The organism is Streptomyces sp. NPDC050509, from assembly GCF_044457965.1.
GTDB lineage: Bacteria > Actinomycetota > Actinomycetes > Streptomycetales > Streptomycetaceae > Streptomyces.
Genome location: NZ_JBITHL010000013.1, coordinates 173,015 through 223,673, shown reverse-complemented (window position 1 = coordinate 223,673; position 50,659 = coordinate 173,015). Strand labels below are relative to the sequence as shown.

Annotated in this window: 42 protein-coding genes and 4 pseudogenes (1 of these 46 only partly in view); 24 read left to right on the top strand and 22 right to left on the bottom strand. The window is 68.9% G+C overall.

Translation table 11 applies throughout. The features are described from left to right. Window positions 1–571: 571 nt before the first annotated feature. From ACIBJC_RS32165 to ACIBJC_RS32150, 4 genes are read left to right on the top strand one after another with little or no spacing between them, the layout of a single operon-like run. A complete protein-coding gene (locus tag ACIBJC_RS32165) occupies window positions 572–2,959 on the top strand; it encodes a Helicase associated domain protein (RefSeq protein ID WP_399298565.1) in 2,388 nt (795 codons plus the stop codon). A gap of 57 nt (window positions 2,960–3,016) precedes the next feature. After that, window positions 3,017–5,107, top strand: a complete 2,091-nt coding sequence (gene tap, locus ACIBJC_RS32160; RefSeq protein WP_399298563.1) for a telomere-associated protein Tap — start codon at window positions 3,017–3,019, stop codon at window positions 5,105–5,107. Between the two features lie 4 nt (window positions 5,108–5,111). Beyond that, window positions 5,112–5,669, top strand: coding sequence for a telomere-protecting terminal protein Tpg (tpg, locus tag ACIBJC_RS32155; protein WP_399298561.1), 558 nt, complete (start codon window positions 5,112–5,114; stop codon window positions 5,667–5,669). A 53-nt stretch (window positions 5,670–5,722) separates the two neighbouring features. Beyond that, window positions 5,723–8,965 (top strand): Helicase associated domain protein, encoded by a 3,243-nt coding sequence (locus ACIBJC_RS32150; RefSeq protein ID WP_399298558.1) that lies wholly within the window; start codon window positions 5,723–5,725, stop codon window positions 8,963–8,965. A gap of 114 nt (window positions 8,966–9,079) precedes the next feature. On the opposite strand, the gene ACIBJC_RS32145 is transcribed toward ACIBJC_RS32150, so the two are convergent. Then, window positions 9,080–9,820: a TIGR02391 family protein gene (locus tag ACIBJC_RS32145; RefSeq protein WP_399298556.1), complete on the bottom strand. Its 741-nt coding sequence runs from the start codon at window positions 9,818–9,820 to the stop codon at window positions 9,080–9,082. A gap of 184 nt (window positions 9,821–10,004) precedes the next feature. On the opposite strand from ACIBJC_RS32145, the gene ACIBJC_RS32140 reads away from it, so the two are divergent. The 4 genes from ACIBJC_RS32140 (at window position 10,005) to ACIBJC_RS32125 (ending at window position 15,046) form a co-directional block, all read left to right on the top strand. Beyond that, entirely contained in the window at window positions 10,005–10,859 is an 855-nt protein-coding gene (locus ACIBJC_RS32140; RefSeq protein ID WP_399298554.1) for a TnsA-like heteromeric transposase endonuclease subunit, read from the top strand. Beyond that, window positions 10,840–12,993, top strand: coding sequence for a transposase (locus ACIBJC_RS32135; RefSeq protein WP_399298553.1), 2,154 nt, complete (start codon window positions 10,840–10,842; stop codon window positions 12,991–12,993). Before ACIBJC_RS32140 ends, ACIBJC_RS32135 begins: the two co-directional genes overlap by 20 nt. A gap of 116 nt (window positions 12,994–13,109) precedes the next feature. Next, window positions 13,110–14,096 (top strand): TniB family NTP-binding protein, encoded by a 987-nt coding sequence (locus ACIBJC_RS32130; RefSeq protein ID WP_399298551.1) that lies wholly within the window; start codon window positions 13,110–13,112, stop codon window positions 14,094–14,096. A 119-nt stretch (window positions 14,097–14,215) separates the two neighbouring features. Then, complete coding sequence (locus ACIBJC_RS32125; RefSeq protein ID WP_399298548.1) at window positions 14,216–15,046, top strand: hypothetical protein; 831 nt, start codon at window positions 14,216–14,218, stop codon at window positions 15,044–15,046. 109 nt (window positions 15,047–15,155) lie between these two features. On the opposite strand, the gene ACIBJC_RS32120 is transcribed toward ACIBJC_RS32125, so the two are convergent. Continuing rightward, window positions 15,156–15,554: a hypothetical protein gene (locus tag ACIBJC_RS32120; protein ID WP_399298546.1), complete on the bottom strand. Its 399-nt coding sequence runs from the start codon at window positions 15,552–15,554 to the stop codon at window positions 15,156–15,158. 13 nt (window positions 15,555–15,567) lie between these two features. Beyond that, window positions 15,568–15,711 carry a hypothetical protein gene (locus ACIBJC_RS32115; protein ID WP_399298544.1) on the bottom strand — a complete coding sequence of 48 codons (144 nt, stop codon included), beginning with the start codon at window positions 15,709–15,711 and terminating at the stop codon, window positions 15,568–15,570. Here ACIBJC_RS32115 and ACIBJC_RS32110 point away from each other — a divergent pair. Both ACIBJC_RS32110 and ACIBJC_RS32105 read left to right on the top strand, forming a co-directional pair. Continuing rightward, window positions 15,685–15,897 (top strand): annotated as a pseudogene (locus tag ACIBJC_RS32110) (4-hydroxy-2-oxovalerate aldolase); the annotation flags it as partial. The gene ACIBJC_RS32115 and the pseudogene ACIBJC_RS32110 overlap by 27 nt on opposite strands. 697 nt (window positions 15,898–16,594) lie before the next feature. Beyond that, window positions 16,595–17,322, top strand: a pseudogene (locus tag ACIBJC_RS32105) (IS256 family transposase); the annotation flags it as partial. A gap of 330 nt (window positions 17,323–17,652) precedes the next feature. On the opposite strand, the gene ACIBJC_RS32100 reads toward ACIBJC_RS32105, so the two are convergent. From ACIBJC_RS32100 to kdgD, 8 genes are all read right to left on the bottom strand, one after another. Then, the gene (locus tag ACIBJC_RS32100; RefSeq protein WP_399298579.1) at window positions 17,653–18,174 is read right to left on the bottom strand and encodes a hypothetical protein; all 522 of its coding nucleotides are present in this window, start codon (window positions 18,172–18,174) and stop codon (window positions 17,653–17,655) included. A 33-nt stretch (window positions 18,175–18,207) separates the two neighbouring features. Then, the gene (locus ACIBJC_RS32095) at window positions 18,208–18,669 is read right to left on the bottom strand and encodes a RidA family protein (protein ID WP_399298542.1); all 462 of its coding nucleotides are present in this window, start codon (window positions 18,667–18,669) and stop codon (window positions 18,208–18,210) included. A 105-nt stretch (window positions 18,670–18,774) separates the two neighbouring features. Beyond that, window positions 18,775–20,424: an aminopeptidase P family N-terminal domain-containing protein gene (locus ACIBJC_RS32090; protein ID WP_399298540.1), complete on the bottom strand. Its 1,650-nt coding sequence runs from the start codon at window positions 20,422–20,424 to the stop codon at window positions 18,775–18,777. Between the two features lie 50 nt (window positions 20,425–20,474). Further along, a complete protein-coding gene (locus tag ACIBJC_RS32085) occupies window positions 20,475–21,254 on the bottom strand; it encodes an ABC transporter ATP-binding protein (RefSeq protein WP_399298538.1) in 780 nt (259 codons plus the stop codon). A 19-nt stretch (window positions 21,255–21,273) separates the two neighbouring features. Beyond that, window positions 21,274–22,299, bottom strand: a complete 1,026-nt coding sequence (locus ACIBJC_RS32080) for an ABC transporter substrate-binding protein (protein WP_399298536.1) — start codon at window positions 22,297–22,299, stop codon at window positions 21,274–21,276. Between the two features lie 21 nt (window positions 22,300–22,320). Beyond that, window positions 22,321–23,181, bottom strand: a complete 861-nt coding sequence (locus ACIBJC_RS32075; RefSeq protein ID WP_399298534.1) for an ABC transporter permease — start codon at window positions 23,179–23,181, stop codon at window positions 22,321–22,323. 253 nt (window positions 23,182–23,434) lie between these two features. Further along, window positions 23,435–25,057, bottom strand: a complete 1,623-nt coding sequence (locus tag ACIBJC_RS32070; protein WP_399298532.1) for an aldehyde dehydrogenase (NADP(+)) — start codon at window positions 25,055–25,057, stop codon at window positions 23,435–23,437. A 34-nt stretch (window positions 25,058–25,091) separates the two neighbouring features. After that, the gene (gene kdgD, locus ACIBJC_RS32065; RefSeq protein ID WP_399298530.1) at window positions 25,092–26,018 is read right to left on the bottom strand and encodes a 5-dehydro-4-deoxyglucarate dehydratase; all 927 of its coding nucleotides are present in this window, start codon (window positions 26,016–26,018) and stop codon (window positions 25,092–25,094) included. Window positions 26,019–26,129: 111 nt separating this feature from the next. Between kdgD and ACIBJC_RS32060 the strand changes: the two genes are divergently transcribed. Beyond that, window positions 26,130–27,032, top strand: coding sequence for a LysR family transcriptional regulator (locus ACIBJC_RS32060; protein WP_399298528.1), 903 nt, complete (start codon window positions 26,130–26,132; stop codon window positions 27,030–27,032). Between the two features lie 72 nt (window positions 27,033–27,104). Here ACIBJC_RS32060 and ACIBJC_RS32055 read toward each other — a convergent pair whose 3' ends face one another. The 3 genes from ACIBJC_RS32055 to ACIBJC_RS32045 all read right to left on the bottom strand — a co-directional run bounded on the left by ACIBJC_RS32055 (window position 27,105) and on the right by ACIBJC_RS32045 (window position 29,991). Next, a complete protein-coding gene (locus ACIBJC_RS32055; protein WP_399298527.1) occupies window positions 27,105–27,362 on the bottom strand; it encodes an IS3 family transposase in 258 nt (85 codons plus the stop codon). A 466-nt stretch (window positions 27,363–27,828) separates the two neighbouring features. Beyond that, on the bottom strand, window positions 27,829–28,785 hold the full coding sequence (locus ACIBJC_RS32050) for an RICIN domain-containing protein (protein WP_399298525.1): 957 nt from the start codon (window positions 28,783–28,785) through the stop codon (window positions 27,829–27,831). A gap of 132 nt (window positions 28,786–28,917) precedes the next feature. Beyond that, complete coding sequence (locus tag ACIBJC_RS32045) at window positions 28,918–29,991, bottom strand: LuxR C-terminal-related transcriptional regulator (RefSeq protein ID WP_399298523.1); 1,074 nt, start codon at window positions 29,989–29,991, stop codon at window positions 28,918–28,920. A gap of 522 nt (window positions 29,992–30,513) precedes the next feature. Between ACIBJC_RS32045 and ACIBJC_RS32040 the strand changes: the two genes are divergently transcribed. Continuing rightward, window positions 30,514–30,813 carry a hypothetical protein gene (locus tag ACIBJC_RS32040; RefSeq protein WP_399298521.1) on the top strand — a complete coding sequence of 100 codons (300 nt, stop codon included), beginning with the start codon at window positions 30,514–30,516 and terminating at the stop codon, window positions 30,811–30,813. A gap of 1,483 nt (window positions 30,814–32,296) precedes the next feature. Here the strand turns inward: ACIBJC_RS32040 and ACIBJC_RS32035 are convergent. The 4 genes from ACIBJC_RS32035 to ACIBJC_RS32020 form a co-directional block, all read right to left on the bottom strand. Then, window positions 32,297–32,680 (bottom strand): hypothetical protein, encoded by a 384-nt coding sequence (locus ACIBJC_RS32035; RefSeq protein ID WP_399298519.1) that lies wholly within the window; start codon window positions 32,678–32,680, stop codon window positions 32,297–32,299. Window positions 32,681–33,391: 711 nt separating this feature from the next. After that, window positions 33,392–34,669 carry an erythromycin esterase family protein gene (locus tag ACIBJC_RS32030; RefSeq protein ID WP_399298517.1) on the bottom strand — a complete coding sequence of 426 codons (1,278 nt, stop codon included), beginning with the start codon at window positions 34,667–34,669 and terminating at the stop codon, window positions 33,392–33,394. Window positions 34,670–34,685: 16 nt separating this feature from the next. Next, the gene (locus tag ACIBJC_RS32025) at window positions 34,686–35,300 is read right to left on the bottom strand and encodes a CatB-related O-acetyltransferase (protein ID WP_399298576.1); all 615 of its coding nucleotides are present in this window, start codon (window positions 35,298–35,300) and stop codon (window positions 34,686–34,688) included. Between the two features lie 74 nt (window positions 35,301–35,374). Beyond that, the gene (locus tag ACIBJC_RS32020) at window positions 35,375–36,919 is read right to left on the bottom strand and encodes an FAD-dependent monooxygenase (RefSeq protein ID WP_399298515.1); all 1,545 of its coding nucleotides are present in this window, start codon (window positions 36,917–36,919) and stop codon (window positions 35,375–35,377) included. A gap of 100 nt (window positions 36,920–37,019) precedes the next feature. Here ACIBJC_RS32020 and ACIBJC_RS32015 point away from each other — a divergent pair, with 100 nt between their 5' ends. The 8 genes and pseudogenes from ACIBJC_RS32015 to ACIBJC_RS31980 form a co-directional block, all read left to right on the top strand. Beyond that, window positions 37,020–37,595 (top strand): TetR/AcrR family transcriptional regulator, encoded by a 576-nt coding sequence (locus ACIBJC_RS32015; protein ID WP_399298513.1) that lies wholly within the window; start codon window positions 37,020–37,022, stop codon window positions 37,593–37,595. A 233-nt stretch (window positions 37,596–37,828) separates the two neighbouring features. Next, complete coding sequence (locus ACIBJC_RS32010; protein ID WP_399298511.1) at window positions 37,829–38,227, top strand: VOC family protein; 399 nt, start codon at window positions 37,829–37,831, stop codon at window positions 38,225–38,227. A 412-nt stretch (window positions 38,228–38,639) separates the two neighbouring features. Further along, complete coding sequence (locus ACIBJC_RS32005) at window positions 38,640–38,819, top strand: hypothetical protein (protein WP_399298509.1); 180 nt, start codon at window positions 38,640–38,642, stop codon at window positions 38,817–38,819. A 540-nt stretch (window positions 38,820–39,359) separates the two neighbouring features. Next, window positions 39,360–39,944, top strand: a complete 585-nt coding sequence (locus ACIBJC_RS32000; protein WP_399298507.1) for an SMI1/KNR4 family protein — start codon at window positions 39,360–39,362, stop codon at window positions 39,942–39,944. Between the two features lie 398 nt (window positions 39,945–40,342). Then, a complete protein-coding gene (locus ACIBJC_RS31995; protein ID WP_399298505.1) occupies window positions 40,343–41,083 on the top strand; it encodes an alpha/beta hydrolase in 741 nt (246 codons plus the stop codon). 450 nt (window positions 41,084–41,533) lie between these two features. After that, window positions 41,534–41,812 (top strand): hypothetical protein, encoded by a 279-nt coding sequence (locus ACIBJC_RS31990; protein WP_399298503.1) that lies wholly within the window; start codon window positions 41,534–41,536, stop codon window positions 41,810–41,812. Window positions 41,813–42,246: 434 nt separating this feature from the next. Continuing rightward, window positions 42,247–42,588, top strand: a pseudogene (locus ACIBJC_RS31985) (DUF4158 domain-containing protein); the annotation flags it as partial. Window positions 42,589–42,695: 107 nt separating this feature from the next. After that, window positions 42,696–43,019: pseudogene (locus ACIBJC_RS31980) on the top strand (hypothetical protein); the annotation flags it as partial. A 128-nt stretch (window positions 43,020–43,147) separates the two neighbouring features. Here ACIBJC_RS31980 and ACIBJC_RS31975 read toward each other — a convergent pair. After that, window positions 43,148–44,518 (bottom strand): hypothetical protein, encoded by a 1,371-nt coding sequence (locus tag ACIBJC_RS31975; protein ID WP_399298501.1) that lies wholly within the window; start codon window positions 44,516–44,518, stop codon window positions 43,148–43,150. A 531-nt stretch (window positions 44,519–45,049) separates the two neighbouring features. Between ACIBJC_RS31975 and ACIBJC_RS31970 the strand changes: the two genes are divergently transcribed. Continuing rightward, window positions 45,050–45,379 carry an antibiotic biosynthesis monooxygenase family protein gene (locus ACIBJC_RS31970; protein WP_399298499.1) on the top strand — a complete coding sequence of 110 codons (330 nt, stop codon included), beginning with the start codon at window positions 45,050–45,052 and terminating at the stop codon, window positions 45,377–45,379. Window positions 45,380–45,544: 165 nt separating this feature from the next. Here the strand turns inward: ACIBJC_RS31970 and ACIBJC_RS31965 are convergent, their stop codons facing one another. Beyond that, window positions 45,545–46,084 (bottom strand): RICIN domain-containing protein, encoded by a 540-nt coding sequence (locus tag ACIBJC_RS31965; RefSeq protein WP_399298497.1) that lies wholly within the window; start codon window positions 46,082–46,084, stop codon window positions 45,545–45,547. Window positions 46,085–46,242: 158 nt separating this feature from the next. After that, window positions 46,243–46,437, bottom strand: coding sequence for a hypothetical protein (locus ACIBJC_RS31960; RefSeq protein ID WP_399298495.1), 195 nt, complete (start codon window positions 46,435–46,437; stop codon window positions 46,243–46,245). Here ACIBJC_RS31960 and ACIBJC_RS31955 point away from each other — a divergent pair. The 3 genes from ACIBJC_RS31955 to ACIBJC_RS31945 are packed head-to-tail and all read left to right on the top strand — an operon-like array spanning window position 46,351 to window position 48,327. After that, a complete protein-coding gene (locus tag ACIBJC_RS31955; protein WP_399298493.1) occupies window positions 46,351–47,943 on the top strand; it encodes a PEP/pyruvate-binding domain-containing protein in 1,593 nt (530 codons plus the stop codon). The two genes, ACIBJC_RS31960 and ACIBJC_RS31955, sit on opposite strands and share 87 nt — an antisense overlap. Further along, entirely contained in the window at window positions 47,864–48,160 is a 297-nt protein-coding gene (locus ACIBJC_RS31950) for a hypothetical protein (protein WP_399298491.1), read from the top strand. Before ACIBJC_RS31955 ends, ACIBJC_RS31950 begins: the two co-directional genes overlap by 80 nt. Further along, window positions 48,157–48,327 carry a PEP-utilizing enzyme gene (locus ACIBJC_RS31945; protein WP_399298489.1) on the top strand — a complete coding sequence of 57 codons (171 nt, stop codon included), beginning with the start codon at window positions 48,157–48,159 and terminating at the stop codon, window positions 48,325–48,327. The genes ACIBJC_RS31950 and ACIBJC_RS31945 overlap by 4 nt, the downstream gene beginning before the upstream one ends. Window positions 48,328–48,341: 14 nt before the next feature. Here ACIBJC_RS31945 and ACIBJC_RS31940 read toward each other — a convergent pair whose 3' ends face one another. Then, on the bottom strand, window positions 48,342–50,659 hold the 3' portion of the coding sequence (locus ACIBJC_RS31940; RefSeq protein WP_399298487.1) for a peroxidase family protein. The gene runs 562 nt beyond the window's last position; only the last 2,318 of its 2,880 coding nucleotides appear in the window; its start codon lies beyond the right edge, outside the window; it ends in the stop codon at window positions 48,342–48,344.

The following is a 50,659-nucleotide window of genomic DNA, read 5'->3' as shown; positions in this document are numbered from 1 at the left end:
CCCGCGGAGCGGGATATGCAGCGCTGGCGCGCTGCATAGTGAACGAATTGCGCAAGCGCAATTCGAATTCCCGCGTAAACGCGGGAATGGAATTCCGTAAACGGAATTCCGGAACGGAATGCAATTCGCGCAAGCGCGAATTGGGGGCACCCGCGCAAGCGCGGTTGCCTGGGCTGGCAGTAAGGGAGGGTGCATCGCGTGCGGGACTGTGTAGGGTCCGGGATTCCCAGCTACCACCTCTGCAACGCATGTGACGGATCGCTGGCCTGACGAAGTGCCAGCCCCCACCGTAGTGACGGGCTCCGCTGCGCTCCACCCGAACCCCTCCCCCGTTCTCAACTGCCCGTACGCAACCCCACCGAACCTCGCGAGCATACACCCCGATCGGTCACGGGAAGGTGGGAATCGGTCATGTGTCACCCTAGGGTGCGGAAGTTGACGCAAGAGTGATGCATCATACTCATGCACTGTGTAGAATCTGGGAACAGTCAGCATCACCCCTGGGCCATTCTCCGCTCCGGGAATCTCCATTCTGATACGCGCCTCATACCGCGAAAAGGAGAAAAAGGGAATGGCCGTGAAACTACGTGACCACCAGATCGAGGCCGTTGCCGCCATTGTGCGCGGTCTCGATATCCCGCCGGGCGGGATTCCTGGGAATGGCCTGCGCGGACAGGTACACGCCGCGTGCGGAACGGGAAAGACCATCATCGCGGCTGCGGCGGCAAAGCGGCTCGCGCCCAAGGGCCACATTCTCGTTCTGGTGCCGACGCTGGATTTGCTGTCCCAGACGGTTCAGGCGTGGAATGCCGCCGGGCACACGGGTCCGGCGGTCGCGGTGTGTTCTCTCCAGGACGACCCGGAATTGTGGAATCTCAAGGTCCGGAGCACAACGAATCCGGTACAGCTCGCCCTGTGGCATGGGCAGGGGCCGGTCACCGTCTTCGCGACATACGCCAGCCTCGATGTCCTTTCCGAGGCGTTCGAGGGCGTCTACGGGCAGCAGTTGCCTCCCATGGACCTCACGGTGGTTGACGAGGCGCACAGGACCAGTGGCTCGATGGGTAAGGCCTGGGCCGCGGTGCACGACCAAGGGGTCATTCCATCGGCGCGCCGGCTGTACCTGACGGCGACGCCACGGATCTGGGAAGAGCGGCTGAACCGCGAGGTCGCTGAGGGGGTGCGCGACCGACTGCCTCGGGAGATGGCGGCCTCCATGGACGACGAGAGGGTCTTCGGGCCCGTCCTCTACAAGCTGTCCCTCGCATCTGCTGTGTCGCGCGGGCTGCTGGCGCGGTACCAGATCATCGTCCTGGAGCTCCAGGACCCCGTCGTCACGCCCGAGCGGCTGATGGGTGAGGAGCGGAGCAGTGAGGAGGTGCGCGGTCAGCGGCTCGGGGCCTTGCAGGCCGCGCTGTTGCACACGATGGCGCAGCACGACCTGTCGACGTGCATCACCTTCCACCACCGCACCATCGAGGCACAGGCGTACGCGGAAGGCCTGGAGCGCGTGGCGGCCAAGCTGCACGCCGACCAGCCTGAGCGGTACCCGGCGCAGATCTGGGCCGACTGGCTCTGCGGCGAGCACGTGCCCGAGCGCCGGCGCGGAGTCCTGGGAAAATTCGGCACCACGGCACTGCGTGCCGTTCTCTCGAATTGTCGCGTATTGGGTGAGGGCGTTGATATTCGTGCCGTGGATTCCGTGGCTCTCCTGGATCCCAAAGGCGCGCCGCATGACATTGTCCAGGCTATCGGGCGCGCTTTGCGTCAGAAGCCGGGACAGGGCAAGATCGCCTCGCTGATCGTGCCGGTATTCCTCCAGCCCGGGGAAAAGCCGGAAGACATGTTCACCTCGGGATCGTATCGCCCGTTGGTGAAGGTATTGGAAGGCCTGCGCGCTCACGACGAAGAGGCAATCGAATTGCTGGCGATTCCCCAGGAGCCGCAGAAGGACGTCGCGCAACCGTCCCAGCACATCGGTACGCCGCCCGGGGAAGGCGAGGACGAATCCCGCCTGCTGCTCCGTTTTGCGGCGCGGCGCGACCCGGTGATGGTCGCGGACTGGGTGTCCTTCAACGTCATCGACACCGAACGCCAGGACTGGGCCCGCGGCTGGGCGAAGCTGAAGACATACGTCGAGCGGGTCGGGAACGCGAGGGTGCCCTACGGACACCGCGAGGGCGCGACACCTCTTGGACAGTGGGTGGCGGAGCAGCGACGGGCGTACGGAGCCGGGGAGATGAACGGGCAGCGCGCCCAGCGGCTGGAGCGGCTCGGCATGGTGTGGTCGATGGCCGATGAAAGGTTCCAGGAGAACCTGGAGGCCGCCAAGGCCTACTACGACCAACACTGGACCCTCTGCGCCCCCCGCACAGCGGCCATGCTGGACAGACCCTTGGGAATGTGGCTCGCGAATTTGCGGCGTCCTGGTGCGCTGGACGACCACCCCGAATGGAAGACAGCACTCGAAGCCGTCGACGAAGACTGGAACCCCGAGTGGCCAGCGGACTGGCAGCGCCACTACGCCGCACTACGCGAACTCGTACGCGATGAGGACCAGGCGGAGGTCCTTCCCGGCGTCACGGTCCACGGCATGGACATCGGACGATGGGCCGCGAAACAGCGCCAACCGGTGGTGTGGGCTTCGCTGATGGACGGGCAGCGCGAACGCCTGGAGCAACTCGGCATCACGCCTCCGGCCCCGGAGCAGGAAACGCCCGCGAAGCCGTCCACGACGCCCCTGGGAGCCTTCGAGCGGGGTATTGCAGCCCTGGCGCAGTACAAGACCCGGGAGGGCTCCGTGACCGTCCCCAGAGGCCACACAGAGCAGTTGGAGGACGGGGCAGAAGTCCGACTCGGAGTGTTCCTCAGCAACAGCAAAAGCCGCCGCGCGAAGCTCACCGTCGACAAACTCGCCGCGCTCGCCGCGCTGGGGTTGGAATGGGCACAGGAAGGTTAAGGAGTGGGATAAGTTTTTGGTTAAGCCGTATCGGGTCCTGATGTGAAGGTGCAGGGAATGGCATCTGAGGAAGAGCTGTTCGCGTCCGTTGACGCTCTGTTGAACGAGGAGCCGCATCTCCCGCCTCCGGCGGAGCGTGCCCGGCTGCGTGAGGCCGCCGGTATCACGCAGGCCCGTCTCGCCACCGCGTTGAAGACGACGACCCAGTCGGTGAAGAACTGGGAGAACGGCCGCTCGGAGCCAAAGTCGCCGCGCCTGGATGCCTACCAGCGGCTGCTGAACGGGTGGGCCGCGAAGTACCCGGCCCACGGAGCTCCCGCTGTCACGCCCGCCCCGGCTCCCGCGCTCAACCCGGAACCGGTTGCGGAGACGTTCACCGGCCCGGCCGTGCCCGAGGCGCCCGCCGTAGTGGAGGTGCCCGTCGTCCAGGCTGAGTCGGCGACGTCGCGCCGTCCGGCGAAGAAGCATTCCGCGCCCGTAGCCGACTCGCGGTTCCCGCATGGTCCGCTCGCGGTGCTGGACGGTGACGGCAGTGCGTACGGCGTGGGCGGCATCGTGTTGGACTGCCCGGCGACCACGGTGGTGGAGCTGGTGGAGTGGACGCTGCGCGAGTCGGGTCTCGGTGCGGCGAAGCTGAACCGGTACGGCAAGGACAGTGATCCGCTGATCGTGCTCACCGCGGCGGCCGCCGTGAAGCTGGGGCTGCCGGAGCGCCTGGAGGGCCACGAGCAGCGCCGCTCCCTCCGACTGCCCGAGGACCATCCAGTGGTCAAAGAGGTGGCGAAGGCGAAGTGGCAGCTGACGCAGCGCGGGTTCGGCCCGTGGGCAAGGGTCTACCGCAAGGCACAGGGGCGTGAGCGGCAGTGCGTGCAGCTCGCGATCCTGTCCTGGGACGCCCTCGATGAGCGGTCCTGGCCCGGCGTCGCGGACCTCGAGGCGGCCGACATCGCCCGCGTCCTGGGTGTGTACGCCCAGCGGGTCATCACCCCGCGCGGGTCGACGGCCGTGTCCGGGCTGGAGTTGATGACGGCGCTGCGCCCGCCGACGAAGGCCGTGCAGGACCCGACGACCGGGAACTGGGTGTCCGGCTACAACGCGGGCTCGTTGGGGACGGAGCCGATGGACCCGGCGCCGCCGGAGGCCACCCCGGAACATCCCGTGGTCGTGAACTCTGGCTGGAGCGGCGGGTTCCTCAATGAGGAGGCGTACCAGTGGGTGCGGTCGGTGGAGACGTTGTCCGATGAGGAGTGCGTGCTGCCCTTCGCGGTCGGCCTGGACCTCAACACCGCGTTCCTCGCCGCCGCGGCCCGCCTGGTCGTCGGTCTCTCCGCCCCCGACCACTTCCACACCCCGGCGTTCAACCCGAAGATCCCCGGGAGCTGGCTGGTCGACCTCTCCCACATCGAGCTGGACCCGCGCCTGCCTTCGCCGTTCACGCCGGACGGCAGCCGTCCGACGGGACCGGCCTGGTACCAGACGCATACGGTCGCCTACGCCCAGGAGCTCGGCTACGACGTCCACCCCATCGAGGGGTACCTGCGCCGCGAGACCGGCGCCTACCTGGACCCGTGGCACGACCGCCTCAAGACCGCCTACGTCGACACCCTCGCCGACCTCGGCGTCACGAAGGACCTGGACGACCACCAGTTCCTCGCCGCGATGGAGCAGCACAAGCAGGCTGACCCGGCGATGGCCGCCGTCCTCGCCGCCATCAAGGCCACGGTGAAGGGCGGCGTCGGGAAACTACGGGAGCGCCCGCAGGGCAAGTCCTACAAGGACGGCGAGCGGTGGCCGGCCCTGGAACGCCCGACCTGGCGCCCCGACATCCGCGCCGCCGTCATCAGCAAGGCCCGGGTCAACATGCACCGCAAACTGGGCAACATGGCGAAGATGACGGGCCTGTACCCGCTCGCGGTGCTGTCCGACTGCGTCGTCTACCCGTCGCCGGGGGAGAGCCCGCTGGACTTCCTGCCGTACGCGACGTCCGGGAAACCGCAGCCCGGCGGTTTCCGCCTCGGACCCACGCCCGGCCTGGCGAAGCTGGAGGGCGTCCAGTCGATGCTGTGGGCGGTCGACCTGATGGAGAAGGGCCTCAACCCGGCCCGCCGCATCAAGGGCGGCGACGCCGTCCTCGACGAAGGGGAGTAAGGCCGTGGGGGAGATCGACGACGCGATCGAGCGGGCCGACCGGGAAAGCTTCACCCGCGAGCCGCCGAAGACGTTGAAGGGTCAGATCGGCTACCTGATCCGGCAGTTGGGCAGCGCGAAGGCCGTCGCGCAGGAGCTCGGGGTCACCGCCGACTCCGTCAACCGCTACCGGCGCGGCGCCCGCAAGCACGCCCGCGCCGACGTCGCCGCGAAACTCGACAACGCGGTACGCCAGCGCTGGCAGCCACAGGTACGCAAGCGCCGGCAGAAACAGGCCGCCACCGCGAGGGGAATCACGGTGGAGACCAGGGCCCGCTTCGGGTACACCGCACCGGTCGGCACGACCGACGACGGACGCTTCCGGCGCCTGACCGTGCACCTCCCCCCGGCCTACGCGCAGCGCCTGTTCGACGCCCGCAACGCGGGTGCCAGCGACCAGGAGATGCGGGGGATCATCGCCGAAGGATTTAAGGACGTCTATTTCCAGGACGGCGGAGGCCGCGCCGCAGGACTCTCCGACGTCACCCTCAACGACATCGACTACCTCGACCTCGACTACTGACCTGACACCGGCCGACGGGCCCGGCGCCTGCTTGTTGAGCCGAAGGACGATAAGTGTCACAAGCGACGGGATGGGTGGGGAAGCTGTTGCTGGCCGCGGGTGCTTTTCGGGTGTCTCCCCTGCAGGGTGAGATGACGCTGTCGTTCCTGGGGCGGATCGCGGACAGGTACGGCCTGACGGTGCGGAGTCTGCTGTCGTCGGTTACCGAAGTGGCTGGCCAGCAGGGCGTCGTCCGGGCTCTGCAGGGCGACAGCGAGGTGTTCTTGAACGCCGCGGCCCGGGACCGGGTCGCGGCGCTGTGTCGTGTGCCGCAGGTGGGCTTACGCCATGCGTTGCCGGCCTGGACGCGGGAGGAGCCGCTGGGCCCCTCGAAGGAGCGGCCGGCGGCGCGGCTCTACAACGGGGTGGAGACGGTTGCTGCCTGGGGTCCGGCGTGCCCGGGCTGTGTGGCTGCGCGGACCGGTCGCGTTGCACCAGCCCGGGTGTACCTGGCGGCGCACCAGCGAGTCTGCCCACGCCACCGGTGCTGGCTGATGAACGTGCCTGGCAGCGGGGGCCGTGTCGTGGGGTTGGCCGGATGCCCGGAGGTGGTCCAGGCGCAGGCGGATCACCGCAGGCTGCTGCGCCGCTCCCCCGTCGCTGATTCGGCGTTCGAGGTTGCGGAAGCGGTCACAGCCTGGTGGTGGGCGCAGGAGTGGCCCGAGGAACATCTGTGGCCGATGCGGCTGGATGCGGCCATGCCCGCGGGCGAGGATCCGCAGCGGTGGCGGATCCTGGCGCGGGATCTGGTCACCTACCCCGAGACCGTCGCCCTCGCCACGCTTCTGGCAAGCCGGGCCTGGCGGCTCCGTGTCGCTGCTGACGGTGGTGGTCACCTCCCTTACCGGTTGGCTGATGTGCCCTGCGTGCCCGGCGAGCTGGGCCATCGCTTGGGGCGTTCGTGGCTCACCGAGCGTCTGGTCGGCTGTACCCACGGAGCGCTGTTTGCCTGGACGTACCAGTGCATCCGTACCGAGGGCGGCAGTGGAGACGACGAACAGCGGCTGTGGCAGGTCCCCTTGGCGCTCCGGCCCCGGCCTCTCGCCGATGTTCTCGCGGGCTACCAGCGTCGGCAGACCGCGGGCACAGAGGGTCTGCCGGCTCAGAAACGGCTGCGGGGTCACAGCGTGCACGCCGAGGGCGCCTTCGCCGCCGGCCTGGCCCACGCGCGCACCTACGCCGCCCAGCACGGCCACCTCGCCACCCAACGCGACACCCGAGTCGGTTCCTTCGCCCTGGGGAAATGGGTGCACAACCAGCAGTCCCACGCCTTGGTCCTGCCTGAAGAAAAGGCCGCCGTCCTGAAGGAGGTGGATCCGTGGTGGAACATCCCCTGGTCGGTGAAGTGGCAGCGCTCCTACTACCGCGCCCGCGACCACGTCAGACGCCACGGCCCCCTCAACGCCGCCGACGGCTTCCCCGACACCCACATGCTGACCGGGGAATGGCTGTACCTGCAGTGCACCGACTACAGCTCACTCCACCCCGAACAACGCCGTCTGCTGGCCGACATCGGCCTCACGGCCCAGGCCGCCGGTAGCGCACGCCCGCGCCGAACGAGCCGGACAGCAGGCATCGATAAGGCTGTTGCCTGTGCGCGCGCCTTCGCCGCCGAACACGGATGCCTGGCCCTGGCCACCAAGAACATCTCGTACCAAGGGTTTTTGCTCGGGAAGTGGCTCACTGCCCAGCGTTGCCTCACCCGCCGCCAGGACGAACCCGGCGCGCACCTCCAGGTGCTCGACGCGATCGACGTGTGGTGGAACCCGCCGTGGCCCCTGGCATGGCAGCGAACCTGGCATCTGATCCGCGCTCATGCCCGAGACCGGCACCAAAAGGCTACAGAAGGTGGCTGGCCGGACGGCAGTGACGGCTGGGCCACATGGCTGTCCGTACAGTGCACCGGCTACAAGCAGTTGCATCCGCTGCAGCAGCGTCTGCTGGCGGAGATCGGCATCACCGCCGAGACCGCCGCCGCTCGCCCCCACGAGATCATCGCCCAGCTCTGCGGTACGGGCCCCGGGCTGGCCCACGCGCGCACGTACGCCGCCGCACATGGCCACCTCACCACGCCCCTGAAAGCTTGTCATGAGAGGTTTCCGCTGGGCCGGTGGCTGAGCGAACAGCGCCGCCAGGCGCGGGAGCACCATCGCAGTACAGGCGGGACATGGCCGGTCAGCACGCTCCTCGCAGCGCTCGATCCCTGGTGGAACCCGACCTGGTCCTTGGAATGGCAACGCAATTGGACTCGCGTACGCGAGCAGTCAGAGTCCGCGTCCGCAGCCGACGGTGGTGGTACCGGCATTGCGGACCTTGAGAAGGAGCTGGCCGACTGGCTGAAGCGTCAGTGCACCGACTACGGCACACTCCACCCCGAACAACACCGCCTGCTGACCAAAATCGGCATCACCGCCGAAACAGCCCGAGCCTCCCAACCACCGGCTCCCCGCGCCGAGCCCGGTCTGCTGGACACCGCGCTCACACAAGCCCGCGCCTACGCGGCCGAATACGGCCATATCGCCGCGCCCGTCAGCACCGTCCTCGACGGGTTCCCGCTGGGGAAGTGGCTGGCCTGGCAACGACGACGCGCCGGTCAGGGCCGCCTCTCCCCCACCCGGGCCGAGGCCCTGACCATGATCGATCCGTGGTGGAATCCGCCCTGGCCCCTGCAATGGCAGCAGGCCTACCACCGCCTCCGCACAGCAGCTACGGGTGCCGACGGTGTACCGGCCACGAACCTTCCCCGAGGCCTTTGCCGCTGGATCCGTGTCCAGCAGGAGTCCTGGCAGCATCTCCACCCCGGCCAGCAGGACCTCCTGACCGCCCTCGGCATCACACCCCACGCTGTCGTAGGCGAACGGCCCGCCCCGGCCACACGCTCCTACCCCGCCAGCCCCGGAATCGACCACGCACGCGCCTACGCCGCCCGACACGGCCACCTCACCCCGGACAAGCACACCCGACAAGACGGCTTCCCCCTCGGCAGATGGCTGGGCCAGCAACGCCGCAAAGCCCGCGCCGGCACCCTCTCCACCACCACGGCAGCCGCTCTCACCCACCTGGACCCGTGGTGGAACCCATCCTGGCCCTACACCTGGCACCGCACCTGGCAGCAATACCGCACCCTCGGCTCCGCAGGCGGCCCCGTCCCGGAGAGCTTGCGGCACTGGGCGCACCTGCAGATCGCCCAGTGGGACCGGCTCCACCCGCATCAGCAGGCGCTGCTGACCACCGCGCGCATCACTACTGCTCCGTGACACTGACGGGGAGAACACTTGGCGCGTGTAGAGGTCCGAGATTCGGTCGTCGGCGTAGCGGCGCGCTCGCCTCTGGCGCGGAGAACGCCCCTTTCGGGGAGCATAGTTCGGCTCTCAACTGGCATTCTCCACCGCGGCGGCGGCCACCCATCTCGCCAAGATACTGAAGGCGGCGAGCTGCTCCAGTGCCTCGTTCTCTTCCAGTTCCTCATCCTCTTCGTGGGCGATGGGATTGCGGATGGCTGAGTAGACACCCCTTGCGAAGTTTCCTGCACCGTCGTGGCGGTTTTTGAATGTGTCGCCCCCGCCGTTCTCGCTGAGGCGCAAGCGTGGGTGCCCTGGGGCGGGTTGGTTGGTGGAGAAAGCATCGGAGAGGAGCTTGGCCTCGGAGGCGTCCCGTCGTCCAAGCTTCGCCTGGGATTGAACGTTCACTGCCCTGGCGGCAGCGCCGACCGCCTCACGGAAGTGGCCGCTGCTCCACAGGCCCTGCACGCTGCCCCAGACCCATGGGTGCAGCGTGGCTGCGTCAAGCTGGGGCGCGCCACTGCCGAGATTTTCCTGCAATTCCTGTTCTGCCTCCAGGAAGGCGACCGCGCGGTGGGCCGCCTCCCGGTGGCGCCACATCGGCTGTCTCTTGGCTTCTTCCCAGTCTGCGGATCGCCAGTCAGGGATCACCCGGTCCAAGATCTGCTCCGCGATGTGCGCAGCAGCCTGCGCCTCCGGCTTGGAAGAATTCTTGAACTTGAAGCTCCCAGCACTCACCATGCCGTGTGGTGGCGCGACCCACTCGACTGCTGCGGTGTGGAGGAAGCCCTTGAGCTTCTCGATCGCCCACTCTCTGTTCATCTGCGTCATGCTCTGATGCTGCCGCACACCACCGACATCGCCTCACCTGCACCGAGACTCGACGGCCTGCGGTCAGGATCACCGGAGTCCTGACGGGACGGACACGCCGTCATGACGGAGCACCGTTCACCCGTTCGGGTGGCGGATTCGGATCACGGCGTTCAACAGGCTTGCGTGCGCTTGGGTGTTGGGGATGGAGGGGCACGGGCACAGCAGGTTGGTGCGGCAGGCTGCCGCAGGGGGAAGCAGTGCGGGAGTCGAGGCCGCCTTCGCCACTGCTGCCGGACAGGCGACACAGCTGGCGTGGGATCAGGCGGCGATGTCGGTGCGGTTCGAGGACCTGGCGCCGGTATCCGCGTTTCCGGTCGTGCCGGGCCGCCGGTGGGGGCCGGGCTGGTGGTGGTCGGCGACCACCGGACGGCACGTGGTGCACGGTTCGGCCGCGATGCTCATCCAGCTGATGATCCTGGACCGGGATCCGGACGTGACCGGCCTGTCCGCGCGCCCGGTACGGCTGCTGTGGCGGGATGCCGACGGGCGGGTGCGTTCGTGGGTGCCCCAGCTGTTCGCCCGGTACGCGGACGGCACCGGCCTGCTCGCCGACTGCCCCGCCAGCCCGGCCGCCGGCGGAGACAGGGCACAGCGGGCGCGGGTGGTCCTGGAAGCAGCGTGCGCGCGCGTGGGCTGGGCTTACCGGCGCCTTGAGCCGCCTCCGGCGGTGGTGGCGGCGAATCTGCGGTGGCTGGCCGGCTACCGCCACCCCCGCAATCAGGGCCCGCCCGGGCTGCGGGCCGCGCTGGCCGAAGTATTCGCCGTGCCCTGCCCGCTGGCCGACGGCGCAGCCGCGGTAGGCGATCCCCTGCAGGGCCTGCCGGCTGTCTATCACGCGCTGTGGTGCGGACATCTGACGACGCCTCTTGATGAGCCGCTGCACGAGGAGGCGCTGGTCTGCGCTGATGCAGAACGCAGTGGTGAGGGTGTTGAAAAGCGGCTGGGCGCCGGGAGCGGCCAGGGAAGGGGCGAGTGCAGTGGGCGGCACACACGGTAAGAGCCAACGGCCGGTGGTGGAGGTCGGCGCGCACGTCACCTACCGGGGACAGACCTGGCAGGTTGCCGCCCTGCAAGGGCCGCGGGTCTACCTGGTGCAGGAGACTGGCGCCGAAGTGAGCCTGCTGCTGGGGCGGTTGTTCGCCGATCCGGGCTTCGAAGTGGTGGGCGCGCGGGCGCCGGACGCGGTGCCGCAGTGGGGGCTGTTCGAGACCGTTCCGGTGGCGGCCCAGCAGCGGGCGCTGGCCTGGCTGCCCCACATCCGAGAGGTGGAGACCGGATGGCCGCACCCTGAGGGTGGCCGTGATGGCCAGACGATGCGGCCGGAGTACGACCCCGCGCGGTGGACGCTGGCGCAGCGGGATGCGGCCAAGGCGCAGGAGCTGGCGGCGCTCGGCTTCGCGCGGGTGACGCGTACGACGGTGGAGCGGATGCGGTACGCCTACCGGAAGCAGGGTTTGTGGGGGCTGGTCGACAAGCGCGTGGTGCCGGCCCGTGGCCGTCATCCGACGGGGTATGCCGACGAGCGGGTCGTGGCCGCTGTGCTGGCTCTGCGGCGCCAGCGTGGCCGGTCGAAGGGGACGGTGAAGGGACTGCAGGTACTGGTCGGGCAGGTCCTGGAGGACACCCATGGGCGCGGGGTGGTGGAGATGCCGTCACGGTCGACGTTCTACCGGCTGGTGAGTGTGCTGGCCGACCCAACCGAGCGTCCGGGACGTCCCGCACGCACCGCCACCGCCCCCACCCGCGCCTCATCGTCGGCGCCGGTGGTGCTGCGGCCCGGGGAGCAGGTGCAGATCGACACCACCCGCCTGGACATCATGGCCGTCCTGGAGGACGGCACGCTGGGGCGGCCGGAGCTGACGATCGCCGTCGACGTCGCCACCCGCTCCATCCTGGCCGCCGTCCTGCGCCCGCACAGCACCAAAGCCGTCGACGCCGCACTGCTCCTGGCCGAGATGGCTGTTCCGCATCCTGCCCGCCCCACCTGGCCCTCAGCGCTGCATCTGTCGCGGGCTGAAGTGCCCTATGAGCGGATGCTGTCGCTGGACGAGCGCCTGGAAGGCGCGGCCGCCCGTCCAGTGATCGTGCCCGAGATGATCGTCGTCGACCGCGGGAAGATCTACCTCTCGCAGGGCTTCGTCGCCGCCTGCGAAACACTCGGGGTAAGTGTGCAGCCCGCTCCACCGAGGCGGCCGCAGGCCAAGGCCGTAGTGGAGCGGACGTTCGGTGCGATCAACGACCTGTTCTGCCAGCACGTCGCCGGCCATACCGGCTCCAACCCGCAGCGCCGCGGCTCCGCGACGGCGGCCGAGACACGGTGGACGATCCCGCAGCTGCAGGACTTCCTCGACGAATGGATCACCTGTGGCTGGCAGAACCGGCCCCACGACGGACTGCGCCACCCCGTCCTGCCCAAAACCGCCCTCACCCCGAACCAAATGTGGGCCGCGCTGATCACCATCAGCGGCTACGTGCCCGTCCCGCTCACCGGGGCCGACTACCTCGAACTACTGCCCGTGCGCTGGCAGCCCATCACCGAACGCGGCATCCGCCTCGACTACCGCACCTACAACCACGACATCCTCGACCCCCACCGCAGCCAACACTCCCCTGTCGCGGCCAGGGACGGCAAGTGGGAGGTCCACCACAACCCCCACGACGCCCGCCAGATCTTCATCCGCCTCACCGACGGACACCTCCACGAAATCCCGTGGATCCACCGCGACCACGTCCACCAGCCCTTCAGCGACGCCATCTGGCGCCATGTCCAGGCCGAGGTCGAACAACGCGGGGATCGTGAGCAGCATGAGGCCGACCTCGCCGACGCCCTCGACCAGCTCCTGCGCCGCACCCGCCACCCCGCCGAGACCGAGCAGAAAACCCGCCGCCGGAGAGCCTCCCGCTCCGGTACGGCAGCACAGTTGCCCGATCTTCCAGGCCAGCGGCGCCCACTCGACGCAGAGACCGCACCGGCCCCGGCACCAGACTGGAGCGAGAGCCTGGACGACCTCATCAGCGTCGGCACCGCGGCCGAGACCGGCACGAGCGAGCCGGAGGGCGCGAGCGTGCTGCCGGCCGAGGCAGGCGGGTACGGGCTGTGGGACGCCGAAGCGGAAGCCGAGCAGTGGTGAACGCCCCGCCGGGCACGAGCGATGCGCCGGTCGGCGGGTCCTCGTCGACAGCGCACCGGTCTCCCGGTGCCACGGCAAGCGCCGACGGCGACGCCCCTGATCCGCAGCCACAGGCGGTGACCACCTGGGACGGCTTCCAGGCCTTCGCCTCCACACCCGTGGCGGCTCCTCCCCCACCCGGCACGCCGCACCGCAGCCTTGAGGAACGCCTGGCCTATCACTCGCGGTTCGTCACCGTGCGCACCCCCGCCATCGACACCCTCACCAAGAACGTGCGCACCCTGATGATCCTCGGCCGCCACCAGGCCGTCACCGCACGGCCTTCCCTGATCGTCACCGGCCCCGCCGGCGCCGGGAAAACTACCGCCCTGCTCCAGGTCGGCCGCGCCTGCCACCTCGCCCACATCCGCCGCCACGGCGCTGCAGCAACGGCCGAGCATGTTCCCGTCGCCTACGTCCTGGTCCCGCCCGCCGCCAGCGCCAAAACCCTCGCCGCCGAATTCGCCCGCTACCTCGGCATCCCCGTCGCCGCCGGCATGTCCCAGGCCCAGATCACAGGGGCCGTCTGCCACACCTACACAGCCGCCCGGGTACAGCTGGTGATGATCGACGAAATCCACCGCCTCAACCCCCGCACCACCACCGGCGCCCAGAGCGCCGACCTGATCAAAGACCTCACCGAACGCATCGGCGCCACCTTCGTCTACGCCGGAATCGACGTCACCACCACACCCCTGTTCACCGGGGTACGCGGCGCCCAGCTCGCCGGACGCGCCTCCCTCATCGACTGCGACCCCTTCCCCGCCCGCCTCGGCGACGAAGAGCCCTTCCGCGACCTCATCACCGCCATGGAGAGCGCGCTCGACCTGCGCCACCACCGGCCCGGAACCCTCCCCCAACTGGCCCCCTACCTGCACGAGCGCACCGCCGGCCGCATCGGCAGCCTCGCCCGCCTTATCCGCCAAGCAGCCATCACCGCCCTCATCGACGGCACCGAACGCATCACCAAAACCACCCTCGACGCCATCCGCCTCGACCACCTCGCCGAACAGCACTACCGCCCCCACACGCGGCCGCGAAGCCGGAGTACCGGCACCTCGTGAGCCGGACAGACGTCACGACCCGTGCCACAGCAGGGGCCGGCGCCGCACAGCGAATCGTCGTCACAGGGGCATGGCTGCGGATCCCGTCAGCCGCACCAGGCGTGCTCCGTGTACGGCCAGTGGCCGGCGAAGCAACCGCCTCCTACACCCAACGCCTCGCCGACACTTACCGGCTGACTTTGCCCCAGCTCCTCGATAGCACCGGCATCACCCTCCACCGCCACGGCACGCTGCCCGCAGCCGAACTCCACCTCAACCACAACGCGGCCCAGCACCTCGCCGTCCTGGCCCGCACCCCACTCCCCCACCTGACGCGTGCCCTGCCCCACCTCGCCCTGCTCGGCGCCGCCCACGGCACCGGAGCAGCCGCGCACTGGAAGCGGCTCGAGACCGAGCAGCAGCCCGTCCGCGCCTGCACCCTGTGCACCCGCCACCACAGCCACGGCGCCACCGACACCGCCTGGGTCCACCCGGCGCCGCAACGGCTGATGTGCCCACGCCACCACCAAGCCGCCCCCGACCCACGACTCACCACCACCATCCGCACCTGGGCCGCGCCCGAACTCACCGCCGCGCACCACACCCACCAGCGACTCCTACGGCACTCACGTGCCAACACCGCCTGGACCGCGGCGCGCGCCATCACCACACGCTGGTACGACCACCAACAACACCTCACCCACCGCTGGCACACCCGCCTGGCACGGCTCTGCACAGCCAACCCCCACCTCGCCACCACCAGCAGCGCCTCCCCCGCACTCCTGGCACGCGACCTGGTGATCTACCCGGAAACCGCCACCCTGGCCCGCGCTCTCGCCGCTCTCCCGAACCGGCCACACCGCGACACAGACAAAGCCCTCAACCTCATCGCCCGCCGACTCGGACTGCCCCGCCTGGCCAGCAACGCGAACGACCCCCTCCGCGTCTTCCTCACCCACACACGCCACTGACCAGCATCATCCGGAACCCCAAACCCCTAGAGAACACAGCCGCCTATAGACGTGCCACCACACCTACCAGAAACCCAAGATCAATCCCACACAACTACCGGACCGCAGGTCAGGCACCCGAACAACCAAACCGAACACGCCCCCAAGCCACGCCCACCACGCCCAAACGCAACCGCTCCAGCCGTCCCGAATCCCATCCCCAAAAACGAAACACCAGACCAAAGCAGCCCAGCCCTCTGAAGATCACCGCTCCGTCACACCAGGCGGCTGCGGCTTCCCAGGCGGGCTGACAGCCGCCAGGGAAGCGGCCCGGAAACAGGGGCGGTTTGCCGAGTGCGGCAAGAAGGTCGTGGGCGAGGCCGGTCTCGCTGGTGGTTCCCGGGCCGGGGTGCAGGGTGATCCGGCCGGACGGCAGGTGGTGGGCGGCCAGGGCAGTGTGCGTGTGGATCGCGTCGTCATGGCGGTCGATGACCACGGTAACGGGCGGCGGTGGCGCGGCGAGGGGCATGGCGGTGTGGTGGTCAGGCGAGGCGACTGAAGGCCCAGCGCAGCAGTTCCTGGTCGACGCGGGGGCGGCCGGTGCGGGCCAGGGCGGTGCGGGTGTGGGCGGTCAGCTGGGCCCAGGCGCGGAAGTTGCCGTGCGCGGCGCCGGTGTCGAAGCGCATGGCGTTCTCCTGATGAGCCACATGGCCACTCCCCGGCAGTTGGCGGAGGAGTGCGCCCGGCTCGTGGAGTACGGGGCGAGCGGGGTGGGGATTCTCGACTCCTCCGGTCACTTCCTGCCGGCAGCCGTGACGGAACGCGTCGGCGCCATCCGCCGGGCCGTCGACGTACCGGTGATGTTCCACGGGGGTCCCGGCGTCACGGCGGAGCAGGCGCGCGGGCGCATTCACCAGCATCAGGTCGGCCTCCCCCGCACCGCGCGGCAGACGCCTGCCCAGCTCGAGGGCGTCCGCGAGTACCCGGCGCAGTTCCGGAACCGTCAGGTGCGCCCCAACGTGGACCCGACGGACCCTGGCCGGGTGCGGTAGCTGGGACAGGGCGTACTGCAGCGCGACGGTCTTCCCCTGGCCGGCGTCGCCGTACAAACACACCACCGCCCCGACCGCGGCGGCGTGCGCGACCGTCCGCAGCACCGACCGAACGGCAGGTGCGTGCACCACCTGGGCATCCGGGACCAGGACCGGGACCTGCGCCAGGTGCTTCTGCTCCCGCAGAAACACCTGCCCACCGACGCCTTTCTCAGCCACCACGTTCAGGCCCGGCTCGCTGAGGGGATCCGGCCTGCGCGGCCCGGCCACCTCAGGCTCCCGCCCGGTCAGCAAAGCCCGCCCCGCCCATCGGTCCCTACGGATCACCCGGTGCAACGTCGATGCCGACGGCACCCCGGTCCCTCCACCGGTGGCGGCCAGCCGGCGTCTCAGCTCGGCGACATTCCCGCCCACCTCACCCAGCAGCGCCCACACCTCGTCCGACACCGCATACCCCTGCCGGACCGGCGCCTCCGCCCGCCCGGTCGCCTTCGCCTGCTCCAGCCAGCGCCAGACCGTTGTGTTCATTGACGCTGTCAACGTCAGGATTCGCGATGGCCAAGCAGCGAACAGGCCGATCTGCGTGGCCCTGGCAGTCACCGCCGAAGGGCACCGCGACATCCTCGGCCTGTGCCCCGGCGACGGCGGCGAAGGCGCGAAACACTGGCTTCGAGTGCTCTCCGAGCTCAAGAACAGGGGCGTCGAAGACGTCCTCGTGCTGGTCTGTGACGGCTTGGAGGGGCTGCCCGACGCGGTCGGCGAAGTCTGGCCGCGAACTGTGGTGCAAACATGTGCGGTTCACCTGCTGCGGGCGTCATTTCGATACGCGGCCCGACAGGACCGGGACAAGATCGCCAAGGCGCTCAAGCCCGCCTGCACCGCGCCGAGCGAGGACGCGGCGCTACGACGCGGTTCCTGGAATCCGCCGGGACCTGGAGCAAGAAGTACCCGGCGATCGTCCGCCTCCGGGAGTCCAGCCGGCCCGAGTTCACGCCGTTCCATCAGTTTGATGCAGAGATACGCCGCATCGTATGCACAACGAACAGCATCGAGAGCGTCAACGCGCCCATCCGCAAGGCCGTCCGCGCCCACGGACACTTCCCCACCGAGCAGGCCGCCCTCAAGTGCGTCTACACGGCCGTTATGAGCCTCGACCCGACCGGCGCCGGCCGCAAACACTGGACGATGCGCTCGAAGAGCGCCATGAACGCCTTCGACCTGGCCTTCGACGGCCGCCTCACCGCAGACCAGCTCCAGCCACACCAAACCCACTTACACCGCCCGCTTTACAGACCCGGCTCCGCAAAAACCGCGCCTACCTGCGCCGCCGCAGGATCCGATGCACCATCCCGGACAAGGTCGACCAAGCGCGCAACCGCCAGAAGCTCGGCTCCCGCGGCGGCCGACCTCCGCGCTTCGACCCGGCCGACTACCGCGAGCGCCATGCGGTCGAGTGCGGGATCAACCGACTCAAGGGACACCGCGCTATCGCCACGCGCTACGACAGGCTCGCCGTCCGCTACGAGGCGACCGTCCTCGTCGCTGCCATCAGCGAGTGGCTGTGACCCTCGGTCGTCACGCGGTGGGATCCACGTTCCACGCCGCGGGGAGATCGCTGCCGCAGAAGACGCAGACGAAGTCGTCCTCACGCACGATGTTGTGTTCCTGGCAATCAGGGCACCGCCGGAATACAACCTCGTGGGTGAAGCCGGAAGGCCGCCCGAGCTCTCCAGCGTCCAGAGCACGGGCGGCCTCCGCCCAGGAGCTGACGTCCGGGCAGTACCCGGTGGACTGGTTGCTGACCTCGCTCACGGTCCACCGGTCTGGCTCGCGCATGAAGCGGATCTCGCCGGCACTCAGAACCAATTCTCCGCCGGCACAGGCCACATGCTCGCTCCGCCGCGGCGCCGGCCGCAGCACACCGTCCATACCGACCACGAAAGTGAACGGTTCGGCCAGATCCGCCGCCGATTGCTCCACGATCCAGCCACCGAAATCACTCGCCGAGCTGATTCGACGCCCGCCGTCACCAGGCCGGACCGCAGCCTTCAGCTCCTCCGGTCCGACATATCGGTAACTCCGCCCCCACCCACTCACGTCATCCAACCCAGAGCACTTCCGACACACGCCCTAGCTGCGGATGGCGATCGTGGCGTCGAGTTCCACCAGCGCGCCCTGGGGCAGTACAGGGGCTGGCAAGGCCGTTCGAGCGTGACGACCCGCGTCGCCCAGTACGTCGAGCAACAGCTGCGAAGCCCCGTCAATCACTGTTGGCTGGTCGACGAAGGTCGGTGAACTTGCCGCCCAGGCGTTGAGCTTCAGTATCTGCTGCACGTTGTCGAGTCCGACTGCGTCATCTATACGCGCCAGGAGATTGAGCGCAGAGGTTCTCGCGGCGGTCACCCCGTCGGCCAAGGTGGCGTTGTCGCCCAAGCGGCCCCGCAGGGTCTCGCCCGAGGCTGTACGTGAGATCTGGCCGGACACGAACAGGAGATCGCCCCATCGGGTGGTCGCCTCGTAGGCGTAGCGGGGCGCACCGAGTACGGGAAGCTCGATGGACAGCGCCTTGAGGCGTTCGTGCACGGCAGTCATGGTGTATCCCAGTTCAGCACGTTGGACGAGTGGTTGGTTGCATGTTCTGAGCGGTGAGCCGGCCCTGGTCCCTGCGGATGATGTGGTTGTTGGGCGGCTTGTCCGTCATCGCTTGCTCACGATGTAGGTGCGGTCGCGTCCGATGTACCAGAGGTCCTCGGTGCCGATCGCCGCGTTCTCGTAGCGCCACGGGATTTCGGCGGCACCGTACGAGCCGACTCCGAGGACGTGCTTGTAGCCGGGGCGCAGTTCGTTGGCGAAGGATTCCTGCTTGCCCATGAGGTGGCCGACGTTGCGCTTGCGGTATTCCGTGTTGAAGTCGATGTCCGTGCCGAGCATCCCTATGGCGACCATCTGTTCCAGGTGCGGCGCCAGGTAGCGCAGGGTTCCTTCGTGGACGTCCTCGCAGACCACGCCGGGCTTGAGCTGTCCGATGATGCCCTCGCGTACAACGTCGAAGAAGAACGCGTAGGCCTCCTTCGCTGCCGTGGTGCGTGGCAGGGAGCGGGCCATGTCGGAGGTGGCGACATTGACTCCGTCGAACACGATGCGTACTCCGGCATCGAGTTGGATGCAGGTTGTCTCGTTGTTGATGGGGAAGTCGACCGGTGGACCGGGGAAGAGCATCCGGTTCGAGGAGTGGAGGTTGGTGAAGTACGGCTCGATACCGAAGGGGATCTCGTTCGCCGTGCGGAACTCGGCGACCTTTTTGACGTACACGTCGTTGATGTCGAGTTCGGTGAACGAATGGCCGGCGTCGAGGCCCTGCTCTGCCCAGGCCAGTGCTTCCTCGATGGCGAACACGCTTGCCCGGGCGGCGACCACCTGGAAGGCGAGGTCTTCGTGGTCGCGGATGTCCCGCCAGTGGCCGAGGTCCGAGGAGACCGGGACCAGTTGCGCGCCCTCGCGCTCCAGTTCGCGGGCCAGGCCGAGACTGATCCATTCCTCCTCGACGCCGGTGCGGGCTGTGCCTGCCAGCGCGCGGGTGGCGGCGCCGGTGGACGGGAACCGGCCGATGTCCGCGCCGGACACCTTGTCAGTGCCGTCGGGGGTCAGCACGATCAGCCGGTTCGAGTTGGCCAGCCACAGGGCGACCGCGCCGTCCGGCTGGGGGATCCCGGTGGCTTCGGTGAAGTTGGGGGGCGCGGCGAGCAGCAGCGCGTCCAGGGCACGGTCCTCGACGAGCGTCTTGAGGGCGGAGTACCGGCTGTCCTGGTCGGTGGTGAACTCTGCCGCGAGGCCGTCGAGGTGTTCGATGTTCTCGATGAGCTGGCGCGCGGTGCGCACGCCCGTCTCGCGCCACGCCGTGAACCTGCTCAGGACCTCGTCGGGGTCGATCTCGTAGGCGGTGACCGGGGTGGGGTCCTGGTCGGTGACGGTCAGTTCGACGGAGCCGGACAGTGCGAGGAAGTGGCTGTACACGACGTCGGCGGCGAGGTTGACGGGGTCACCGTCGGCGAGTTCCTGCACCAGGGTGGTCAGGGATGCCGAGGCAGGGGTGTCGGCGACGATCCGGGGGTCGATCGTGACCCAGGGAGCGTAGAATCTGATCTGGTCTTTCGGGACGCCGGCGGAGAGGGTGTTGCCCTGTTCCTGCTGGCGGACGAGCAGGAACTGCTCGTTGTCCTTGCGGGCGATCAGCGGTGCGACGAACGGGTGGGAGTCGAGGCGGATCGCGGAGAACAGAAGGCTCTTGCGTGCGTTCAGTCCGTAGGTTGCTTCGACTTGCGAGGCGTCTGCGACGATGCTCAGCATGGATGCTCCTGTGGTGTCGGTTTCGGTGTCGTCGTCCAGGTGTGGGGCGGTCAGCTGATTCCGGTCACGACTCCGATGTGGGATTCGATTTCCGTGGTGTAGTCGGAGAAGGGCTTGGAGAACCGGTGCTCCTTGCCTCGCGGCCGCGGGAAGTCGATCGTGATGTCGGCGACGATCCGGCCGGGGCGGTCGCCGACGACGACCACTCGGTCGCCGAGCCAGACTGCCTCGGAGATGCTGTGGGTCACGAACAGGACGCTGCACCCTGTGGTCTGCCAGATGCGCTGGATCTCGAAGTTCATCGAGTCGCGGGTCATGGCGTCGAGCGCGCCGAAGGGCTCGTCCATGAGTAGCAGCGAGGGGTGGGAGACGAGGGCCCGGCAGATGGCCACCCGCTGCTGCATGCCTCCGCTCAGCTCGTAGGAGTACTGCTTGGCCTTGCCGCCCAGTCCCACCATCTCGAGCAGTTCCTGGGCGTAGTGGCGTGACTGGGCGGTGCGGGTGCCGCGGAATTCCAGGGGGAGGAGCACGTTGTCGATGTTGTTGCGCCAGGGCAGGAGGACGGGGCTCTGGAACACCATCGCGATGTCTTCGATGCCTTCGCGGATGGGCCGTCCCTTGACGAGGATCTCGCCTTCGGTGGGTTCCTGGAGTCCGGAGATTGTCTTGAGCAGTGTGGTCTTGCCGCTGCCCGACTGGCCGACGATGGAGACGAACTGGCCGGGCTTGACGTGGAAGTCCAGCCCTTTGAGCACGGTGTTGCCCTGGCCGTCGCGGGTTCGGTAGGTCTTGCCCACGTTGTTGACCGAGATGGCGTACTCGTTGTTCATGTGGCTCTCCGTCCGGCCGTCACGGGGCCTGAATGCGCTTGTTGGGGTTCAGCGGTGTGAGGTAGGCGTTGCTGTACGTGTTTTCGGGGGTGCGGTTGCTGCCCTGTTTCAGGCCGAGGTATTTGTGGGCGACGTCGATGATCTTCTGGACGCCCTTGTCGTCCATGACGCCGTACTGGTCCGCCGCCTCGCCGGTGCCGTTGTTGAGACCGCACTGGGCGTCGATCGCGAGGGTGATGGTTTTCGTCTCGTAGCCGGAGACTTGTTTCTGGAAGTCCTTGGCGGCGTCGTCCGGGTGCTGGCACGCCCACAGGTATCCCTTCTGCATCGCCCGGTTGAATCGCCGGATCTGCTGGGGGTCCTTCTTGAGCTTCTCGTCGGAGGCGACGATCCCGTTGCCGTAGAGGCTGATGCCCAGGTCGGACCATTTGAGGACGATGGCTTTCCTGCCGAGGGCGTCGATGGTCGGCGCGTCGGACACGTACAGGGCGAGGTTGGCGTCCCATTGGCCGGCCAGGAGTCCGGGTATCTTCGATGCGCTCGAGGCTGGGACGATGTTGACGTCGCTCTGTTTGAGGCCCAGTTTGTTCATTGCGAGCGGCCACATGGCGGTCATCGCGCCACCGCCCTCGGTGGCGAGGGTCTTGCCCTTCAGGTCGTCCCATCCCTTGATTCCGGTGTCCGCCAGAGCGACGACTGCGTAGGCGGACCTGGCCTGCAGGAGGTTGACCTGCTTGACGGCGGCGCCGCGGCCCTGGGCTGTGACGGTGGCACCGAAGTCGGCCCAGCCGACGTCGACTTTGCCGGTGACGACGGAGGTGACCGTGTTGGTCGATCCGGACCCGGGCATGACCGTGAGGTCGATGCCCTCGTCCTTGAAGAAGCCGCGCTCGACGGCCGAGATGAACGGGGCGTGTTTGGGCAGGTACCCCACGTCGAGCATGAGGGTCATCGAGTTCTTCCCGCCGCTGCCCGCGCAGCCCGACACGGCCATGAGGAGCGCTGCCCCGGTGATCCCTGAGATTCTGCGGATCGAGTTATGCATGTGAGTCTCCGATCCGCGCGATCACTTTGCGTGGTTCTTCCACGGGGCGAGTTTGCGTCCCGCGAAGTCGATGACGAAGAACAACGCCAGGGCGATCGCGGCGAGCACGATGAAGGCCGCGAACATCGACGGGAGGTCGACCTGGCTGTTGGCGAGGAGGATGACGTATCCCAGCCCCTTCGAGCCGGCGATGAACTCACCGACGACGGCTCCGCCCACGGCGAGTGAGATGGAGATCTTTGCTCCGGAGAAGATCGAGGGGATCGCGTAGATGAAGTCGATCTTCGTCATCTTCTTCCACGGTGACGCCTTGTTGATGCGGGCGAGTTCCTGCAGTTCGTGGGGGACCGAACTCAGGCCGTCGTAGGTGTTGATCACCAAGGGGAAGAAGGCGATGGCCATCGCGACGAATGCTTTCGACTCGAAGCCGAACCCGAACCACACGATGAACAGCGGGGCGAGTGCCACCTTGGGGATGGTGTCGATGGCGATCAGCGCGGGGTAGAGGAAGCTGCGCACGGTGCTTGAGTAGTGCAGCAGTGCGCCGCACAGAATCCCGAGCCCGGTGCCGAGCGCGAATCCGGCGAGCGCCTCCTGCAGGGTGACGAAGGTGTTGCTCGCGAAGTACTCGGGTCGTTCGGCCAGTTCGGCGAAGGCCGAGAGCGGTCCGACGGCAAGGTATTCCGGCGGGTCGAAGACGATCACCAGAAGCTGCCAGACGGCGAAGAGTCCGACGATGCCTGCGACCGCTTTCGCGCCGGCGGCGATCGAGTCACGGTTGAGCATCTTCGGCTTGGGCGTCTTGGGGGCGTCGAGCTCTGCCCCGGGCAGAGGTCGGCGCAGGTCCTGCGACCCGGCTTCGCTGACTTCAGGAGAGGCCATCACGGAACCTCCGCCCACAGGATGCGCTGTGCGCGGGCAGGGCCGCGGCCAATTGAGAGTGGGTGCGCCGGCAGGAACCTGTGGCGCGGTGCGACGCGGCCGGGGTCCGGCGCGACGATGGGGACGGCGAGAGCCATCGCAGTGTCATTACGGCCTCACAACATTGGAAGGGTTGCCACTGGGCAGTCGCGGGTGTGGCCGACGTGGCCGGGCCTCGGCCGAGGCGGAGGAACGCTCGGCCCCGGCCGGCCGGTCAGGGGACGGTGTCGGCGGAAGAGGCGCCTCGACCGGGTTCACCGTCGACTCGACGCCATACACCAAGCGGGTTTTCGTCACGAAGCTCAGCAGGCAGCAGCGCGGATGGCACGTCCTGATAGGCAACGGGGCGCAGGAAGCGCTCGATCGCGAGCGTTCCGACAGATGTGCTGCGTGGGTCGGTCGTGGCCGGGAACGGCCCGCCGTGCACCATCGCGTGTCCGACCTCGACTCCGGTGGGCCAGCCGTCGAACAGGACGCGGCCCGCGCGCTCCTCCAGGAGCGGCATGAGCTTCGCGGCCAGGGGGTGATCGGCCTCGTCGGCGTGCAGGGTCGCGGTGAGCTGGCCCTCCAGCGCCTCGACCGCCTCGGTCAGTTCCGATGTGTCCGTACACCGGACGATCAGGGACGTCGCGCCGAAGACCTCGGTCTGCAGCTCCGGGTCGGCGGCGAACCGGGCACCGTCCACGGCCAGCAGCCGGGCATGGCCGCAGGCCGCGCTGTCGGGTCGGCTGCCGCGCGCGGCCTCTTCGACGCCGTCCCGGGCCGCGAGGGCGTCACCGGCGGCAGCGTAATGGTCGGCGATGCCCGGGGTGAGCATGGTGGCGCCGGCGTCGGCGGCCACGGCGTCGGCGGCTGCCTTGACGAACGCGTCGAGTCCGGGTGCCTCGACGGCCAGCACCAGACCGGGATTGGTGCAGAACTGTCCGGATCCGAGTGTCAGCGACTGTGCGAAGGCGGTACCCAGCTCGGCGCCGCGGGTCTCGAGCGCGGTGGGGAGCAGTAGCACCGGATTGATGCTGCTCATCTCCGCGTACACGGGTATCGGCACCGGTCGGGCGGCAGCCATGGCGGCGATCGCCAGTCCGCCGCTGCGGGACCCGGTGAAGCCCACCGCGCGGATCCTCGGATCCTGGACGAGTCGGGCGCCCACCACCTCGCCACTGCCGACGAGCTGGGAGAAGACCCCCTCGGGCATCCTCGTATCGGCTGCCGCCTCGGTGATCGTCCGCGCCACCAGCTCCGCGGTGCCCAGGTGTGCCTGATGCGCCTTGACGATCACCGGGCACCCGGCGGCCAGTGCCGACGCGGTGTCCCCTCCGGCGGTGGAGAAGGCCAGGGGGAAGTTGCCGGCACCGAACACCGCGACCGGGCCTAGTGCGATCCGGCGCTGGCGGATGTCGGCACGTGGAAGCGGCGCGCGGCCGGGCCGGGCCGGATCGATGCGGGCACCCTGCCAGGCCCCGGTCCGCAGCTCCGCGGCGAACAGGCGCAGTTGTCCGCTGGTGCGGCTCACTTCGCCGGTGAGTCGTGGCCGGGGCAGTGCGGTCTCGGTGTGGGCACGCTCCACCAGCGGATCCCGGCGTGCGTCGAGCAGCTCGGCCACACGGTCGAGGAACTCGGCGCGGCGTTCGGCGCCGAGGGCCCGGAATTCGGGGAAGGCCCGCTGTGCCAGCGCGCAGGCTCGCTCGATGTCCTCGGCCGACGCCTCGCGGAAGCCGGGATCGAGAGCCGCACCGGTGCGGGGATCGACGGATCGGATTTCCTCGCCCGTACCGATCACAGGTTCGGCTCCGATGGCCATGGCGCCTGTGGGGCCGGTCAAGGGGAGAGCGGACACAGGTGTCTCCTTGCACTCGGGCGGTTCGGTGGAGTCAGGCGATGGCGGCGCGTGAGGCTTCGATGACACGGGCCAGCGATGCACGCTCGGACTCGTCGAGATCCGTCAGCGGCGGCCGCACCGGACCGGCCGGATGCCCGGACAGATCCATGCCGGCTTTGACGATGCTCACCGCGTATCCCGCCTTACGGTCGCGGATCGCGGTGTAGGGCAGTACGACGTCGGTGAGCAGTCGGCGCACCTTGGTCCGGTCCCCCGCTTGTACAGCGCTGTAGAAAGCCAGGGCGAACTCGGGCAGGAAGTTGAAGATCGCCGAACTGTAGGTCGTGACACCCAACTCCAGGTACGGCAGCGCAAAGGCCTCCGCCGTCGGCAGCCCGCCGATGTAGACCAGACGGTCACCCAGGCGGGAGTGGATCCGCGTGATCTCCTCCAGGTCGCCGACACCGTCCTTGAATCCGATCAGATTCGGGCAGTTCTCGGCAATCTCTGCCACTGTGTCCGATGTGTACACCGCATTCGCGCGGCTGTAAAGCACCACACCGAGCGAAGTGGCTTCGCAGACCGCGCGCACATGCGCGACGAGACCGTCAGCGGAGGCCTCGGTGAGGTAGGGCGGGAACAGCAGCAGACCGTCGGCGCCCGCCGCCTCGGCGTCGCGGGCCATCTCGACCGCCTGCGCGGTGCCGTGCCCGGCGGGGGCGAGGACCGGCGTGCCCTTGGGTGCGCCGGCAACAGCGGCCCGGACCACGGTCCCGACCTCCTGGGGGGTCAGGGAGAAGAACTCCCCCGTCCCGCCGGCCGCGAAAAGGCCGGCTATCTCGTACTTGCCCAGACGGGCGACGTTCTCCCGGTAGGCGGGCTCGTCGAACGCCAGGTCGCGGGTGAAGTGGGTGACGGGAAACGACAGCAGCCCGGAGCCGAGGCGCTCGGCAAGCTCGGTCTGGGTAAAGGCGGGCATCAGTGTTTCCTCTCGGGGGCATTTTTGAGACAGCGACTGCGAGAACCATAGAAACCAAAACGATGCGTGTCCAACACTTCTTAGGGATCAACCGATACCTATCATGGATCGATGTTCACCCTGAATCAGCTTGAGAGCTTTGTGGCCGTCGCCGAAACGCTGCACTACGGGCGCGCGGCGGAACGGCTGTCGATGACCCAGCCCCCTTTGTCCCGCCGGATCCAACTGCTGGAGCGCGAGCTGGGCGTCGAACTGTTCGACCGGATCGGCAGATCCGTCCGGCTCACCGCGGCCGGACGGGCGTTCCTGAGCGACGCCCGGCGCATTCTCGGCCTCTCCGAGCAGGCGGCGCTGTCGGTACGCAGGGTGCCGGCAGGCGAAATCGGGACAGTGGCACTGGGTTTCACGGCATCGTCGGCACACTCGGTACTCGACGCCATCGTCGGCGACATCCACACCCGGCTGCCGGGGGTCGACCTGCTCTTGCGTGAAAGGGTCTCCAGCACCCAGATGGAGGAACTGCGCTCCGGAGAGCTGGACCTCGGCCTCGTCCGTCCGCCCGTGCCCGGTATCGGGCTCGATCACCGCCCGCTGCACCGGGAAGCCCTGCTGGCCGCTATCCCGGCCGGGCACCCACTGGCCGCGCCGGACCGGAAGCCGCACGTGCGCGATCTCGACGAAGAGCCGTTCATCATGTACTCACCGGCCGAGGCCAGCTACTTCTACGAGGTGCTCGTCGGTGTCTTCCGCGGTGCCGGGATCGCGCCCTGGTACCTGCACCATCTCAGCCAGGTGCACACGATCCTGGCGCTGGTACGAGCCGGACTGGGGCTCGCGCTGGTACCCCAGGCGGCTGAGGCGCTCAGACTGGACGGCGTCGTGCTTCGACCGGTGATCGGGATCGAGGGCGAGCCGGTAGAACTCGTGGTCGCCTGGCGGACGAACGACGACAACCCGGCCCTGCACGCTGTCCGGGACCTGGTGATCGACCTGGCCGACCGAGGCATCTCCTGACCGTCACGCAAGAACCACCGGCACCCCGTCCAGGGCAGGATGAGGTGACCCCCGGAGTGTGGACACAGGGGTTCATGCTGCAAGTGAGAGTTTAGCTGTCCTGTGGTGCTGCTGTTCGAACTCCAGCGGGGAGAGGTAGCCCAGCGCGCTGCTGCGGCGGCGGGCGTTGTAGTGGGTGAGCCACTGGAAGATCTCCAGTCTCGCCTGCCGCATCGTCAAGAACAGCTTCCTGTGCATCGTCTCCCTTTCCAGTGCCGTGACCGGCAATGTTTGCCCCGAAGGAGCGTCGTCCGGTGCACTGCGCTCGCTTCGCCCGCTCCGTCTCGGCACTTTGATTCAGCCTCCGGATGCCGAGCGCGATCGCAAGGCGGCCGGGAGCCCTTGTAGCGGAGCTACCAGGGCTTTTGGCCAGCGCCGCGAGCGTGCGTGCTGGGCGGCGCGACGGGGCAAAGCTTGCCGGGAGGGGCACCAGCCCCTGCCAGAAACTCTCGGCGAGGGCGTTGTCATAGGATGTGGTCGTGGCGGCCGGCGGTGATGCCGTGAGCGTGGCCAGGCAGCCCAGCCCTGGCGCTGCCACCAGCCGATCGCCTTACGCGCGATGGACAGGTCCCGGTTGACGGTGTCGGCGTCCATCGTTTCTCCCCCGCGCCGGTGGCCGGAGTGAGCAGAGCGGCGGCCCCGCCACCCGGCCATGTCCCCTCAACGCATTCCTGGGGGCTTGTGTCGAGTTCGCGCTGCACGCCCCATTTCCGGAGGGGTATGCAGCGCTGAGACCCGACTCGATCCCCTTTGGGCATCAGCTCCAGGGGTTCGCCGGTGAGTCGTCGATGTAGGCCCAGAACCGCACGCCGCCGGGCAGGTTGCCGCTCGCCCAGAACGACCAGCCGCCGCCGTCGTGGAACTCCGCCATCCGCCATCCGGAGCCGAAACTCGCCGTACATAGCTGGTTGGCCCGCTCAAGGCTGGTCAGCGCCGAGCCGACGACGGGCGCGGTCACCTTGACCATGCCGTGGAACCAGGAGTCGTACGTCCCCAGCGGCACCCCGGGGGCGGGGGCCCGTCCGTCGCGGAAGACGCAGAGCAGGGGCAGGACGGCCGAGGGCCGGGTGTCGCCCTGGTAAGGGTTGGTTCCCGCGTCCGAACCGACATGCACCACATCGCCGGCACGCTGCTCCAGGGTCCGCCACGTCATGCCCCAGTGGCCCTCGGCCGGCGCGGATTCCGGCAGTCTGCGGAACGCCTCAAATGTGATGTTCCACTGCTGGTAAGAGCCGTTGTTGCAGGTCTTGTTGACGGCGATCTTCGAACCGCCGAAGTTCTTCGGCGGGTTGTCGATACAGATGCCGGTGGCGACGTTCTTGAGCCGGACCCCGTTGTAACCGAAAGGGGGCGTCCCATCCGCCGCCTCGAAGGGGGTCACGTACCACTGCTGCCACGGGCCGCCGTTGCACGTCGTGGTGTAGAGCCGGGAACCGTTGGTGTCCAGACAGGAGTTCAGCAGGGTGTCCTCGTGGATGGTCTCCATGTCACTGGTCCCGCCGGGCACCGGCTCGAACCACCACGTGGGGGTGAAGCCGACGCCGCAGAGCCGCGGCTCAGGGGCGTTGCCGCCCATCGGGACCATGCACCGCTGCTGCTTCTGGTTGTGAATCCAGGTCTGCGGGTACGTGTCCGCCGACGCGGCGCCGGCCGGCCACAGCAGCAGGAACGACAGGGCGACACAGACCGCCAGCACTTTCCGTACATACGTCATGAAGTCTCCAGGAACCGGAATCGGTGTTCGATGGGGACGCGCGCGGCCGGCCGACCGGGTCAATCATCGGACGCGGGGACGGCGCGGGGATATCCCAGATGTCTGGGAGGCCGCAGGTACACCGGGCCGAGGTCAGTCCCACACCACCGGGTTCTGCGAGGCAACGAGGTGAGCGACGAACTCGCGGCGGCTGTGTACCCCCGCCTTGGCGAAGACGGACTTGAGGTGGTCCTGCACGGTGAGTGTCGTCATGCACAGCGCGCGGGCGATCTCCCGGGTGTCGTGCCCCCGCAGCACCTTCAGCGCGACCTCGCGTTCGCGCGCGGTCAGCCCGTACGTCGCGAACACCACGGGCATCACATCTGCGGCGGACGCGGCGGTGATCACCACAGCCACGGACGGGTCATCGAGGCCGCCCAGGATCGAGGTGTTGAGGACGAACCACGCCCCGCTGCCGGTACGGACCCGCAGTGGCGGCGGCACCCTCCCGGCCGCCTTCGCCCCGCGCGCCGCCTCGGCGGCCATGACGAAGGCGGTGGGTACGGCGAAGACGCCATCCGCATCGTCGGCGAACTCGCAGAGAAGGCGCTCAGCCTGTTCGTCGATGTGCGTCACCCGATGGTCGGCCCCCAGCAGCAGCACGGCCGGCGGCTGCGGAGCGATCGGCACGTCAGCCAGCGGCAGTTGGCTGCGCCGCAGCGCGCTGCCGAGGATCCGTGCGGCACGCTCGGCCAGCGCGAGCTGCCCGGGCCGGTACGCGCCCCGGTCGGGCGCGCGCATGAAGGCGGCGCACCCCCAGTAGCCGCCCGCCGTGTCGAAGAGGACCCGCAGCTCGTCACCGAAGCCCGCAGGCGCTATCTGCTCCCGGAACCGGCGGCTCAGACCCGGTCTGCCGTTGGTGGCGCGGCTCAGGGTGTCGGCTCTGTGGCCGCTGCGGCGGATGTCGGTGAACTGGGTGACATCGTTGGTCCAGATCTCCAGCTCCATCGCCTGACGGAAGTCCTCCAGCCGCAGGTCGTCGGTGAGCACCGAGGTCACCAGACCACTGGCCGGGTCGGTCCCGTGCCAGCACACCCCGTCGTAGCCGAGGGCATCGCGCAGCACCTCGTCGGCACCGCGAAAGATCTGTGGAGCGGTCAGCGGGCGGCGGGTCAGGTCCTGTAAGTCGGCCAGCGCACGGCGTTGTTGGTCCCTTTGCGATGTCATATGTCCAGGCTACGGGCGTGCACCCCTTCAACTTGTGGCTTTCTGTTCGATGGTTCGTCAGTCCGGCACGAGCAGGTTGGATGGGCAACGGGCCGTGCTGGCAGCCACGTTCGCGGCGGCTCTTCCGCGTCTCGACGAGCGGCAGCGTTGCTTTCCGACAGGGGCGGAGGCCTACTCCCTCGGCCACGGCGGGATCAGAACAGCCGCCCCAACCGCCGGTGTCCGTGAGGCCGCTGTGCCTGTCGGAGTGCGGGAACTCGACGCTGGAGAAGCCCGTTGGGACGCATCCGCCCGCCCGGAGCATGAGGGTGATCGTTGACAGCTACGAGTTGTCGGACCGGCAATGCCTCGTGTCCACGGCCTTGTGGTGGCAGGACCGGTGCTGGCAGGGCATCGCGACCCAGGCCGATGCGGGTGACGTCGCCCACGGCCCGGCTCCGTGACGCAGGGGCGGTAAGGCAAGTTCCGACGGCCTGTGAGTGGGTTCCCGATCATCGGAGTGCATTGGGAACGCTCAGCGCAGTGAGCGCGTGGGTAACGGCCGCAGTCGGTTTGCTGGTTCCTTCCCGCGGCGGCCGCCGGACTCCCGAACTGCTGGAACGGATCACCGCCCGCCGTGCGGAACTGGACGAACTTGAAGAACTTCTGGCCAAGCAACTGGCGGAGGTGCGGGCCGAGCAGGACGAGCTCGCTGTCGCCGAACGTGTCCTTGCCCGGGTGAGCGAGCAGCTCGCCGAACCGCTGCGGGGGAGGCTGGTCAGACTCGTTGATCGCGGCTGGCTGCGCAGACTGCCCGCCGACCGCTCGACCACCGGTCCGTGACCAGAGACGCTACCGCCCCGGAGTAGTGCGCCACGGGCGTAACCACAGTGCCCTGGGCGGCCGTTGGAACTGTGTGACGAAGACCAAAGACCGCTCCGAGGCACCTGCCCGCTTGTCCACCAGTGCCGTCTGTCGCTGTCCACGCGGACCGTCAACCACCTCGCCGGTCTTCTGCGTCGCCAACGGCCTGCACTTCCTCTCCCTGACAGACGAGAAGGGCCGCCTGCTCTGGATATCCGCTGCCCGACCTGGCCTCACTCACGTCATCACCACCGCCCGCCACGACCACATCCTGGCCCGCCTGCCCGCCTGCCCGCCTGCCCGCCTGCCCGCCTGCCCGCCTGCCCGCCGCAGGCCTCGGCGCCCTCGCGGACCTCGGCTTCCGCAGCCTGGACAACGACGTACGCGTCGTTCCGACGAACCCCGAAGTCAAGCGCTGACAGACGGACCTACTCCACAGACTTCCGCCCACAACCAGGGCGGACACCCCGGAAGACCATCACACCATTCCTTTCACCTCCACTCGAAGCCCACAGCGCTTCACCGCGCAGCCAAGATCCCCGACAGCGTCGGGTGGTCAGCCGAGCGCACGTAACACCATCCGCATCAGTGCCATGGCCCCTCGCCCGATCCACCCGAGCAGCCCTGTCTCCACGACCAACTCGGCGACATCCGCGGACGTTTCCGCCCGGTCCGCCCCCGAACGGCACCGGGAGCAGGATCGAGGCCAACGACGCTTTCGCTCACCGCACTTCTTACACATCGACATGACCGCATTCTCACACTCCCCCGCAGCGCGGACCGCACGAGACGGACGATCAAGGTGTGGTGACGGGAAGCGCCCCTGGAAGGACCGCCTGGACAAAGCACTCTTTTTGGCTCCGCGCCCGTTCCGGACGGGCTTGCCCCGGCTCTTCCGGACCGTATCGACGATCTGCTGCAGCGGGCGCGGCACGGCTGCACCCCTAACAGCAACGCCCGGGTCGACGAGAAACCTGAGTCCCTGCTCACCGCGCTTCAGCGCAGCCCCGGCTGGAAACCGCCGGGCAGCGGTTACTTCACTGTGCTGCTTGAGCACCTCCTCCGGTTCCTTGACGACCGCTTCGACGGACCGGCCGACCTGTACGGTGCGCGCCCGGGAGCTCTCCGGGCATCGTTCCCCGGCACGCCGGGTCCTCACCACACAGCTTCAGCCGGTTGCCTCCGCATACTTCGGGGGCGACTGACTCGCCGTGCTGGATCACCTTCAGGCGCCACCTCACCCGGGAGAGGCAATCGTCACTGCTCTGCCCGAGCCGCGCCCGTATGCGGGAATGTCCCCCAGGTGACTGGCATGGCAACCGAGACGGGTATCGCGGAGGACGAGAAGCACGCGATACTCACGGCCCTCCTCGGCGGCAGGAGCTCTCCGTTCCCTGTGGAGGAACGCGTCACGGCCCTGCGGTACTGATGGGCAGGCTTCGGCCAGGCGCATGCGGACCGGTCACGGGATGTGCCGTCCTTGGTGGGCCTGGTCGATCAGGACCGGATGAGTCCGCACGGTACCGAGCAGGGGTTCACGCCTCAGCTCTACCGGCAGCGTCTGCCCGTCGGCGTCCGGGAACAGGTGGGGCTGCTGTGGGAGACCGTGACGCAGCGGCACCCCGGCTGCATCGTCAGCAACCGGCGGCCGCACCCGACGACGGCCGCCGACCTCGGTCCAGTTCTCCCGATTCACCACCGCAGCAGCCAGCCACTGGACCGGCGGCGATCTGGGAGCGCTGCGTCTGTCGCTGCCAGGATGGGCGGGCATCTCCTTGGTTGTCGGTTGCCTCGCTGTGATCACCATGCCTTCACGGAAGGCCAGGCCGCGGCGAGCGGTCACCATCGGACTCCGTACAGGCCCCGAGACACCGTGCTTTTCGGCACCACCCTCATCCGGCCCGGGACATCGTGCCCAGCAACGACCACACGAAGTGCCGCTCGGCATCGGACAGTTCATGGCTCCGTACCACCCGGCCACGATCCAAAATACAGATCACACCGAGCCGCCGCGGAACTCTGCCGAGGATCTCCGACGAGACCAGGCACCCTGTCTCGTCGGTTCCGATCCTTGTACAGCGGGAGCGGATCGGTTGCGGCTGGCCAGATCGAAGGCCGGCCGGCCCAGGGGCTCCTGGAGGATGTCTGGTCCCTGGTCATGGACCCGGAGTAGGTGCCGGAGCAGTTGGTTGTCAGTACCAGCGCTAAGGCGGATTCGCAGGTCACACCTGCTTTACCGGACGTCGGTCGGCGGTCCCGCTGCGCCGGCAGCGCCTCCCGGACACCCTTTTCGAGTGATGTGGATCGCTTCCAGAGCTGCTCTGGGTTTACGCCGTCCCCGGCCCGGCAGACCCACACGTCGAGCCGTGTAGGCCGCCCCCTTCCCTGGCGGTCGGCGTAGGCTCCCTCTTTCCGTCCCGAGTTCCGCGTGTGACGACAGTGGCATCTCGGCATCGAACCGGTGCGGGCTTCGATGGACCTCCTCTCGGCGGTGTGCCTGGCGGGTCGGGAGTGCGCTCCCGTACCCGTGAACGCCACGGCTCCACGCGCCCCATCATCAGATACGGAGGTCCTTGGTGACGGTGGAAGCAGGGGTGGTCAGGACGGCGTCGAAGGCGTCGACGACGGGGGTGCGCACATACGTGCCCTGTAGTCGGATGCGGTCGGGGTGGTCGGAAGCCTCCGTGCGTGCCCTGCGGAGATCGGCGATGCCGAGTCCGAGGCCGGCGTCGGCGAAGGCGTCCTCGACGCTTCCGGGTTCGGGCGGTTCCAGCGTCGTGTCGCCGAGGGTGAAGCCGAAGGGCGCCTTCTCGTCGCGGTGCATGTCCGCTGTGTGGCCGGCGACGCTGGTCAGGCCGAGCGCGAAGTAGCCGTCGCTCAGTGCACGCTGCAGTTGCTGTCCCATGGGGAGCCCCGTGAGGCGCCCGTCGAAGGAGATGGGCGTCGTCTGGATGTGGGCGTTGTGGGCGGCCAGGACGATACGGCTGCCAGGATCGAGGTGTTCCAGGTGCCAGAGGACCGAGCTGGCCATGTAGGCGTCCCGGGCCGAGGTGTCGGCGGTGAGGCCGTTGTCCGCGAACAGGCCGGCCATCGCGCGGAAGGTGTAGTCGCCGTGGCAGGCGCCTTCGAGGCGGTGCAGGGCGAGGTCGTAGTCGTGCCGGTCGCCGCGGGTGGCGTACAGCGGTTCGAGGGAACGGAAGCGGACGAGTAGGCGCGCGAGGATCGCGGTGAGGGCGTCCTGTTCAGTGGCGGGCAGGCGCGCCCAGGCCGGTGCGGCCACGGCTGCGGAGCCGCCTGCGAACGATGCGGCGATCCGCATGGCCGTCTCGACCGCCGGAACGGTCTCGGGGTCGATACGGCGCAGGTAGTCGGCGACCGGGGCCAGGGAGGGCAGCAGGGAACCGCCCGCCGCCGGGATGTCGATGCCGGCGAAGCGCACCGGTGGTGACGCCGTGCGGTTGTGCCGGCGGACCCATTGCAAGGGCTCGGTGAGCCCTACGGGTATCGCCGTGGCGAGGTGGACCGTCAGGTCCTCATCTGTGCCCTCTCCCCGGGCCCAGGCGTCCAGCGGGAATCCTTCGCTGAAGCCGTATTCGAAGGCCAGGACGGTGAAGCCACAGCGTTCGACGAGGAAACGCAGGAGACGGCGCCGCAGAAGTGCGAACTCTTCGATGAAGTGGGAGTGTTCGCCGATCGCGACGACGCGTGCGTCTCCGATGATGCCGCGCAGCGGTTCCAGGTCGTCGAGCGGCGCCTGGGGGTCGAGGTGGGTGAGCGGCACGGCGTGTGTCTGCAGCCAGTTGGTGAACGGGGTGCCGGGTGAGGAACGGGGCATGCTGGCGGCTCGATTCTCAGTGCGGGGAGGGGCCGGGGGCTGCGGCCTCCAGGGCGTCGACGGTGCCGGACATGATCGTGGGGAGACGTTCGGTGAGGTGTGGCAGGGGCCAGTCCCACCAGGCCAGTGCGAGGAGGCGGTCGATGTCGGCGTCACTGTAGCGGCGGCGCAGCAGCCGGGCGGGGTTGCCGCCGACGATGCCGTAGTCGGGGAGGTCGTCCACGACTACGGAGCCGGAGGCGATGATCGCTCCGTGCCCGATACGGACGCCGGGCATCACCGTGGTCCGGTACCCGAACCAGACGTCGTTGCCCACCGTGGTGTCACCCCGTCCGGGCAGGCCGGTGATGAGGTCGAAGTGGTCGGCCCAGGAACCGCCCATGATCGGGAAGGGAAACGTCGAGGGGCCGTCCATCCGGTGGTTGGCGCCGTTCATGATGAACCGCACGCCCTCGCCCAGCGCGCAGAACTTCCCGATGACGAGCCTCTCGGGCTCGTAGTGATACAGGACGTTGCGGTTCTCAAAGGCGGTCGGTTCCTCAGGATCGTCGTAGTAGGTGAACTCCCCGACCTCGATCAGCGGTGAGGTCACCAGTGGCCTGAGGAGCACGACCCGAGGCCGGTCGGGCATCGGATGCGTCAGGGTCGGGTCGGCGGGAACGGGCGGCACCTGTGATCGCTTCCTTCTCGGCAGGGCGTTGGATGTCAGGCGTGGCTCTCGGGGGCGCCGAACCAGCGGGTGAGCGCTTCGCGCAGCGCCCGCGCGGCGTTCTCGGAGGACTCCTCGAATGCCGCGGCCCAGGCGATGTGCGCATCAGGCCGGATCAGGATGGCGTCAGCAGGGCGGAGGTCGTCGGTCTTGGCGGTGTGGACGTCGATGCGGGTCCGCCAGTCTCCGGCCGCCCGGCGGAGGTCCTCGCGGTCGGCCAGATCCAGGAGGAGGGGCCGTGCAGTGTGCAGAAGTTCGCCGACGCAGGTCACTCCCCGGTCGCTGTGCAAGGTGAGGTCGGGGACGAACACCCCGGCCAACGGGTGGTGGCCCGATGGTTCCGGCATCGGGTAGCGGATGTCGGAACCGGCGACGAGCGACCCCATGCGGCGCAGCGGCTGCTCGTCGGCGAGCAGCTCCTGGAAGACCTCGCGGAGCGCTTCGGCGGCCGGGTCGGTTCCGCGCCGCAGCGCCACCTGGGCTCGGGTGTGAAGCATGGTGCGCGCGCCGGCGAAGTGCCGTTCGTCGTGATAGGTGTCCAGCAGTCCGTCGGGGGCCCAGCCGTGGATGACGGCGGCCAGTTTCCAGGCCAGGTTGACCGCGTCGAGCATGCCGGCGTTGATCGCCACACCGGTCGCGGGGAAGAGATGCGCCGCGTCACCGGCCAGCAGGATCCGCCCTTTCCGGTAGTGCTCGGCGTGCTTGGCCTTGAAGGTGAACCGCGACAGCCGGATCGCTTCGGCCACCGGGAGATCCGCGCCCAGGACGCGCCGAAGGCTGTCCTGGAATTCGGTCACGGACATCGGGATGTCGTCGTCGTACTCGCCGGTCTCGTCCTCGGTGGTGTAGAGGGAGACCACGGATGAATCGGTCGACGCACCAACGCCGAGGAGACCGCGGTCCGTCCTCGTGAAGCCCCCGCGGACCGTGCCGAAGCCGGCGACATCGAGATCGCCGTTGCCGAGCACGGTCACCGTGTCGGGCAGGGTGACTTGCGCCAGCCGGTTGACTTCCGGATAGGTGGTGCCGGGGAACGCGATGCCCGCCGCGTCGCGCACCCGGCTGTGGGCGCCGTCGCAGCCCGCCAGGTACCGGGCGGTCACCCGGTACGGTCCGTCCGGGCCGAGCACCTCCGCGGTGACGGCTGTCTCGTCCTGGACGACTCCGGCCATCCGGTGCCCGCGGCGGATCTCGACACCGAGCTCACCGGCGCGTTCTTCGAGCAGCATTTCGAGCCGCTGTTGCGGGAGCGGTAGGGCGTGCAGCGGAGGGTCGACGAGCTGGGTCAGGTCGAGATGGACGCCGCCGAACGGGAACCGAGGGGCTGGGACGGGGCCGGTGCAGGCGGCCTCGCAACGTTCCAGCAGGCCCCGGTAGCGCAGCAGTTCCAGGATCTGTCCGCCGAGGCCGCCGGCCTTCGGGGTGTCCCGGCGGTGCGGATGGCGCTCCAGCACCAGCGGGTGCACCCCGGCCAGGCGCAGTTCGCACGCCAGCATCAGGCCGGTCGGACCGGCTCCCACGATGATCACGTCGGTATCCATGCACTTCCCCCTCGGAACGGCACGTGTCGTGCCGCAAAGGAGAACGCACGGGTCGACATCTCGTCAAGTACGGCACGTGCCGTGCCGGTAAGGTGGCGGCATGACCGACCCCCACCGCGGCGCCGCGCGAACCGAGGCCATCATGCGGACCACGCTGGAACTGGGCCAGGAGATCGGCTACGCCAAGCTCAGCATGGAAGCGATCGCGGCCCGGGCCGGCGCGGGAAAACACACCATCTACCGCAGATGGCCCTCCAAGGGCGCCCTGCTCCTGGACTCCCTGCTCTCTCTGCACAAGTCCAGCCTGGACTACCCCGACACGGGCGACATCGTCGCCGACCTGCGCACACAGATCCACGCAGCCGTCGATCTGCTGGGCAACCCGCCCTTCGGCCCGCTGTACCAGGCCCTGGTCGGTGAGGCCCAGTACGACCCACAGGTCGCCAACGCGCTCAACGAGCGCTTCATCACCCCCCAGGCGGACATGACCGTCGCCCGGTTGAAAGCGGCACAGGACCAAGGCCAACTGTCGCCCGCCTTCGACCTGAGCCTCGCCATGGCTATCCTCTCCGGCCCGCTCTACTTCCAATTCCTGATCACCCAGGAACCCCTGACCCACGAGTACGTCGACCGTGTCCTCCACGCCCTCTTCACCGGCATGGGCAAACCCTCATGAAGCCCGTTGTACGACTGCGGTTTCCATCAGGCCGTAGACATCTGAACGACTCCAGGGCGCGGGCGCCCTCATGGGCTCCAGGACGTCCGCGGTGTCCGAGCAACAACTTCGCGAGGGCCGGAGCGGTGCCCGAATGACATCGAGCACGTCGGCGAGGGTGATGAGGGGCAACGTGCCGCAATTTTCGGTACCCGAACGACCGTTCTACGCAAACCAGACTATCTGGGAGAGTCATGACAAGCAGGTTTACCGAGTTGACCGTTGACTGCCGTGATCCGGAGAGGCTCGCGGCGTTCTGGTGCGCGGTCCTGGACTTCAAGGTGATCGACCGGAGCGAAGGCAAGGTCGAGATCGGATCCTGGGTACCGACCGTCGAGGATGTGCGGGCCCGCCAGATGCCGCCCACCCTGCAGTTCATCCAGGTGCCCGAGGGGAAGACCGTCAAAAACCGACTTCACCTCGACGTCAGCCCGATCGACGGCAGCACCGAAGACGAGGTGACCAGGCTGCTCGGACTCGGCGCCGTCACGACGGATACAGGCCAGGGCCCAGGCCGGAGCTGGGTGGTCATGGCCGACCCCGAGGGCAACGAGTTCGACGTCCTGCGCACCCTGGCACCGCAGCAAAACTAGCCTTCCGAGTCAGGAACTCTGTTACTCAGGAGCCGGATGCCGGGGTTCTGGATTGTTGCGCAGCCGCTGTCTTCCGGTTGGGACAGATGGAGGCCCCGACGAGTGCCTCGACGTCTATGTCCAGTTGCCGGATCTGAACTGCGTCCGCGGCGCGGAGTTCACTTGGCTTCGTGATCTGCCTTCGGAGTCGCTTCCCGTGTTCTGGGGTCCGTCCCGCCCCTGCGCGGACTCTGTCGCATCTGTCTGATCTGTCTGAGGCGCAGAGGCCGTTGGCTTTGTTCATGAGACCTGATTCTGGCGCAGCTTCGCTGATGCGGCCCACTCTGAGTGACAGCCGGGCTGCTCCAAGCCGTACGCGAAGTCGCCTGAAACTGGCCCGTGGGCAGGGCGTTGGGCTGACAGTTCGGGGGGCGTGGAAGAGGTCGTGCTCCGGCTGAAGGAGTTGTTGTTCCCGGCGATCGCGGACATCGCGACGAAGTCGGTAGACGTGAACAACGGGATCGTGCGCGTTGATGCGCGGAGCATCGCGGACGGCGCCGTGTACCCGGTCTGCGGTGTCCGGTCGAACCGGGTTCACGGTTCCTACCTGTGATATCCCGCATGTTCCGAGCGGAGGCCGACGCAATGTTCTCCAACTGAGGGTACGTCGCTTCGCGTGCCGGAACTCGGGCTGCACACGCCGTACCTTCGTCGAGCAGATACGGGGCTCGACACACCGACACGATCAGCGGACGGAGCGGCTACGCTCGACCGTGGCCGCGGTCGGTCTGTGCCTCGCGGGCCGTGCTGGGGCGCGCATCGCCCGCGTTCTCGGGTTGTCGGTCAGCCGCAGCACGGTGCTCCGGTGGGTAAACGCCCCTCCTGAGCCCGACGTGACCGCCCCGCGTATGGTCGGGCGTCGACGAGTACGCCACCCGCAAGGGCCGGCACTACGGCACCGTCCTGGTCGACATCGAAACCCGCCGCGTCATCGATCTGCTCCCCGACAGGGAGGCGGCCATGCCAACCGGATCAAGATGCTCAAACGCCAGATGTTCCGCCGCGCAGACTTCGGGTTGCCGCGCAAGCGGGTACTGCTGGCTCGCCGAACTGCTGCCCCATCAAGAATGCGCTCGACGAGAGAAGCAGCCCGATGGACCCTCGTATACCCCGCGTGCGACGCAAGCTGGCCGCGGCGCCATTTCACCCACGGCGCAGCCACTCCTTTGGAGAAGAGCACCATCAATTCCGCCTCGGCTTACGGCTGGCCGAGGGCCGGATCGCAGCGTTCGAGTCAGAGAACGCGGTCACTCTCCCCGCCTCGTACCGACAGTTCCTTCTGCATGTCGGAGGATCGGGCGTAGGACCTCTCTATGGCCTCAAGCCTCTGAAGGGCTGCACTCTGTTCATCATGCAGCCGAACTCGACGCCGGACTCCCCGCGAGGCTTCGATGAGGCGAGCAGCACAGGGGAAGGAGATCTCTTCCTGCATATCGTCGAGATGAGTTGCACGGACGTCTGCCTGCCGGCTCTGACCGGGCCCCTCGCAGGCCGTGTCGTCATCGGCAACAGCGACGGGTACTGGGGCCCCAACGTGTCATCGGCACCGGACTTCCTCGCCTGGTACGAGCGGTGGCTCGACCATATGTCCCAGGGTCGGGACGACCGAGCGCTCGAACTTACCTCGCCGCAGCTCCGCAGCCATCCACACCGGTCTCGGCCGGCACCCAAGATCTGACTCTTCGTAGTCGCACCACAGAAGCTGAGCCAGAACCCGAGAACCGGCAGCATCTGTACATGGGTTCGGGAGGCGTCGGCGTGCGTTGTGTTCGATGTTCATGAGAAACGACAGCCCCAGTACACCCCCGCCGTCGTAGCGCCGCGATCCGGGAAGTCCCGACGACACCCCAAGTAGCCCTGCGTGGAGTCTCCGTGGCATCCGGCCACGGAGACTCCGCGAAAACCCGTTGGGGACGAGGGCGACCACTGCTACATTTCCGGAGGCCGTGCGAGAGATCGAGGAGGTGGTACCCGTGGACGCAGTATCGACGTGGGTGCTCCCCTCCGGGGTCACGGTCGGGCGATAGGCAGGTTGTCCGGGAGCGCCGTTCCAGCGCACTCCCGAAAGGCACGACCATGCATGTCACTTCCGAGCGACGCCTCGATGACGGCGTCATCGAACGCGAATTCACCCTCGGGGAGATCCCCGGCATCCTGTGGACACCCGCACCTGCACCCGCCTCGGCACCGGCGCCGCTGATCCTGCTCGGCCACCCTCCCCTCGGGCTGCGCAAGATGTACCCCCGGCTGGTGGCCCGGGCCCGGCGCTCCGCGGCGGAGGGCTTCGCCACCGCCACCATCGAGCTCCCCGGAAGCGGCGACCGGCCCCGTTGGCCCGCCGTCGAGCAGGCCCGCGCCGACCTGCGCCGGGCGATGGAGGCCGGCGAGCGGGTCAGCGACGAGATCGTCGACGCCCTCGTCCTCCCGCTGGTCGACAAGGCGGTCCCGGAGTGGCAAGCCGCCCTGGACGCCCTCCTTCCGCTGCCCGAGATCGGTGGCCCGGTCGGGTACTCGGGGGGAGTGATCTCCATCGGCATCCGGCTGGCGGTGGTCGAGCCCCGCATCTCGGCCGCCGTTCTGTTCGCCGGGAGCTTCGTGCCTCGCGCCCTGTTCGAGGAGGCCCGGCAGGTCACCATTCCCCTGCACGTCCTGCTGCAGTGGGACGACGAAGGGAACGACCGGCAGGCGGCCCTGGACCTGTTCGACGCCTTCAGCTCCAAGGAGAAGTCCCTGCACGCCCATCTCGGCGGGCACACCGGCGTCCCGCAATTCGCGGGAGACGCCGCGGCCCAGTTCCTCACCCGACATCTGAAGTGAGGCCGGGCCAGGCCGTCGGACCGGCAGCACGCGGTAGCTGATCTCGGCCCCTCCGCAGCTCTCGCGCCTCGGGCCCCGCTGAACTCCCAGCAGGGGTCCGAGGGAGTTCCGAGGCGTGGGCGCCGTTGCTGGTGGCGGGCACGGCGCTCGCCCGGTCCGGGTTGGAGCGGAGCGCGGCGGACAACTCCTCCACCGCTCGTCCGACATCTGCCGGGGCCGGCGGCGTGAGACCTTCGGGTTGTATCGGAGCCAGGCCTCGCCCCGATCCGGATCGAGCGGATTGTGGTGAGCGTGCCGGAAAGGATCGCCCGCACCGGCACGTCCTCTGGTCAGAGCAACGGTAGGGAGGCGCGGTGCGTCTGTAGGGGGTGGGGCACCATCATCCGGGCGATCTCATCAGGGGGCGACGTGGTGCATGGCGCGGAGCGAGAGCGCAGCGAGGAGGCGGAATTGAACGCGTACGAGCGGGTGCTCGCGGAGGATCGGCGCGTGCTTCGCGAGCTGCTGCGCTCCAGTCGGGGCGCGGCGCACTGCGGTCTGGTGCTGACCTCTGTGGCTCTCGGGGTGGTCGGCTACTTCGATGGCCCTCGGTGGCCGTTGATCATCGGTGGTGTCTTCGCAGTCTGGTTTGCGCTGGCGCTGACAGTCGTCCGCCACCGCGGCGGGCGGGGCTGGAAGTCGATTGAGCGCGCGTACGTTGCGACGTTCGGCTGGGCGCAGTGGCTCTGACGGGCATCAGGATGAACGGTTGGCACACGGTGGCACTTCGGAGGGCACCCGCAGCTTGACTTCGTGACGGGGAAGTCCTGTTCTCCGTGGCCCGGGACTGACGGATTCGGGGTTGAGGAGCCTCGGACGAAGCAGTAGCAAAGCTGGGATTCGGGCCGCGGCCGTACGATCGCAGGAGTCTGGGTCAGCACGGCGAGGATGTCGTCGACCGGTATGTCACCGTCCGAAGCGCCAGTACTTGGTGAAGCGTTCCCGTGTCCGCCTGGCGTCGATCCCCGTCGTTCCACGCCCCGGCGAGCCAGAGCGGACCGTGTCGAGACGCTCGTACCACGAAGCTCTCCGGCTGGTGCGTCAGGTAGCAGCGGCTCTCATCTGCATGGCGGACTGGATGCGCGGGAACTACGGCTGGAGCACCACCACCGGCCGTTACACCCGTGCTTGAGTCTCGCCGAAGAGCGTCCCGACTGGGATGGACGACATCGTTATCCGCAGCGACGCCTGAGGAGAGAGCGCTCCACCTCGGATGCCGCCCCTACCAGACGTCCACCGCACTCCAGTACCGGAACGGGAGATCACCGAACGGCCGGCCCGGCCGACCGGGAGCGTCGTGCGCGAGAAGGAGGACGCGAGAATTGAGGTTGTCCCCTGCGGTCGTGGTCGACCACGTCGCCGAACAGCTCGGCCCGGAGCCCGCTGAGTTCGCCGGGTACGGAGCGATGGAGCACCGCTGGGACCACCAGGACCAGGTCCGGGGCGCGTACGGGTACACCACGTTCGGCTTCGACCAGTGGCCGTGCCGGCCCGCTGGATGTACCAGCGGGCGTGGATCGGCTCCGAGCGCCCGATTCTCCTGTACGACCCGGCGAAACGGCTGGTCGAAAGGTGCTGGCGCCGCCTTGCCGAGTGGACCGAGGCCGGCGTGTGGCCCCGGCTCCACGCGGTTCTCCTCGCCAGGCTTCACAAGGCGGATGGCCTGGACTTCTCACGGGCTGCCGTCGACGGCTCTCACCTGCGGGCATTGAAGGGGGCCCAAGACGGGAGGAAGTCCTGTCGACCGGGGCTACGACCACGACACGTACCGTCGACTGGTCCAGGTTCTTGGTGTGAAGCGCTGATTGCCCGCCGCAGCACCGAGCACGGTTCCGGCCTGGGCACCCGACGCCGGGTCGTGGAGCGAGCGTTCGCTCATCTGTACTCGCGGCTCCGCCCCGAAGGGGCAGCGCATCCGATGCGAGGTTCTCGCGCGGGATGCGACTCCGCAGCCCGGTGGCGTCCGCCCTGTGGAGCGTGGGTTCGGAGCAGCCGCTCGGGCGGCTGCTCCGAACCCACGGCTGGTCAGTTGACGGCCAGGACCGCCGTGTTGTTCGTGAGGTCGGGGTCGAAGTCGAAGGGGTATTCGCCGAACTCGCCGAACGCGGGGTGGATGCTCACGGCACCGGTCGCGCCGGGCACCACGGTGTCGATGCGTACGGAGAACGCGAACGTGCGCCGGGTGTCCTCCAGCACCCAGTACCGCAGGTTGCAGTCGTAGCGCGGGGCGCCCGTCTGCTTCGGGTAGGAGCCGCCCTCGAGGGTGCGCGGGTAGCAGCCGGACGGCACGCCGGTGACCGTGGTGCCCTCGGGCACGATCAGCCGGACCTCGGCGGCCGGGTCGCCGGAGCCGAGGTTGCCGAGCCAGGCCGGGCCATTGTTCTTGAACGTGAGTTCGGCCATGGCCGTCTCGCCCGCCGCGCCGGAGATGGCGTCACCGGTCACGGAGAAGTCGGCGGTGTTCTCCGCGCCGATCTGGAGAGCCGCGTAGTCGTTCTGGGAGTCGATGTCCTGGGCGCCGCCGCCCGGCTCGACGCCGATGTCCAGCCGCTCGTTCAGCGCGTGCGGGGCGAGTCGCACCGTCAGCGGCTCGGGCAGCTCGAAGGAGTCGCCCGGCGCCAGCACCCGGTCGAACGTGCAGACCGCCCTGGTCGACGGTGCGTAGTCGTCGCCGTCCGTCGTGGTGTAGGCGCAGGCGTCGTACCGGGCCAGATCCGTCAGGCCGTACGTGGCGTACAGCTTGACGGTGAACCCGTTCGCGCTCTCGTTGCCGTGGTTGGTGATCTTGAACGGGATCGTCCGCTCGTCGCCGGGTCGACCGTCCTCGATGTCGGCGACGGGGTCGATGGCGAGGTCGGGCCCGGAGCCGACGGTGAGCGTGGTGTCGAAGCTCTCGTGCGGCGCGGTGAGGGTGCCGTCGGGCCCGCCGGTGGCCGTCGCCTCGTAGGTGATCCTGCCCTGCGCGCCGGCTTCGGCGCCGTCGGCCGCGCGCACCGTCAGGAACACCTGTTCCTTGTAGTCGCGCCCGATCGCGGGCACCACGGGGATGTCGCACACCGCGCTCGTGCCGCTCGGCGTGCAGTTGCCAGGCCAGGTCACCTCGGCGACCCCGGCGAGGTCGGAGACGTCGACGGTGAGCCTGCCGTCGGTCACCGTGAAGTTCTCGTTGTCGTGGTAGAGGCCGACGCCGAGGGTGCGGGACTGCGGCTGCCCTCCGTCGGTGCCGAGCGGCAGCGTTTGCTCGTACGGCTCGTTGATCCACAACTGGTCGGTCTGCGGCGGGTCGTCGTCAGCGAACGCGGGCGCGGCGAGGCCGGCAGTCAGCAGACCGGCCGCCACCGCCACGGCGGCGCCGGATCTGAGACGTACCGGGCGTCCAGCGGAGAACAGTCTCATTGCTACCCCCCAAGGGTGTGGTAACGCGACTGACGCGCCGGCAGCCCCGGCGCGCCGGAAGGATCATCACATGGCAGGGGATCCCGCCGCGCCCCGGTTTTCCGGCCTTGTTGGAGAGGGAATTGGAGAGGGAGGGAGGGGAAGAGGGAGGGAGGAGTTCAGGCTCGTCCAACCGGCGACGGTCCGTCCATCACATCTCGCCAAACAGGCGGACTCAGGCGGACTCGGCTACCGGCCGCCGACTCGTGTTCTCCGGGCGTCTCCTTGTACGCGAGGTGTTCGACGGCGACTCGCGTCCGGCTCCGCCGGCGGGGCATCTCCCCCACGCGATCCCCGAGCGGGCCGACCAGGTCCGCGGCCGCCTCAGCCACGGCCGTCGCGACAGCCGCGGCAGCCCCGGCAGTCGGCCCCCGGCCTTCGACCAGCAGATCTACAAGCGGCGCCACGCGGTCGACCCGATTCGAGTCCGCGACACCGCGCCATGCACAAGCCGCTCCTCGTCTGCCGACCGTCGTACGGCAGGATGGGGCCATGAGTGTAGTCAAGATCAACGTACTGACCGTCCCCACCGAGCAGCGCGAGACGCTGGAGAAGCGCTTCGCCTCGCGCGCACATGCGGTGGAGAACTCCGACGGGTTCGAGTGGTTCGAACTCCTCCGCCCCGTCGAAGGCACCGACAACTACCTCGTCTACACACGGTGGCAGGACGAGGAATCCTTCCAGGCCTGGATGGAAGGCCCCATGAAGGCGGCCCACCAGGGCGGCGACGCGGGGAGCGGGGAACGTCCCAAGCCGGCCGCGAGCGGGTCCGCCCTGTGGTCCTTCGAGGTCGTACAGCAGGCAACGCCGACCAACTCGTAGAACAGGCAGGCCGTCGCGCGGACAGCTCCGCCGGCGCCTTCGCCTCGCGGTACCCAGCAGGATCAAGGCCCGGCCCTCGGCGGAGCGGTGCGCGTCGCGGGCCGGGGTCTCAGCCGCTTCTCCCGGACCGTCCACGGCAGTGGCGGCCCCCGTCACGGACCGCGGTTACGCGTATGTCCATACGAAGAACCGCTGGCTGGCTTTCACCTGGCACTTGTTCTGGACGATCGCCGCACGCTGCGCCGTCGAGCCGTTCAGGACATCGAGACACTTTCCGGCGGCGGTCCTCAGTTCGATGTTGTCTCCGTCGGCCCGTGGCATGAACTTCTGACTCGCTCTGCGGTCGCAGGTGTTCTGGACGATCGGCGTACGGTCGAGCGTGCTGCCGCCGGAGACGTCGAGGCACAGCCCGTCGAAGTTCTTGATCTCGATCTTTCCGTCGCTGAGGGTGGTGACCCACATCGACTGGCTCGCGCCGCTGTCGCACCTGTCCTGGACGATGGGCGTGCCCGGGGCCAGGTTGTCGTCCGGAACGTCGAAGCACAGCCCGGCGAAGGTTTTGATCGCCTTCTGCCCGTCCGTGACCGGCGCGCGCAGCGCGGATCCCGCAGGCCCCGTGAGGGCCGGGCCCGCGAGGGCGGGGCCCGTGGTGAGGGGAAGGGCCATGAGTGTGGCGCAGGCGAGAGCCCGCATCGTCGTCGTCATGCACCTGTGGTAGCCGCTCCGGGCGGTCACCGCAGGAGATTGGGTTCCCTGTCACTCCCTGGTGCGGAACAACCGTCCGCGTGGCACAACGGCCGACGACACCCACCCCGGACGCCGGATGCCGTCCATGACGGGCGGCACACTGCCGGGGGCCGGTGTCAGCTCGCCTTCGTCGATCCGCCCGGGCGTGGCCCGGTGTCCGCCGCGGCTTCCCGGCCCCGGAGCGCGGCGTTCCGGCTCGGTCGTCCGCCGAAGAGCAACGCGAGTTGGGCGTCGAGCAGCGCGACGGCGTCCTCCTCGGCGTACTGCTGCGACAGCACCTGCAGGCCCAGCCCGTCGACGAGCGCGAGCAAGCCGGCCGCGGCACGTTCGGGGTCCACGCCGTCGGCCGGACCGGCGGCCCGGAGCTGGTCGGCGGCATGGTCGACGCCGAGGTCGCCGGCGTGCTGTTCACCGCCGCCCCGCTCACCGGCTCACGGAGCGCGTCCGTCGTGGACGCCGCTCCCGGACCGGGTACGGCCGTCGTCAACGGCGAGGTAGAGGCCGACCACCACGTGCTGGACGGCACGGGCCCCGAGGAACGCGGCTCCCTCGCCCCGAACCGTCTGAAGGAGCTCCGCGCGGTTGGTGAGCGGCTCCAGCACGGACTCGGCGCACCGCAGGACGCCGAGTGGGCGTACGACCGCGACGGCACGTTGTGGCTCCTCCAGTCGCGGCCGATCACCACGCTGTTCCCGGCGCCTCCCGCGAGCGAGAAGCCGGGGCCGCGGCTGTACGTCGAGTTCGGCCACGTCCAGGGCAGGCTCCAGCCGGTGACACCGATGGGCATGTCGACGCTGAAGGGGCTGCTGGCCGGCATGCTCGCGTCGTTCGGCATGACGGTCGACGTCGTCGACATCGGTGGGCGGCTCTACGGCGACCTGACCGACACGATGCGGGACCCCTCCGGGAGACAGCGGCTGGTGACACTCATGGCGGTCGACTTCGGGCCGCGGGCGCAGGCCGTGGTGGAACACCTCCTGGACGACCCGCGGTTCACCCCGGAACAACGCACCCGCCTACGCGGCACGGCCACTTCGGCGGCGGGGCCGAAGGCCGTGGCCGGGGTCCTCGGCACGCTGGCCCGGCCGACGGCCGCGCGAACACGCGTGCTCGGCACGATCGAACACCTCCGGCGACAGCCGGTCGCCGACCCGCCGACCGCCGCGGAGCTGCTGCCCCTGGTCGAGGAGGCCGAGCAGCCGGACACCGGCCTCCGGGCCATCATCTGGCCGGTCGTCACCGGGCTCCTCATCACCGCGGAGCTGCCGCCGCTCCTCGAAGGCATCGCGAGCGACGACGAGATCAGGACCGTACTCGGCGGCATGCCGCACAACGTCACCATCGAGATGGACCTGGCGCTCTGGCAGGTCGCCCAGCGTGCGGCACCGCATCGAGAGCTGCTGCTACGGGCCTCGCCGGACGAGCTCGCCACCGCCCATCTGGCCGGGGAGCTCCCCGACTTCGGCCTCGCCGCGTTCCTCGACGCCTACGGTCACCGTTGCGCCGCCGAGATCGACGTCGGCGTTCCACACTGGTCGGAGGACCCGGCCCCCGTCTTCGCGATACTCGCCAACCACCTGCGGAGCACCGATCCGCACCAGTCCCCGGACCTGCGGTTCGAACGCGCAGCGGCCAGGGTGGAGGCGATGCTCGCCGAACTCACCCGCCGGGCTGTACGCGCTACGCGACCGCCGCCGGCGCCTCCTCCTCATCGGCGCCGAACTTCAGGCGAAGGGAATGCTCGAAGACGCCGACGACGTCAGGTTCCTCACGCTGCCCGAGCTGCGCACCGCGGTGGACGGCGGCGACCCGCGTGAGAACGTCGCCGGACGCCGGTCGGCGTACCTGAGGGAACTGCGGCGCCCTACCGTTCCGGTCGCCCTGCTCTCCGACGGGACCGACGCGGAGACCCTGCTCCCGGCCCGCACGCCGGACGGCCGCACGCTCACCGAGGTGGGCGCCTCCACCGGGCGGATCAGCGGCTGCGCCTGTTCCGCACCGCGGGCGGGCTGGTCACCGAGACCGGCGCGGTGACGGCGCACGGACCGACAGCGGCAAGGGAGTACGGTATCCCGGCCGTGATCCGCGTAAGGGGCGCCACCGAACGGATCCGGACCGGACAGATGATCACCGTCGACGGCAGCACGGGAACCGTCACCCTCGACGAGCCCGTCACGGCCGACACCACCGGGACGCCCTGACCCGAGCGGCATCCTCACAACGTGGTGCCGGTCGGCCCGTTTCCGCCGGTCCCCGGCGGGCGCGCCGGCTGCCACGGCGCGAACGCGCCGGCGCCGCGCGGCATGAAGGTCGCCAGCTCGGGGCAGTGCCGCAGAATGACGCTGCTCATGCCGCCGCGTTCGATCCAGTCCATGCCCAGCGGGGTGTAGACCTCGGGTCGGAAATCGACGGTCAGGAAACGGTCGCTCTGCAGCCTGCGGGACGCCATGAGAAGGAAGACGCGGAACGCCGTGTCGCTGAACCCGAAGCCCTCCGGCGGGTTCTCGGCGAACAGCCCGACCATGGTGTCGATCTCGTTCACCGAGGGGTAGACCCGCTTCAGCCGCGCCAGCAGATCCGGGTCGTCGGTGAGGTCCTCGAAGCGGCGGATCCGCGGCTTGTGCAGGCCGGCCCGGAAGTCGTTGTAGCGGGGCACTCCGCGGCGGCGGGTGCGGACGAGGTCGATGACGGACAGGTCGATGATCTCGTCGTCCCGCTGGAAGCGCTGGAGGGCGCGCGGGTAGTTCCGCAGGGTGATCGCGCCCGGGTTGGCGATGCCGAAGGAGTACAGGCAGTCGGTCAGGCCCGTGCCGCGCATGATCCGCTCGGCCGCCGCGCCGAACACACCGTCGAAGTCGGAGACATGGAGGCGCCGGGCCGCCTGGTGGTCGTACAGCTCGAACACGTCCGGGATCAGCGGATGCATCCGGTAGACGGTGACGAAGTCCTCCGTCAGGGAGAACGGCGCGGTCCCGTGGTCGGGCGGTGTCCGGGTGATGCCGGTCCGCCCGCTCTCTTCGAGCAGCCACACCCACAGCCGCCTGAGCCAGCTCTCCGGATTTCCCCGCCACATGATCTCCCCGCCGCTCGCGATGGTCCTGGTGGCCAGGATCGCCGGGGTCCACTCCAGGATGTGGATCTTGACGATGAGCGCCGACACCACGAGCCGCGCCGTGTGGTAGACACGTGTGTCGTTCATGGCCGGGTACTCGCGGCGCAGCGCCGCGCACACCGCGTTGTGCTCGCGGGCGAAGAGCGTGTGGAGCAGGCTCAGGCCCAGCCACCAGTTGTCGTGGAAACCTGTCCGCGGGATCCCGCCGGGGCCGCTGGGCAGGTAGCCGTCCTCCAGACGCAGGCCACCGTCCGGCCCGCGCAGCCTCCGGGCGCTCTCGTGGTCGCCGCCGTACACCTCGGACCCGTCCCACCAGTGGGAAGCGGTGTTACCGAAGGTGACGGCCGACTCCTGCCCGTCGGTGCGCACACCGACATCGTCAGCGAACCGCATCATGTGCTCCACGGGTCCGCCGGGGGTGTTGCGCCAGTCGACGCCGGGCGGGAGCGGCACCTGTACGGTCCTGCCGCCCGGCGGGCAGCGCCGGTGCTGGGTCCAGTCGTGGACCTGGAGCTGGACCCACGCGGCGGCCAGCAGGTTCAGGGAGCGGGCCGGCAGGAACTCCTCCCGGTCGAGCAGTTCCCTGCTGACGGTGTACGCGCTGGGCTCGTCGAACAGGTCCGGCCGTGGCACGGGCGGCAGATTGCGCCCGAAAGGAGCGCCCACGGCGCCCATCCGGGGCGCCGACAGGTCGTTGAACGAACCGTCGGTACTCCTGGCGACCCGCAGGGCCTTGTCGACCGGGGGCGGTACGGGCCCGGGGCGCGGCGGGGTCTGGTGGGTGTCGGTGTCGATCAGGTTCACCCGGCGCAGCACCCGGCGGAGGAAGAAGAGGTTGGGAAGCTGGAGCGGCCGGGGCAGCCGGTACCAGGGGACGACGCGGTTGACGCCGCGGAACACGGCCTCGGCGGCGGCGCCCAGCACCGCCTCGCGGCGGGACGGCTCGCTGAGGAAACGCTCGCCGAGCCGCTGTGTGCTGCTCGCCTCGTAGACGGCCTTGCGGGACCGGTTGAGATTGCCCAGCGGGCGGAACTCCTGGGTCGTGTGCCAGGGGTTGAACGCCAGCTCCTCCACCCGGTGGGTGGCCGCCAGCGCCTCGGGGGTGGTGGCGTCCTGGCAAGGGATGACGAGTGTGGCGACGGGAACAACGGGCGCGTCCGCCTCCCGCCATTCGACCGAGGTGTCCTCGATGGGGGTGCGCTCGGCATCGGCGTAACGCTGCACACACAGCTCGAAGACGACATCGGCCCGCCGCAGCCGCCGCTGGAGCTCGTGGCACAGGTGGTCCCGGTCGGTGCCGGACACCTCGGGTGCACCGGGCGCGCCCGGTGCGGGCCGCAGGAGGTAGTGCACCGGACCGGCGTCCCCCCACAGGATGGCGCTGCGGCTCCAGTACGTCTCCAGGGCGAAGCTGCGGACGG

Coding starts and splice junctions, on each gene's coding strand:
- ACIBJC_RS32165 (WP_399298565.1), top strand. CDS start 572: ATGGCCGTGAAACTACGTGACCACCAGATCGAGGCCGTTGCCGCCATT.
- tap (WP_399298563.1), top strand. CDS start 3,017: ATGGCATCTGAGGAAGAGCTGTTCGCGTCCGTTGACGCTCTGTTGAAC.
- ACIBJC_RS32145 (WP_399298556.1), bottom strand. CDS start 9,820: ATGACGCAGATGAACAGAGAGTGGGCGATCGAGAAGCTCAAGGGCTTC.
- ACIBJC_RS32140 (WP_399298554.1), top strand. CDS start 10,005: ATGGAGGGGCACGGGCACAGCAGGTTGGTGCGGCAGGCTGCCGCAGGG.
- ACIBJC_RS32120 (WP_399298546.1), bottom strand. CDS start 15,554: ATGCCCCTCGCCGCGCCACCGCCGCCCGTTACCGTGGTCATCGACCGC.
- ACIBJC_RS32115 (WP_399298544.1), bottom strand. CDS start 15,711: ATGCGCTTCGACACCGGCGCCGCGCACGGCAACTTCCGCGCCTGGGCC.
- ACIBJC_RS32095 (WP_399298542.1), bottom strand. CDS start 18,669: ATGACTGCCGTGCACGAACGCCTCAAGGCGCTGTCCATCGAGCTTCCC.
- ACIBJC_RS32090 (WP_399298540.1), bottom strand. CDS start 20,424: ATGCTGAGCATCGTCGCAGACGCCTCGCAAGTCGAAGCAACCTACGGA.
- ACIBJC_RS32085 (WP_399298538.1), bottom strand. CDS start 21,254: ATGAACAACGAGTACGCCATCTCGGTCAACAACGTGGGCAAGACCTAC.
- ACIBJC_RS32080 (WP_399298536.1), bottom strand. CDS start 22,299: ATGCATAACTCGATCCGCAGAATCTCAGGGATCACCGGGGCAGCGCTC.
- ACIBJC_RS32075 (WP_399298534.1), bottom strand. CDS start 23,181: ATGGCCTCTCCTGAAGTCAGCGAAGCCGGGTCGCAGGACCTGCGCCGA.
- kdgD (WP_399298530.1), bottom strand. CDS start 26,018: ATGCCCGCCTTTACCCAGACCGAGCTTGCCGAGCGCCTCGGCTCCGGG.
- ACIBJC_RS32060 (WP_399298528.1), top strand. CDS start 26,130: ATGTTCACCCTGAATCAGCTTGAGAGCTTTGTGGCCGTCGCCGAAACG.
- ACIBJC_RS32050 (WP_399298525.1), bottom strand. CDS start 28,785: ATGACGTATGTACGGAAAGTGCTGGCGGTCTGTGTCGCCCTGTCGTTC.
- ACIBJC_RS32045 (WP_399298523.1), bottom strand. CDS start 29,991: ATGACATCGCAAAGGGACCAACAACGCCGTGCGCTGGCCGACTTACAG.
- ACIBJC_RS32035 (WP_399298519.1), bottom strand. CDS start 32,680: ATGGTGACCGCTCGCCGCGGCCTGGCCTTCCGTGAAGGCATGGTGATC.
- ACIBJC_RS32030 (WP_399298517.1), bottom strand. CDS start 34,669: ATGCCCCGTTCCTCACCCGGCACCCCGTTCACCAACTGGCTGCAGACA.
- ACIBJC_RS32025 (WP_399298576.1), bottom strand. CDS start 35,300: ATGCCCGACCGGCCTCGGGTCGTGCTCCTCAGGCCACTGGTGACCTCA.
- ACIBJC_RS32020 (WP_399298515.1), bottom strand. CDS start 36,919: ATGGATACCGACGTGATCATCGTGGGAGCCGGTCCGACCGGCCTGATG.
- ACIBJC_RS32015 (WP_399298513.1), top strand. CDS start 37,020: ATGACCGACCCCCACCGCGGCGCCGCGCGAACCGAGGCCATCATGCGG.
- ACIBJC_RS32010 (WP_399298511.1), top strand. CDS start 37,829: ATGACAAGCAGGTTTACCGAGTTGACCGTTGACTGCCGTGATCCGGAG.
- ACIBJC_RS32000 (WP_399298507.1), top strand. CDS start 39,360: ATGGACCCTCGTATACCCCGCGTGCGACGCAAGCTGGCCGCGGCGCCA.
- ACIBJC_RS31995 (WP_399298505.1), top strand. CDS start 40,343: ATGCATGTCACTTCCGAGCGACGCCTCGATGACGGCGTCATCGAACGC.
- ACIBJC_RS31975 (WP_399298501.1), bottom strand. CDS start 44,518: ATGAGACTGTTCTCCGCTGGACGCCCGGTACGTCTCAGATCCGGCGCC.
- ACIBJC_RS31970 (WP_399298499.1), top strand. CDS start 45,050: ATGAGTGTAGTCAAGATCAACGTACTGACCGTCCCCACCGAGCAGCGC.
- ACIBJC_RS31965 (WP_399298497.1), bottom strand. CDS start 46,084: ATGACGACGACGATGCGGGCTCTCGCCTGCGCCACACTCATGGCCCTT.
- ACIBJC_RS31950 (WP_399298491.1), top strand. CDS start 47,864: ATGCTCGAAGACGCCGACGACGTCAGGTTCCTCACGCTGCCCGAGCTG.